The following is a 52888-nucleotide window of genomic DNA, read 5'->3' as shown; positions in this document are numbered from 1 at the left end:
TCTGAGCAACAACTTTCATCTGGCAGCATCCACCATTGCTGCAATTTATAAAGATCGCTGGAAGATTGAGTTATTCTTTAAAGCCATCAAGCAGAATTTAAAACTGAAGTCATTTCTAGGTCGAAGCCGCAATGCGATACAAACGCAAATATGGATTGCATTAATTGCCTATTTGCTGGTGAACTTCGCTAAACACATGGCACAAGAAGGATGGAGTGTTCAGCGTTTACTGAGAATTATTCAGGTCAATTTATTTGAAAGGAAACTTTTAAGGTCACTCTTTGTGCCTGATAAAAAATGGCGAAAACAAGAAGAACTTCAATTGAGGTTCTTCTTGTGATATTTGTGGGACAGCAGTGGCAAATGCTCCCTTTTTATTAACTTTGAAAACTTATAATTGAACCGATAATGCCTTGACCACTTCACCCAAACGCTTACCTTGAGCTTCACACAAGAGCTTTTCATCTTGGCTTAAACTCTGATCATGACGCGGCCCACTAACATGACTCGCCCCATAAGGTGTTCCACCTGTTTTGGTATTTGATAATGCAGGGATTGAATTAGGTAGACCTAAAATGATCATGCCGTGATGAAACAAAGGAGGCAGCATTGTTAGTAATGTACTTTCCTGTCCACCATGCATCGAACCAGAAGAGGTGAATACACAGGCAGGTTTATTATGTAATGCGCCATTCAACCACAAGCTGGTCGTTTGATCCCAAAAATATTTCATTTCACTCGCCATATTTCCAAAACGAGTTGGTGAACCCAGTGCCAAACCAGAACAGTGGGTTAAATCATCTAAAGTACAATATATATCGCCTTCACTAGGGATACTTGCTTCAGCTTGAGTCACAACAGTCGCAAGATTGGGGACTGTTCTGATACGAGCTCTAACCCCAGTTGCTTCTACACCATCAGCAATCAAATGTGCCATTTGTTTGGTTGAACCATATTTACTGTAATAAAGAACAAGAACGTAAGGTTGCATCGCTTTCAAGTATTTTGTTAAAAAGAACACTATACGACATTTTTTATACTTTTCGCGGTAGTAATTCCTATGTATGCATAGGATTTTATTAAAAATAACTAGGATAGAACCCATGATCTTAAATCGTTATCTAAAAAATCTGCCTTTTTTAGAAAAAACATGGTTTCAATTTATTGTATTTGTGTTACGGCGTTTCGAAGCTGATCGCTGTAGAGAACAAGCTGGAGGACTCACCTACACCACCTTGTTTGCAGTTGTTCCGATGCTGACCGTTTTCTTAGTCATTATCTCCTCAATTAAAGCCTTAGAGCCTGCTCGACAACAACTACAGCAATTGATTTACAGTAATTTTTTACCAAAAAGTACCATTGCCTTTGACAAGGCACTGAACGCATTTACCGAAAAATCCAGTAACCTCACCGTGATTGGGGTACTGTTTCTTTTTGTCACCACTGTACTGATGCTGTCTTCGATTGAAACCGTTTTCAATCGTATCTGGCGTGTCAAAGAAACTCGAACAGGTCTTGTTGGTTTTATGCGTTATTGGACAATTATCTCTTTAGGTCCAATCATTCTAGGCAGTGCTTTTGTACTTTCATCTACTGTCGCATCAATGAATGTTTTAAGTAATAACTTTGCGGGTTATCAGCTTGATGGTGCATTAATTTTATGGCTCATTTCCTTTATTTTGACCATTGTCGGATTCTTCATTTTATATTGGACGATCCCCAATCGGACGGTACCAATTTTTTCAGCTGTGATTGCGGCATGTTTCAGCGCGACCGTTTTTGAAATTTTAAAACGTTTATTTGGCTGGATCATGAGTAATTTCACCAGCTATGAAATCGTTTATGGTGCTTTTGCAGCAGTTCCTATTTTTCTACTTTGGATCTATCTGTCTTGGAATATCATTTTATTGGGTGTGGAAGTGAGTTATGCACTCACCGCCTTTCATTCTGGTAAAGAAAAAAAGCGCCATCCAATTTTGATGTTATTGGATATTTTAGAATTGTTTTACCGTAAGCAACAAATCGGTGAAAGTGTTAGCGAACAAGAGCTACTCAATATTATTGGTCGTGGTGAGCTTGGTCGTTTACCCTCTTACATTCTTCAGCTTGAAAAGCAAAATCTGATTAAACGCACCGATACGGACGAATATGTTCTGGTACGAAATCTAGCACAAGTCGATTTTTGGAGCTTTTTTACAGCTCTACCGTATCCATTGCCATTACGCCATGATGTTGCCAATATTCATGAAGATGATGAATGGATTGAACGCCTTGGGCCATCGCTAGTGGAAAGTAATGACTACTTAGCAGCAAAACTCTCCATCCCACTTTCAACTATTTTTGAACAAAAATAATTGAATAGACCTCTTCGGAGGTCTTTTTATTTCCTCAACCATCCCTGCAAACTCACAACTAAAATTCCAAGTAATACCAATGCCGTCCCAAAAATGAAATTTGCTTCTATATTCTCATCTAACAGCCATACGCCAAATATGATTCCAAACAAAGGGGTGAGGAATGAAAACACTCCCAGTCGAGAGGCTAAATAATTTCGTAATAACCAAAACCATGCTAAAAAACTAGCAAAAGACACGATCAAAGTATGAAAAGCTAAACTCCCCATTACTAATGGTGTCCACTGTACAACTGCTTGTCCCATGAAAAATGCCAAACCTAGCAACAGAATAAAGCTACCAGCCAACTGATAAAATAAAGTTTGAGTGACTGCAGCTTGAGCCAAAGAGGATAAACGTACCGTAACTGTAGTGGCCGCCCAAGCAATTGCAGCAGCTAAGGCGTATAAATCTCCCCATAACATCTGTTGCTGAAATGTATTTACCCCTATCTGTTGTGGACGAATAAAAGTCACCACAATGCCGATAAAAGCGATACCAATGCCAGTCCATTGCAATAACGTTAGGCGCTCAGATGGTAACTTCCAATGTAAACCTAGCGCCACAAAGATAGGGGCTGTGTAAAGCAAAACAACTGCATGCGAAGCAGAAGTCAACTGGAGTGCTTGTGCGAGTAAAAAGAATTCTAGAGAAAATAGAACAGCGACTAATGCTCCAGCTTTCACGTTCTTGGGATTCATTAATTGACTTTTTTTATCAAGCAACACCAACGGCAATAAAAGTAATGCTGCTAACCCAGATCGCAAAGCAATTTGCATCAAAGGACTAATGTCTAAAGCTGCCATTTTTAAAATAACTTGCTGTAGCCCCCAAACCATACACAATACGATCATTAGACTTGAGGCTGTCTGATCTAAGGCTATACGCTCGTCCATAGCAAGCTCCATATACACGATATTGAACCACTATAAGACTGTCGTATTTTAATGATATAGTGAAAAACAGACAAAATATGTGTGTTTTCAGGCAATTCTTTCTATGAAAAAATCAGCACAGCGAGTTCAAGATTTTCAGGAACTCCCTGCTTATAACGAAATACCTGAACTTCTGTGGCTCAGCATACGCGATGCACCTGCTGCAACGGTTTATCCACAACATGCGCATGCTTGGGGAGAGTTTATCTATGCTTTTGATGGTGTTTTAGAAGTAAATATTGATCAGGTACATTATCTCACTCCACCACCGTATGGGATTTGGTTACCGCCACATACTCAACATAGTGGTGTGAATCGAAATGATGTAACGCATTGCACCCTTTATGTTCATGAATCACTTTGTGAAAAAATGCCCCAACGGGCAGGAATTTTACTGACCGCACCACTGGTGCCAGCACTACTTGAACATATACAAAAATATGCTTTTAAAGATCACGATCCGGAATATTTGCGCATATTGCATGTTCTACTTGATACCTTAAGTCATGCCGAAATCATCGGGAGTTATTTACCCAGTACAGAGCACCCTGCATTAGCTCAAATATTAAATCACCTACATTTACATCCTGCTGACAACAGCACTCTAGCTGAGCTGGCAGCGATGATAAATATGACTGAAAGAACATTGGCGAGACATTGTCAAAAAGAACTCGGGATGTCCTTACACGAATGGCGACAACGTTTAAAAGTGATGAAAGCAATGTCTTTATTAAATCAAGGTTACACGATTGAAAGTATTGCTCTAGACTTAGGTTATGCAAGTTCATCAGCCTTTATTTATATGTTTAAACGTTGGATGAATTACACCCCTGATCAGTTTAGAAAATACTATCAGGGACGCTAAATTTATTCCAAACCAAACCGTTTTAGTCGCTCAAGTACATATGGCGCATCTTCAGCAGGATAACGCAGCTGAGTCTTGGCTTGTTGTTTAGCTAAAGACCAAACAATACTTTCCCCTGCTGGCAAAACATTTGTTTTTAATCGATATATCGGATCTTGGTAAGCAGTTTCACTATCTATAAATTGCCACTGATGCAGCTTAAATGCCTCGACTACATCATTGAGAAATGCTGCATTGATTGCATTTACGTGAAGTAGCAATACATGCTTTGGAGAATACCCAACAGTCTGTATAGCCTATTGATCATAATAATTTGCTCGATCCAATAAATGATCAATATAAGCATTCTTTAATTTTTCAAACTCAGCTGTTTGTCCATTTTTAGTATAAGAAAGATATTTTAAATTATAAAACCAGTCACTAGCATCAATACTCACAGCACCTGATTCATAACCCTGCTGTTGTAAATAATGCGCAACTCCATCTCTTTTTTCTATGGTATTACCTTCTTTCAAAAACGGATAACGATATCTGAGAACCCAACCAGTCAATGGTTTAAATACTTGTTCGGCTCTGAAAATTTGATCAATATATTGCTGCGTTGTGACCTGTTCCTTATTTAAATTGGAATGCAATTCACTGTGGTTACCGATTTTATGCTCTTGCTTTCCCCATGCGGCAACCAAACTCAAGCCTTTATAATCACCGATTTTAATTACACTTGGATAAACAATACTTCGTATATGATTTTGTTTAAGTTGTTCTAGAATTCTTTGATTAATTTGCTGTGCATTCGGATTTAGATCAGGATTGACCCCATCATCAAAACTTAAAGCAAGCTGCTTGCTATGACTGATAGTTGTGATCAATAAGATCACAAGGAAAAAACACAGTTTCATTTTATTTTTCATTCTTTATATAAAAAATGGCATTAATTCATTCAAATCAATGCCATAAGATCATGCATTATGCATTAACAAAAGTATCCCAATCATACTCACCAGTCTGAGTAATCAATTTCATTGTCAATTTATCATGGGGTTTCAATGCCCCTACACCTGCTGGAGTACCTGTCATAATCACATCACCAGTTTGTAAACTAAATGATTGATTGATCTCAACTAACAAAGCGCCGATATCAAATAGCATATCGCGACTAAATCCATGTTGACGTTCAACTCCATTGATCATCAGAATAAGTTCTAGCTCTTGCAAATCGCCAATTTCATCAATCTCAATCCATTCCGCAAGCAAGCAAGCGCCATCAAATGCTTTTGCTCGCTCCCAAGGCTGCCCTTTTTCTTTTAAATCACTTTGCAGATCACGAAGAGTCAAATCCAAACCTAAAGTAATTGCACCTACGGCTTCTAATGCCTTTGAGATGTCAGTTTCTTTTGAAAGTGGATGAGCAATTTGTACGCAAATTTCACATTCGTAGTGACATTCACCCAATGCTTTATTCCAATCAATTCCTTTTTCTAAGGAAGCTAAACTACTTGGAGGTTTCATGAATAAAATCGGGCGATCTGGAATAGCATTTCCTAATTCTTTTGCATGTTCTGCATAATTTCGACCCACACAAACAATTTTTGAAGGATGTGTACTCATGAAAGCTCCTTGCTTTTATAACCGATGAAAAATTTATTTTTTAAAGCTATTTTCAAACTTATTTTGATCAATAGAATCTGTAAATGCGCGTTTAGGCACAATAACAACAGTATGGTTTTTTAACTCCAACATATACGTCAGCTTTCCAATCGCAAAAGATTGAACCTCTGTGTATTGTACTGTTTGCTTTTTCCCTGCTGCGTAAAGCTCAAATTGGTCTTGATATAAATCAATTCCCTGTTCACTTTTGCCAAACTGGTAACGAACAAATTGTCGTTTAAACAGCAATGGTAATAACCAATAACGCATTAACCCTTGCATAAGCAAGAAAAAAACACCCAATGCAACATAATAACGACCAACACCCGTTAAACCTAAATATAATCCCCATAGAATCACTGCAATACTAATCACTGGTGTCAGAAAACGAGTGATCGTTTTCTTGCCAAAAGTCACTAAAGCAAAACCATCTTGAGACTCTTCTAAATTGAGATAATAACGCAGTGATAGTGTTGGACGTTGTTCAGACATTTCTTATTTCTTACATTTGAAAGACGTGCCCTATTAGAACATAAATTAATTTTGGCACACTATCACTGTTGTTTTTTTTGCTATGAACTTTGCAACAGATTCAGTTTTTGGATTTATAAACTTATTATGCAAATAACATAAATTTTAGACACAAAAAAACCGCTGTTAAGCGGTTAATTCTTCAAATTGGTGCGCTCAGAGAGATTCGAACTCCCGACCCCTTAGTTCGTAGCCAAGTGCTCTATCCAGCTGAGCTATGAGCGCATATTTGATAGGGGGCATTATACGCACTTTTTTCATATTGATAAGCGTTTTTTCATCTTATCGTCGTCAAATGGTGATAGATTCGCCTATCAATCTTAAATTCAAATAAAAACACATTGCTAAAAACCTTAACGCCTAAATATTTAGGGGCTTAGGAAGTTAAAGAGGATTGTTACGGAGTAATTTAAGCAAATCGAGATATAAATTACCGTTCCGATGATTGAAGCAATACTCCGTTTCTTTAAGATGCAAATAAAACATCTTTTTGTCAATTCCATTAAACTTGACGAGTCGCTTTTTAGCATATCTCCAGAATGATTCTATGCCGTTAATATGACGCTCCCCGCATGCAAATTCGTTGTTCCCATGATTCACTCTTAAATGTTTGTCAAAACCAATATCAACTAAACCATCATAGCCTCTCCATCCATCTGTATTGATCACAGAAACTGTAAGTGAATTTACAAACACTGATGAATAATTGAGCACGATTACAGATTTACTTGGTAGCATCACAGGTGATTTGAATGGTGGAGCATTAGGTGAGATCACAAATCTTACAGAAACAATCAGTGGAAGCCTGAACGGTGATTCGCTAGATCCAATCACAGGTGCGATTGACGGATTCTGTAGTGATATTGGTTTTGATCTTAATAGTGAAAGTATTATTCTCGGAGTATCAGAACCAACACAAACGATTATCAGTAGTGGTAACTCTGTAATTGATAGTGTTCAAGAAAGTTCTACTGCGATATTTAGCGATAGTACGTTTGAAAGTATTAGTAGCTTGATTAGCTTAAGCGTTGAAAGTGGTGATGATTGTGGTTGTGATGGCGGTGTTGATAGTATCTTGACTGCAATCACAGGTTCGACATCTACACTTACTTCAGTTACGGATACAAGTACTTCAACTGCACCATTAACTGAAACTGTGACTCCACAAACATCGTTAACTAATCTATCAGACAATCTCTTCCATTCATTAAGCTTATTCTAAAAGCTTAAATTGAAAACAAAGGCCGCTATCATTAGCGGCCTTTGCTATTTAAATATACTGTAAAATAAATATCTTCAAAATTTGGGCACAAAAAAACCGCGATTAAGCGGTTAATTGTTTAAGTTGGTGCGCTCAGAGAGATTCGAACTCCCGACCCCTTAGTTCGTAGCCAAGTGCTCTATCCAGCTGAGCTATGAGCGCATTACTTATGTGCCTATTTCGGCATGTGTTACTTTAATCTTTACTTGGTGCGCTCAGAGAGATTCGAACTCCCGACCCCTTAGTTCGTAGCCAAGTGCTCTATCCAGCTGAGCTATGAGCGCCTTAAGTAAAGTGGCGGTGAGAGAGGGATTCGAACCCTCGATACAGTTACCCGTATGCATCCTTAGCAGGGATGTGGTTTCAGCCACTCACCCATCTCACCGTAACACGAGCGCAATAATACAAACTAAAACCACATTACACAAGGGATGATCCTGTTTTTTTCATCTTTTTTAAATCAATCAAATATTTTTTAAACAATTTCTGTATTTTTTCAGCATTTTTTCGTCCAACGCTTGTTAAGATAGTCTTCTCTTTATTTATTTAGATCATTTACATAAACAGAATCTTGCAATCTTTGACGTGCAGTCCAAGTTTGGATGACTTATGCTAAAGTGATCTGCCAGATGTGAAATGGAACGATATGACTAATAATTGGGTTGATCCCGAAGCAAAAGCAGAAGCTGAACGTTACGATAATCCTATTCCTAGCCGAACTCTTATTTTAACTACATTAGAACAATTACAAACTGCAAAATCTCATGCGGAACTTGTTGATCATTTCAACCTACCAGATCAAAAAAGTATTGATGCGTTAAATCATCGCTTAAGCGCAATGGTACGTGATGGTCAGCTCATGAAGGATGGTTTTAAATATCAACCTGCAACAGATTTACCAACACACGAAGCAACGGTTTATATTAATAGTAAAGGTTTAGGTACAGCGAATATTGCTGGACACGATGATGTGCTATTACCTGAACGTGAATTAAGACTCGTTTTTAACGGCGATCGCGTTAAAGTGCGTCAGACTTCAGTTGATCGCAAAGGTAAACCTTGGGGTTTTATTACTGAAGTTGTACAACGTCGTGTCAAACAGATTATTGGTAAAGTCGCTGAGCATGAAGGTGAATACTTTATTCAACCGAGTAATCCGAATCAGCACCAACCGATTACTTTAGAAAAAGAATTAATTGAGCATGCCAATGCCAAAGTTGGCGATATGCTACGTGTTGCGATTGATGACTACCCTACCCGTGAAGAATTGGCAACAGGTCATGTCGTTCAATCCATGGCAGATAAAGCAGATACAGAGATTATCATTCCGCAGACTATTTTAGAATTTGGCTTGCCTTATGAGTTTCCTGAAGCAGTAATCAAAGAAGCTGAAAGCTTTAAAGAACCTTCTGAACAAGATATTAAAGGTCGTGTTGATTTACGTGACTTACCGTTAGTTACTATTGATGGTGAAGATGCACGAGACTTTGATGATGCAGTCTATGCTGAAAAACGTTCAGGTGGTGGTTATCGTGTGGTTGTTGCGATTGCTGACGTAAGCCATTACGTTCGTTTAGATTCACCTTTAAATGAAGAAGCAGAAGAACGCGGTACCTCAGTTTATTTCCCACACTTTGTCTTACCGATGCTTCCTGAAGCATTATCAAATGGTTTATGTTCTTTAAATCCACATGTAGATCGTCTATGTATGGTCTGTGACTTAAAGTTATCTCGTGCTGGAAAAGTGACAGGTTATGAATTCTATCCTGCGGTAATGCATTCTAAAGCGCGTCTGACTTACACACAGGTTGGTCGATATTTTGAGGGAGTAACCGATGCTATCCCTGAAGATAAAACTATTCATAAATCACTAAATACTCTTTTCCAGCTTTATCAGACCCTCAAAGAGTTACGTGCTAAGCGTCATGCGATGGAATTTGAAACCATCGAAACCTACATGACTTTTGATGAGTTAGGTGGAATCAAAGAAATCCTGCCTCGCTCACGTAATGATGCGCATAAGCTCATTGAAGAATGTATGTTATTAGCCAATGTCGCTGCTGCGGAATATGCTTTAGAACATGACATCCCAATGCTCTACCGTGTACATGAGGCTCCTGAGTTTTCACGTATCCAGAAAGTTCGTGATTTCGTAAAATTACTTGGTTTACCATTCCCCGAACAACCTACTCAGGCTGATTATCAACGTGTTATTGAAGCGACCAAAGATCGTCTAGATGCGCCAAGTATTCATGCCGTGTTACTACGCTCAATGATGCAAGCGTATTACGGTGCCAAGAATTCTGGGCATTACGGTTTAGCATACGAAGCCTATACGCACTTTACTTCACCAATTCGTCGTTACCCAGACTTATTGTTGCATCGTGCGATTAAAGCCTATCTAGATAAAAAGGTTTATCCTCTTTCAGGTGCAGCACTAGATGATGCAGGTGAGCATTTCTCACAAACTGAACGTCGTGCTGATGAAGCATCACGCAGTGTCACAACCTGGTTAAAATGCCACTATATGCAACAGCATTTAGGTGATGAATTTGTCGGTATCATCAGTGCAGTAACAGAATTTGGCTTATTTGTTACCTTAAAAGACCTCTATGTAGATGGCATGATTCATGTCAGCCAGCTGGGTGAAGATTTCTTCCTCTATGATCAAGCTAGCCAAAGTCTAATTGGTCAGAATCGTGGACAGTCATTTAGCCTCGGTGATGAAGTAAAAATTAAAGTAGCAGGTGTGAATTTGGAAGAACGTAAAATCGACTTCCAATTGGTACAACAACTCACTCATTTAGGTCGTGTGATTCGTCAAAAAGCACCTCGCACTGCAAATCCTTCTAGCTCGAATCGTGGTGCGTCAACAACTGAAGAGGTCTTTGGCAAAGCACCTTCATCGACGAAAGCTAAAGTCAGTGAAGATGGCGAAAAGCCTGTACGCAAGAAAAAAGATAAGAACAAACCAAGTTCTTATAGTAAAAAGCCAGCTAAGAAGGCTTCAGCTAAACCTGATACGAAAGAGAAGGCCAAAAAGAAAGTGAAAAAGAAAAAGTCGAATGCGAAAGCAAAGGCTGAGTAATGGATAAGAGATAAGGGAGCTTCGGCTCTCTTGTTTTTTTCCGATTTAATTTTTTATCGATCAGGTTCGATGTAACAATAAAAGCAGCCCCATAAAACCAGGATAAATAATGTACCAGGTTTGTTGTACCAGCTCCCTTCCCCCAAAAAGGCTGAGTATTACAAAGACCAGTCCAGAGGCAAACAATGCAAGTAGTGCAAATATTGCCAGCATGGTTGCCCAGTCCGTAAAACCATATAACCGTTCCGGTTCTTCACCACTTTTCTTACGTTTAAACCAGCTTAGGAATAACTTATAGTAGACATAGAGTGCCCCAGCACCACACACAAGAAAGAACAACGTCGAAGCTGGACTATTGGCAGATGGACTTCCAATCCCCCTAGAGCCCACATATACCGCATTGTTTATCGTAGCGCTGGAGTGAGCAGAAACACACAAAGTTAAGAAAAAAACACTGATATTTTTTAATCTCATGATTAGGTTTAACCTATCTAGTTACGCATCGCGCTACAAAAAATTCTTCGTTAGATTTTCTTTGATCATGAGTTTAGCAAGAAATCGGCTTTCATCAAGACATTTACACCGCAGATAAAATTTCTTTTAAATTATAATTGCTTATCAATATTTTAAACCACAATCCTAAACCACATACAGGCATTTATAAATAAAAAATGAATCTAGATATAAGAGATGAAGCATAGTTACACTTGATTTCTCCCCCGCTAAGCCCTACATCTATAACTATGTTTAAAGATGAATATGGCAAAAATACAATGACACTACAGCAAGCGACACTCCCCACTCCCCAGTTTGATCAAATTCAACTTGCAGAATTAAAACAACAGATTGAACAGACTATTCAAAATGGTCAAAACTTCTTAAATCAACTCAAAGAAGTTCCACAAGCTCCTGAAGACCAACTGGCAACCTTGGCGGAAGTCGATCAGCTTGAAAATAATATGAGTGAATCATGGGGAATCTTGTCACACCTCAATGCGGTCATGAACAATGCCGAAACCCGTGAGGTGTATCAGGCACTTTTACCAAGTTTAAGCGAATACTACACTCAGCTTGGACAGCACACGGCGTTGTATCAAACTTATCAACATATTCATGATAGTGCAGTATTTCAAACGCTGAGCGAAGCACAACAAAGTGCAATTAAACTCGCTTTACGTGATTTCAAACTATCAGGCGTTGCTCTTGAAGGCGAAGCCAAAAAACGTTATGCCGAAATCTCAGCACGTTTATCACAATTATCTTCAGATTTTTCTAACCATGTACTCGATGCAACACAAGCCTACTTCAAACCATTAACCGAGGAACAGCTCAAAGGCCTACCACAAAGTAGTGTTGAATTATTAAAGCAATACGGTCAACAACGTGAGCTTGAGCAAGCCGTTGCCACACTCGACTTCCCTGCTTATTTTGCGATTATGACCTATGCCGATGATCGAGAACTTAGAGAGGAACTCTACAAAGCCTACGTGACTCGTGCCTCAGAACAATCAGAAAAAACTGAATTCGATAATACTCCTGTGATGGAAGAAATTCTGAGCTTGCGTCAAGAAATGGCTCAACTGCTTGGCTTCAATAATTTTGCTGAATATTCATTGGCTAGCAAAATGGCACCTGATGTTGATACCGTCGATAAGTTTTTGGTCGACTTGGCAGAACATGCCCGCACACCAGCCCTTGCTGAAATCGCTGAACTGAAAGCAATTGCACAACAAGATGGTGTTGAAGAATTAAAACCATGGGATGCAACCTACTATTCTGAAAAATTGAAACAACAACAGTTCAATTTGTCTCAAGAAGCGCTTAAACCGTATTTCCCAGCACCCAAAGTTGTGGATGGTTTATTCCAAATCGTTCAACGTCTTTATGGTATTCAAATCATCGAACGCCAAGCCCCTGTTTGGCAAAATGATGTACGTTATTTTGAAATTGCAGATCAAGGTCAAGTGGTCGGTGGTTTCTATTTTGATTTATATGCCCGTAACGGCAAACGCGGTGGCGCATGGATGAGTGGTTTCCGTTCTCGTGTGCAAACGGCCAATGGTCTACAAAAACCAATTTGCTATATGGTGTGTAACTTTACCCCACCGATTGGCGATCAGCCTGCTCTATTGACTCATGATGAAGTGATTACGCTATTTCATGAATTTGGTCATGGCTTACATCACATGCTGACCGAAGTGGATAATATCTCAGTTGCAGGTACGCATGGTGTAGCATGGGATGCCGTTGAATTACCAAGCCAGTTCATGGAATTTTGGGCTTGGGATAATGAAAGTTTAGATGTACTCAGCGAACATACTGAAACCAAGCAAACTTTACCGCAAGAATTGCTGTCTGCGTTACTCAATGCGCGTTTCTTCCAATCAGGCATGCAAACATTACGTCAGATTGAATTTGCATTGTTTGACCTAAGCATTCACCGTCAGGCACCTGCCTTAAACAGTCAGCAAATCCAAGCGACACTGGACGATATTCGCGATAAATTTGCCGTGGTTCCTGCGGTACCTTATAACCGTTTCCAGCACAGTTTCAGCCATATTTTTGCAGGCGGTTATGCGGCAGGTTATTATTCTTATAAATGGGCGGAAGTTTTGGCGAGCGACGCCTTTGATCGTTTCGAAAATGAAGGTATTTTTAACACCGAGACTGGAAAAGAATTTAGAAAGTTTATTCTAGCAGTTGGCGGAAAAGATACAGCACTTGATGCGTTTCGCAATTTCCGAAAAAGAGAACCAAGAATAGATGCATTATTACGTCATCAAGGTTGGACGAATACGCATAAAACCGCTTAAACTACGTCATTATTGTTCACAGGATGTAATTAACTGACATGAAAAGACAGTTCATCGCGGGTGCTAAATGCCCAAAATGTGGAGCCTTAGATCGTGTGGTTAAGATCATCACTGTGGATGACGAGTGGATTGAATGTATCGAATGTGCTTATAGTGAACAGCGTCCTACTCACGTAGAACTAGCTGAACCCGCTGAGCCAGATGAAATTGGGGTGATACAATTCAAGCCTCGTCATTTTGACTAGAAAGGTTAAAAAATGATGTCCTCGTATCAAAATGAAAACTCTAAATTATTATGGATGATCATCGGTGGAATCAGTATCGTCGTGGTACTGATTTTTGCAGTACAGTGGTTTCTATCTCAAAAAAATCATGAAGCAACTGTTACACCAACTGTACCAACGATTAGCAAAGCTGCACCGTCAGCACGTCCGGTCGAAGCAACTGAAACTGTACAAGCTGCAAGCGAAGTTACTGCTCCTATCCAACTAGTTGAAGAGTCAATTATCAAAGATCCAATTCCTGCAAATGACACTTTAGCCAAAGAAGAAATTGCCAAACTGGATGATATTCATCAACAACTTAAAGATCAGCAAAATGAGCTAAAGCAACAACACACTGATGTTGATACTTTAGTAAAACTGAAAGAAGATCAAATTAAGCTTCTTGAAGCTCAACTTGCAGCACAAAATAAATCATAAATAAGTAAGGCTTTAAAATGGGTTATAGCCTTAACGTCTTCGATGATTTGTTGGCCATGCTTGATTTAGTTCATCCCTTAATGTGAGGTCTTAACCTCTCTACTTTATATAATTCAATCGAAAATAATAATCGTACATTTCTTTAAAGGCAGCAGAGGCTTAGAATACAAGCTGCATCCTTGCTCTCACAATGATTATGACGCTGAATCAACCTAATCGTAAGCTCTTCTTAGCGATTAGCTGCCTGACCATCTCGGCTTTTCTTTTCTCCATCATGGGCATCTGCATCAGATACGCATCTCAAACTGTAGATAATTACACGATTGTTTTTTTCCGTAATTTCGTTGGGTTGATGCTTTTCCTACCATTTATTATGAAACAAGGTACAAGCTTTGTTAAAACAGAAAAATTGTGGATGCATACTTGGCGAAGTCTGGTTGGGCTTGCAGCAATGTATGGTTTTTTCTATGCGATTGCACATTTGAAATTGTCCAATGCCATGGTATTTACGTATTCCTCACCTATTTTTATTCCATTGATTGCTTGGCTATTTTTAAAAGAACGTATTACTAAAGCAATGTTAATGGCAGCTGCATTAGGATTCTTGGGCGTATTTTGTGTTGCAAAACCTGATCAAGGATTGTGGAATTGGGTATCTGCGATAGGCATAGCATCTAGCCTACTTGCATCAATGGCATTTGTAACCGTAAGAGCACTAACCAAAACTGAACCTCCAGAACGTATCGTGTTTTATTTTTGCTTGATCGGCTCCTTACTTTCAGCCATACCGATGTTTTGGGTTTGGCGACCATATGCTTTGAAAGAACTTTTTTTTCTTATTGCAGCAGGAATACTTGCGAATGTAAGCCAAATTTTTATGTCTCATGCTTATCGCCTTGCTCCAGCTGGACAGATAGCACCAGTCAACTATATGGCGATCATTTTTGCGGGTGTTTGGGGCTTCTTTCTATGGCAAGAAACACCTGATTTTTATAGTTTATTCGGTTTTGGATTAATATTACTGGCAATTATTTTATGTAGTCCTTTGAGTCAAAGGCAAAGAAAAAGTCTCTAATAAAGCACAAATTAAAAAGCACCCGAAGGTGCTTTTTTAGGAGATAAGAGTTAGTGTTTATACCAACCAAACATTTGGAAAATGTATGGTGCGTAAGTTACCAACACTAAAGATGAGAACAATACGATAATAGGTAATAACCAACGCTCATATCGGAAGTAGAAACTTGTATATTTCTCTTTCGCTTCCTTATCAGCTGCCGTAACCTCTTCATCACCGACGGAGAGTCGCGTCAACAAATGGTTCAGCGCAACAGGCGGTGTCACATAACCAAACTCAAATGCAACCAATACGATCATCCAGAAGTGAATTGGATGGATACCATTCTCGTAAGCCACTGGAGCAATCGTTGCAGCAACAAGAATTACCGCACCGAATGGATCGGTTGTCATACCAATAATTGCTAGTAAAAGCGCAATAAATGCCAGTGAAATATAGATATTGCCCAAGTGTGTAGGCAATAACTCAACCACTTCTGCACGTTCGATTAGACCACCAACACTTGCAGACAGAGCCATCAACAAGATCAATGCACCAATATGTCCTACAGTTTCTGATGTTGCAAAACGTAAAGCCCCACCAAAACCAAAGCCTTTGCTGCCATGTGGATCATGAGACTTTAAGAACTCAGACTTTTTCTCATGCTCACGAACTAAAGCTTCATGTTTAGGATCTGTTACTGGTACTGGATGTTTAGCCGCAAATAATTTGTCGAACAAAATCATCGCGATTAATACCAATGGAAGAATCATTGGTGCTGTAAATTCATTGATTGATGTATCTAAAGCAAGCTTATAGAACATCACCACGGCCAAACCAATGATCACATAAGGAATCACAGGAATACACGCGCGTAACATACCAGGTACAGCAACTTTCGGTGAATTCACACGGAATTTTTCTTCAGCAAGAATCAATGAAACGCCTAAGAAAATAAATGCGGTTAGCCAGAAGACATAAATACCGTGATCAAATAACTCTGTTGAAGTCACATGACGACTATCAAGCATCGAAATCAAAATCACAAGTAAACAAGGACGGATCACTACACCTAGTGAACCTGACATTGCCGATACCGCTAAGGCATATTGACGACGTGCACCAGAGTTCCAAACCTCTTTATAGATGATCGCACCAGCTGCAATAACGAAAATACCAGAAGCACCTGTATATGCTGTTGGAATCGCTGCTGCAATCAAGATTAACCAAGTTAAAGTTTCTGGAGCCAAGTTCCATGGACGTAAAATATTCAGGAACAAATCCATGACACGCGTTTGGGTCAGTAACATACCTGCCCAAATGAACAATGCTAGGTTTAAGAAAATCCCTGAGAATTCAACCAAAATACCGAGGTAAATACCTTGCCCCATTGGATAATCCATGAAGAAGGTAAAAACAATACCTGTCACAAGTGACATATAGGCATATAAAGGTACGCTTAAGAATGCTAAACCAACATTTCCTTTTTCTTGAGCATTTTTAGGGACCAAGAATAATTGGAATACACTGATAATGGTCATGACTACGAATAAAATAATCCATAACCATGAAATCGCCATCGTTTTAGCTGTAACTTCAACACCAGAATTGAGTAAGGACTGATATTGGCTCCAAACAGAAGCACTTAATAATCCATTACCCAGGATCATCAAAGTTGAGTAAACACGATAGTCAATTTTGCTTTTTGGCGCACGTAAACCAATATGGTGGTAGCGCAAAGATGCTGTAATCGACGTAAATAAGACCATAACTAATAAAAGAACAGTCTGGTTTTCCGATCCAACCTTAAAGATACCGAAGAAAGATGTTTCAACTTGACGATATGTACGAATGCTTGGATGTGCTTCCAAATGCTTCATAGCTTTATCGTAAAATTGATATTTCTCTTCACACTGTTGCTGTGCACCCATTAAAGATGCACGAACATCTGCTTCAGAAGCAGCACCAAACATGCTTGCAAACTCATCCGCAGCATTTGCTTTCATTTGCGCTTGAACTTGTGCTTCGATGTCAGGATGTCGATCACAAGAAGGTTTTTCAGGTTCAGCTCGTAAATACGAGTACTGCATTCCTGTAGTTTGATCACCGTAAAGACGCTCACCAATACGGAGCATCTGACCGTGAATCATTTCGCCAGTACCAATAAGCAAAGTCATTAGCAACAAAGCAAGAATGATAAATGTAGATATCCAATCATTCCAGATATAACCCAAACGAGCTAATCCAGACTTTTTGTCTTGATCATTTTGCATGTGTATTCCAGTTTATTTTTTCTCAACATCCATCCAAAGATGTTGAATCATGCGTTGTCCTTGGTTGATAGATAAATGAATTACCCTCTTCGGAACCAATCCCTTTTTAAACCGCCTAAATTTGCAGCAAACTTTTCTAAAAAATAATGACTGCAATCACTTTTTTGTAAGTTTTTTTTATCAATTTAAACAAAGAATAATTTTAACCGTAAAAATATTAAAAGCATTTAACCTACTGTCTAAGCATACTGCTTTACTTGGATTTGCAAAATTTTTGGCAAAAATATTTAAAACGATTAACTATCTCAAATTTATTCAAATTTCTTATTTAGAGAAAATTGATGAGTTATATCTAGAAATAAAAAAAGCACCCGAAGGTGCTTTTTTTATTGTTAGTTTAGTTATACCAACCAAACAATTTAAAGAAATACGGAACGTAAGCAATAATTAAGATTGCAGGTACCATCACCAATAAAGGCAATATCCAACGTTCATATCGATAGTAGAAAGACAAATGACGAACTTCTGCATCTGCTTCAGCCACTTCCGCATCACCAATCGATTGTCGAGCCAAGAGATGGTTTAACGCAACTGGAGGTGTGACGTAACCCAACTCAAAACCAATAAGCGCAATCATCCAGAAATGAACAGGATCAATACCATATTGATATGCAACAGGTGCGACTGTAGCCGTGATCAGAATCACAGCACCAAATGGATCCATGATCATACCAACGAAGATCATTAATAATACAATCAACGTAATCACGACAACAATATTATTAATATCTTGCGGGAATGCTTCCATGATATGAATTTGCTCAAGGAAACCACCGACACTCACTGAAAGCGCCATCAGAATCACAAGTGCACCGATATGCCCTACTGTTTCACTTGAAGAAGCATGCAATGCTTTAGCAAATGAGATGTTACGCTCTGGTTTGCGTGGGTCATCTTCTGGATTAATTTTTGGTGCAGGTTGACTACCATCCGCAGGCAATGTGTAGCTATTCAAAGTACTGTCCCAATGACCAACAGGCGCCAACGGTGCAGGTTCTTTACGTAACTTATCAAACAATACCATCATCAATAGAATCACAGGCATCATTACAGGTGCAGTAAATTCATTGAGATCAGTTGCTAATGCATGTTTGTAGAATAACCAAATCAAAACAAAGATCACGATGTATGGTGATACAGGTACGAATGCACGTAATGATTTAGGCAATGCAACTTTAAATGGTGCAATACGGAATTTTTGTTCTGCAAAGAATAATGCAATCACCAAGAATAACGTTGAGGTTAATAGGAATGTGTACATCCCGTATTTATAAAGCAAATCAGTCGTTACTTCTTTGTTCAGTGAAGCGACTACTACGATCAATAAGCATGGACGTAAAACTACACCAAGTGAGCCAGACAATGCTGTTGCAGCTAATGCAAACTGACGGCGTCCACCCGCATTCCACACTTCTTTATAAATAATCGCACCCGCAGCGATAACGAAAATACCTGATGCACCTGTATAAGCTGTTGGTAATGCCGCTGCAAGAAGGATCAACCAAGTTAAAGTCTCTGGAGCCAGATTCCAAGGACGTAAGATATTGAGGAATAAATCAACAATACGTGTTTGCTTGAGCAACATACCCGCCCAAATAAACAAGGCTAGATTCAAGAAAATATTCGACAATTCAACCAACTGTCCCAGATAAATACCTTGCCCCATTGGATAATCCATGAAGAAAGTAAATGCAACCCCGGTGATAATCGCCATATAGGCATATAAAGGAATACTGAGGATGGCTAAACCGACATTACCACCTTCACGACTTGGAGCAGGCGGTTTAATCAATTGGAATACACTGATGAGTGTCAGCACTCCAAATAGAATCATCCATAACCAATAAATGACTGTCATTTCTGGTGTAATTGGAACACCCGAATTTAGTACCGATTTATATTGGCTAATCACAGATGATGTCAGCAATGCATTACCTAATAACATCGCAATGTTATAAACACGGAAATCTGTCTTGGTAGTAGGACTACGTAAACCAATGTGATGCGCTTTCAATGTTGCACTGATTGCAGCAAATACAACCATAATAACGAGGAATAACGCGCGGTTCTCTGCACCTAATTTAAAGATACCAAAGAAACTAGTTTCAATTTTACGATAAGTACGAACACTAGGATTGGCTTCGATATGCTTCATTGCCTTATCATAGAATTGGTATTTCTCATCACATTGTTGCTGAGCCGCTAGTAATGAAGCTCGAACATCTGCCTCAGAAGCTACACCAAACATACTTGCAAATTCATCAGCAGCATTAATCTTCATCTGCTCTTGAACTTGTGCATCTATATTTGGATTTCTGTCACAGGTTGGTTTCTCTGGTTCTGCACGTAGAAATGAATATTGCATTCCTGTATCAGGGTCACCATAAAGGCGCTCCCCCATACGTAATAACTGACCATGAATCATCTCACCTGTTCCAATAACCAATGTCATTAGAAGCAAGAAAAGTATGACAAAGGTCGAAATCCACTCTGTCCATATATGGCTGAGCAGACCTAATCCAGATTTTTTCTCTTGATCATGTTGCATGTCTATTCCACTTTATTGTTCTCAACATCCATCCAAAGATGTTGAATCATGCGATGTATATGGTTGATAGAGAAATAACACCCTCTTGATAACCAATCCCTATTTAAACCGTCTAAGTTGTTGATAAGTTTGTATAAAAGCGACTTAATGTTTTTATTTCTTAATCCTTTTTAATAGCAAATAACCAAGTCCACAAAATACACCTCCAATTGCTCCAATCAAATGTGCTTCTGTTAGTACAGGACTTCCTATTAATTGTGCTGTACCTGTTTGACCAAAGGTATTTTCCCAAACAAGTTTGGCAAATATGAGCACTAAAACTAAAATTGCGAATGTTCTTTCCTTTGGATATTTTAGATAAACCAAACTTACCGCTGTATAAAGACCATGCAATACGCCTGACAAACCTGCATAAGCTTCAATATAAGGAAAGTAAAAATAAAAAATGAGGCTGATAAATGGTGGTAACAGTAATAACAACCAAACTAGATGTCTATTACGTGCATGTGGAAAAATAAAAGGTAAACAAGCAAATGCAAGCATATTCAAAAAGAAATGCATCCATCCAACATGTACCCAATGGGCTGTCCATAAACGCCAAACTTCGACCAGTACACTAGGCTTCCAATAGATGAAATGATCAGCAAAAACTTGCAGACTTGCAGAGATCGAAATACATACTGCGATCAATATGACTTTCCGTATCCATATTTGATCTTTCATTTACGTACCCCTCTTTTAAAACGAACCTTTTACATTCAACATTAACCAGTAATCTACTTAAATAATGTAAAAGGTCGTTTAATCTAGGTTACTGAGGTGGGGTCTCTTCTGCAGGAGCAGACGCACCATCCCCACCACCATCAAATAGCTCATCTAATTCTGAAGAACTTTCTTGTTTATCATCCCAGAATGTTGATAGACCTTCATCGGTAGCACGTATGCCAGTATTTTCTGTCCAGTAACGATCCGCAATTCCACGAACCATTAGACCTGCCATTTTGTCAATTAATCTAAATTGAGGGTTTGCAGGTTTATCTTCCCCTGTTGCAGCAGCATATGAACGGAATGCATCTCTAAGTTTTGCATCATCACCACTTGCTTGTGCAGCAACAGCATAAAGTGCATGTGCTAAGCGAACACCTTTTTTCTCACCAATTTGCATCGATTCTTTCATCGTTGCATAAGGTTCAGGTTTACCATCACCAGCACCTGGTAATAATGTCCAAATCACAGCACGAGTCGCCATTGGAGCGCCCCAGAACTTTTCATTATCTAGACATGCCATACCACGTTCTACAATACCCGCAATATCTTTCGGTACATTGATTGCACCACCAGAGTTAATATCATTGGTCATCGCTTGCAGACCACTTACCATCCCTAAAAGGTAAACTGTCTGATCTAAATCATTGCGCATTGTTGGGCATGAATCACCCAATTTATATTTATATTTTGATTCCCAACGATTTGCAAAAAGTTGATAACCTGCATATTGACGTTCAGCAGCAATCCCCGCCCAACGTTTTTGTTCAATACGAGCATCTTGAGCTTCAGAAACTTGACCTGCTTTCGAAGCACGCAAATAGCGGAGTTCCGCTTCTAAGGCTTTATTTTCAGCACAAATACCTGCTGAGGTATACAATAACACCGCCATACGTGTTGGATCAGCACCCATATCCTTGGTTGACATCACCGCTGGAGTTAAGGCATTACCTGAATTACACACCATTTCGGCGTCATCCATCGCCAAAATTGGTGGAACAATATGATTTTCACTAAAACTTAATGCGACATTAGCCCCTGTTTTAATGATTTGTGAACACCCTGATAATATTGATGTTGTGAGTAACGCAACCGCCACACCCTGTCCCATTTTTTGGAATTTAGACATTCTTCCTGTCCTCTAATTAATTTGTTTTTCCTTTTAGACGTACCTTATCAGATGCAATACTTGAATTAAAGAGTAATTGCTCTAATTTAACATGCGCATTCTGACACAATTCACAGATAAGAGAATTGACAGAGAGTTGAAAATACAAAAATTTTAGGCAAAAAAAAGTAGCATTGCGACGGTTCAGCACATGCTACTTATTAACTGGTAAAAACTTGAAACTTTTTATCTTTTAGTTTTGTTGAAAGTAATCCTTGAGTGATGTTTCAGCTCTTCCTATAACAATCGCCATAACGACTGCAATTACTAGAAACATCCACATTGAAATCTCCATAGAGACCTCCTACACTTTTTGTATCTACTTTTGATAGATACTAGATCGACGTTCGACATCAGCATTAACGGGATTGTGATATATTGATGACACCTTCAATCTCTTTCTCTTGGTCACTGCAACATTACGTTGATGTGATTCAAGAAGTTCCCTGAGTAAAGTTCCTGCTCTTCCTATTACAATTGCAAAAACGATTGCAATCACCAGAAACGACCATGTTGGAATTTCCATCATTTTAGGACCTCCACCACACTTTACGTTGGTGTTTGTACTTTAGCGAAAAGGTAACGATCTTGATGCTCAGATTGTCTGACAATCATAATTTTCATTATTTTTAGAGTATTTAATCTAACAATTGTTTTTAAATTTGAGTAAAAAAACACTATCTAAATGATTTATATTAAATTAATTTAATTATACAAATGTAGACTTGTCTAACAATTATGCAATTTTTGAGAGTAATTTGAGCATTTTCCATTGATTTAAAGACAATTGATCCCACCAAATTACACATGTTTTTGATTCAATATTAGAAAAATGCAGCACAATATATAAATGATGATCAACAATTTTGAGTAATTTTCCTTGCTCGATATTAGGCTCTACTCCATCAAAACGAATCGACCAATCATCGTCACAGAGATACTCAATTTGATTTATTTTCGGTTTGTTTAATGCCGACCAGCCCGCCCATCCCATAATCAACAAGCACACTAACCATAAAAAAGCTGACAATAATTGATAAAGTAGGATATTGATACCCAAAAAACAAAACAGCTGCAATCCTAGCGAAAATCGACTAGATTGCAGCTCAAAAATACGTTTAGCCGTGTACATATTTTTTTAATTTTAAAATAAATGCTTTTAACTCTTCACGTGGTGGCTCACCCACCTCCATGAACCAATCCAACAAATCAGGATCTTCTTGATCCACCAACTCTGCAAATAATGCTTTTTCTGTTGGGTCTGCAGTCAAATAATATTGTTTAACATAAGGGTCAAAGTACACATCAATTTCTTTTAACCCACGACGTGCACGATAAATCACCTTGCGCTCTTCCAGTGTCATTTCATCAGACATTACTTATTCCACTTGCAACAAAGATAGCATAGTGTACCTGATCCAGTTTTATCTGCGCATAGATTTTTATAAGGTGACCAAATACATCAATCAAAATGAGCATTGATCACATTGTTGAATAATTCAGCTTTCTTGTATCTTCATGATGATCATTTAATCCAATGAACTAGGGAAAAAATAACAAATGCAATCAGGTGCCATTCGTCCAATTCCAAACATGCTTCCACGTAAACTTTTTACTCCAGACCATGAAGCATTCCGTGAAACTGTTCGTAAGTTCTACGAAAAAGAAGTTGTTCCCAATATCGAAAATTATGAGAAACAGCAGCACGTAGATCGCGATTTATGGAACAAAGCTGGTGCGCTAGGTTTGTTATGCACAACGATGCCTGAAGAATATGGTGGCTCAGGTGTTGATCGACTCTACAGTATGATTCTGATAGAAGAACAAGCATATGCGATGGATTCAAGCACAGGTTTTTCTTTACATTCAGATATCGTTGCTAATTACATTAATAATTTTGGTAATGAAGATCAGAAGCAAAAATGGTTGCCAAAAATGGCATCAGGCGAAACGGTTACAGCTATTGCTATGACAGAACCAGGCACAGGTTCAGATTTGCAAGCTGTTCGTACAACGGCTGTACTTGATGGTGATGAATACGTTATCAATGGTTCTAAAATTTTCATTACCAATGGCTATCTTTGCGACATGGCAATTGTAGTTTGTAAAACAGGTAACAGCGACAAAGGTTCAGCCAATCTTTCATTAATTATTGTCGAAGCTGATCGTGCAGGTTTTAGTAAAGGTAAACCTTTAAACAAAATTGGTATGAAAGGACAAGATACATGCGAACTCTTCTTTGACAACGTCCGCGTACCAAAAGAAAATTTACTAGGTATGGAAGGCATGGGCTTTATCATGCTCATGAAAGAATTAGCATGGGAACGTATGTTAGTTGCGATTATTTGCCAAGCAGGTGCTGAAGCAGCTTTTGCACATACAGTTCAATATACTAAGGACCGTAAAGCATTTGGAAAACCAATTGGGACTTTCCAAAATACTCGCTTTAAACTAGCTGAACTAAGAACTGAAATTGATTTCTGTCGTACCTATTTAGATCGTTGCATGGAATTACAGTTAGAAGAAAGTCTAGGTGTCGATGCTGCTGCGGCTGCCAAATACAAAATTTCAGACATGTTCTCTAAAGTTGTAGATGAATGCTTACAATTGCATGGCGGATACGGTTATATGCTTGAATACCCAATCGCACGTGCCTACATCGACAACCGTGCAAACCGTATTTATGCTGGAACCAATGAAATCATGAAAGAGCTGATTTCTCGCACCCTATAATAAGATCTAAAGGGATAGCACTATCGATAATGCTATCCCTTTTTAAATCACTTCTGTTGTGTTTTTTCTGAGTGTTGTGCATCTTGAGGATTCATACGCATCATGATTTTCTTTATAGTGGCATGATCAGCATGTTGTTGCATCGTAGTATTCAGTGCTGCTCGAGCATCTTGTGTTGTGAAATGAGCAATCTCGCCACCAATACCACTTGCTTTCTTCGCCCAAGCCTTTCCCTCAGCAGATTCATAGAATTTCAACGCTGCTTCTAATTCTTTTTGATTAAAAGTTTCCACATAACGTTGAACGATAAACTGCTTTCGTTTTTCGCTATTCAAATTCTTGCTCAAATCAACATAAAACTGCTCAGGAATATCTTTAGGCAGTCGCATACGAATTTGCTCGATAATCATTTTATCAGTGTTCTGTAAACCTTGCTCAGTTCCGTCCATGGATACTAGCTTCTGTGCAACGGTCTCTTTCTTTTTAATATCTTCTGCAAAAGTCGCTGTGCTTAACATTAAAGTTATTAAAAGCAAGCCTATCCTCATGATTTCTTCCTTAATCGTTATTTAAATTTTGAATCAATATACTCGAATTCTTAACAGAAATTAAAATTTAGAAATAAAAAACCTATGTATTAACATAGGTTTTTTTATCAAACAAAAAATTTATGAAACTAATTTAGGCTTACGATCCGCTTGCTCACCACGTTTATGGAATTGCAATACGCCATCGTTAAACTTAGCATCTTTTAGATCTTTACGATCTGCAAGATAGTTATTGGTAATTTTCCAAGGCGCTTGCTTACCTTGTTTTGGCATAACATCAGCTGCACGTGCGATATAACCAGAAGACAATTTACCCATAATGGTATCCTGTTCAAACTGACTTGGGTCAGCATGAGCAATCACTTCATCATAGCCATTCTTATCCATATGATTAATCAAGCGGCAAATATAATCAGCTGCGATATCAACTTTTAATGTCCAAGAAGCATTGATATAACCAATAATCATTGCCATATTCGGCACATCACTCACCATCACACCTTGATACAACATGTGTTTAGAGGTATTAAGTGGCTTACCATCGATTGAACCTTGCACACCACCCAAGATTTGGATCTCTAAACCAGTTGCTGAGATCACAATATCTGCTTCTAAGTGTTTACCAGATTTTAACTGAATACCATTTGCGGTGAATTTTTCAATTTGATCTGTTTCAATACTTGCTTGACCTTCACGTAAAGCTTTGAATAAATCACCATCAGGAACAACACACAAACGCTGATCCCATGGGTTATAGCTTGGAGTAAAGTGTTTCATATCCACTTTACCTTTTAACTGCAACTCGATTCCTTTCAACAGCAAACGACGAACAGTTTTAGGATGCTTTTGTGCTAATGCATAAATTGCACGCTGCATGCCAATGTTACGAGCACGAGTAAATTTATATGCTGTTTCTTCAGACATGAATCGACGTGTCTTTTCATAAATAAAGTCAATTGAAGGCACTGTTGCGATATAAGTTGGAGAACGTTGCAACATGGTTACATGACCTGCCCCACCTTTTACCATTGAAGGAACAAGTGTAATTGCAGTTGCACCACTACCGATAATTACAACTTTTTTGCCTTTATAATCTAAATTCTCAGGCCAGTGTTGTGGATGGATAAATTGCCCTTTAAATTTATCTTGATCTTGGAATTGTGGTGCATAACCTTGGTCATAATTATAGTAACCAGTACATCCCATCACAAAATTAGCTGACCAAGTCTGCTTCTTCTTGTTGTTGTCTTCAATTTCAACCAACCACTTTTTCTTAGCAGAATCATAGTTTGCAGAAAGTACACGATGACCAAAGTGAATTTTCTCTTTTAATTTATTTTCAGAGATGACTTCACCTAAATAACCTTTAATTTCAGGACCGCTTGCTAAAACTTTTTCTTTTGCCCATGGTTTAAAGTTAAAACCAAAAGTAGACATGTCTGAATCAGAACGAATACCAGGATAACGGAATAAATCCCAAGTCCCACCAAAGCTATCACGACGCTCTAAAATTTCAAATTGGCGTTGCGGACAGTTCTTAGAAAGATGCACAGCTAACCCAATCCCAGAGATACCTGCACCAATAATTAAAACATCAACTTGCTTTTCCATTTTTTTTATACCCTGTATAAACCATGTCTTTATTAAAGCACAAATTTGACAATACACAATGTCAAGTTTAGTCATTCATAGGTTTTTTTATATCAGTTCGGGACATTTTGAAAAAAAAGAGGGTAAAAAAATCCTGAGATTTTTGCTTGGATTTGCTAATTTCTGAAACTGGAAATTAAGAATACATCCTTACTTTATTACAAAAAAATTAATTTAACTAATTAATATTTATAGAACATAAAATAGATTAAGCACATCAAATGTAGAGGCAATTTATAATGAAATTTTAATGTAAATAGGAACCTTAAATAATTCATATACCTTGTTTTGAAAACGAATAATCCTATAAACAAACCGTGAAGAGTGTGTACCATTGATTCCGAATTTATTTGCTGAAATTATACCAGCTCAATCTGCTGCAGGAATTGCATTAGGGTTAAATTTCAACACCTTTAAAGCAGTTTCAGATTTTCAAATCATTCATGATTATGAAGAATCAGACAACTTATCTTATGAGCAAAATAAATGGCTAGTTTTACACCGAAATTTAGTACAGCCAAGTGGACATCCTATTAGTGAAATATGTTGTTATTGGAATAAAAGCATTACGCTAACATTCAATGCAGATACAAATAGACTAGAATTCATCTATGTAGGCGAAGGATATCAAGGAAAATTATTAGGTTTGTTAGGAATAGGAGATCGGTTAGATTCAGTCAAAATACAATATAACTTTCATTTTGAAGGTGATAGACATTATCTTGAATATACACAAGATAGTAGCTTGGCTGGAGAAATTATTCCTGTTGAGATAGAAACAAACTACAGAATAGCGTACTCAGAAGAATATTCAGACCAAATTATTCAAGGTTTCTTGATCTACTTGCCACCAATTGAAAGAAATGATTTAAACATAATTGCTTAACTTAATGCTCCATCAATACATTTGAATACAATATCCTTAACCTTAAACAATAAAAAAAGCCGGTTATTACACCGACCTTTTTTGGAACAACTGACTGTTCTACACGTAGAAGTATTATTTTACTTCACGGTCAACGAGTTCAACGTAAGCCATCGGTGCAGCATCACCTGCACGGAAGCCCGCTTTAAGAACACGTAGATAACCGCCGTTACGCTCTTTGTAACGAGGGCCAAGAACGGTAAATAATTTACCAACAGTTGCTGCAGAACGAGTACGAGCAAACGCTAAACGACGGTTTGCTACTGTATCGTTTTTAGCTAAAGTGATTAAAGGCTCAGCAACGCGGCGAAGTTCTTTCGCTTTAGGCAAAGTTGTTTTAATTAACTCATGCTCAACTAAAGCATTTGTTAAGTTTTGGAACAACGCCTTACGGTGGCTGCTTGTACGGCCTAATTTCACACCACTATTACGATGACGCATGGTGATAGTCCTACTTAATTAACGGCTACGATAGGCAAAACGGTCATCCATACGGAGACTAGCAGGTGGCCAGTTCTCTAAACGCATGCCGAGTTGTAAACCTTTCGATGCCAAAACATCTTTGATCTCAGTTAACGATTTTTTACCTAAGTTAGGAGTTTTTAACAACTCAACTTCGGTACGTTGAACAAGATCACCAATGTAGTAAATATTTTCTGCCTTCAAACAGTTAGCAGAACGAACAGTTAGCTCGAGATCATCTACTGGACGAAGCAAAATTGGATCAACTTCTTCGCGAGGTTCTTGAGCAACTGGAGTTTGATCTTTCTGAAGATCAACAAAAATTGCAATTTGTTGTTGCAAGATTGTTGCCGCTTTGCGGATTGCTTCTTCTGGATCAACAGTACCGTTTGTTTCAAGATCGATCACTAGCTTGTCAAGATCAGTACGTTGTTCTACACGCGCATTTTCAACGGTATAAGAAACACGTTTAATCGGGCTATATGAAGCATCTAATTGTAAACGACCTACAGGGCGAGTTTCGCCTTCTGGGAAGCGTGAATCAGAAGTTTCGTAGCCACGACCTTGAGCAACTTTAAGGCGCATTTTTAATGAACCACTAGAACTCAAAGTACCAATTAAATGATCAGGGTTAACCACTTCAACATTATGAGGTAAACGAAGGTCAGCTGCTGTTACGTCACCTGCACCTTGCTTCTCTAATGTTAAATATGCTTCGTTTTGATCGAACAGCTTAATAGACAATCCTTTTAGGTTCAGCAAGAGCTCGACGATGTCCTGCTGCAAGCCTTCTAAAGTACTGTACTCGTGCTCGACACCTTCTATTTCTACTTCAACCACAGCAGCGCCAGGTAAAGAAGACAATAGAATGCGACGTAAAGCATTACCTAGAGTATGACCAAAGCCACGCTCTAAAGGTTCCAGAATCACTTTTGCCGAGGTCCCGCTCACCGCTTCGACCTTGATCGCTTGCGGAGTTAGAAACTCGTTTGCAGTACGCGTCATTTATTGCTACCTCAAGGATTATTTAGAATACAATTCTACAATCAAGCTTTCGTTGATTTCAGCAGGTAAATCAGAACGATCTGGAGCAGCTTTGAACGTACCTTCTAACTTAGAATGGTCAACTTCCATCCAAGCAGGGATACCACGTTGAGCAGCTAATTCAATCGCGTTTTTAATACGCAATTGTTGTTTAGCGCCTTCATGCACTGCAATTACATCGCCCGCTTTAACTTGAATAGACGCAATGTTTACACGACGACCATTTAAAGTAATAGAACGGTGACTTACTAACTGACGAGCTTCTGCACGTGTAGAACCAAAACCCATGCGATAAACTACGTTATCAAGACGGCTTTCAAGCAATTTCAACAAGTTTTCACCTGTTGCGCCTTTAACACGAGCTGCTTCTTTATAGTAATTACTAAATTGACGCTCTAACACACCGTACATACGACGTACTTTTTGTTTTTCACGTAATTGTAGTGAGTACTCAGATTGCTTTCCACCGCGTGCCTGACCATGTTGACCAGGTGCTTTGTTAGCTTTTTTTGTTTTGACGTCAAATGGTTTAACGCCAGATTTAAGTTGCAGGTCTGTCCCTTCGCGGCGAGAGAGTTTGCATTTTGGACCAATATAACGAGCCATGAATGTTTCTCCTTACACGCGACGTTTTTTAGGTGGACGGCAACCGTTGTGAGGAATTGGAGTCACATCGGTAATGCTGTTAATCTTATAACCCACTGCGCCTAATGCACGAACCGCAGACTCACGACCTGGACCAGGACCTTTTACAAGGACGTCTAGGTTTTTCAAACCGTAATCTAAAGCTGCTTTACCAGCAACTTCAGCAGCTACCTGAGCAGCGAACGGAGTTGATTTACGTGAACCACGGAAGCCTTGTCCACCTGAGGTAGCCCAAGCCAATGCATTACCTTGACGATCGGTAATCGTTACAATGGTGTTATTAAAAGACGCGTGAATGTGTGCAACACCTTCAGAGACGGTACGAGTGACCTTCTTGCGTGTGCGAGTATCTTTAGCCATCTTTTAGCTTCCAGAAATCTTACTTTTTAATCGGTTTGCGCGGACCTTTACGGGTACGTGCGTTAGTTTTGGTGCGTTGTCCGCGAACAGGCAAGCTGCGACGATGACGAAGACCGCGGTAGCAGCCTAAATCCATTAAACGTTTAATGTTCATGGAAATTTCGCGACGTAAATCACCTTCGGTCGGAACCTTAGCAACTTCTGCACGAATCGCATCAAGCTGAGCATCATCTAATTCACGAATTTTTGTAGTCTCAGTGATACCTACAGCAGCTAAGATATTCTTAGCAGTGTGGCGGCCGATACCAAAAATATACGTGAGAGAGATAACAGCATGCTTGTTATCCGGAATGTTTACACCGGCAATACGAGCCATTCAATTTTCTCCAAAAAGGCAGTCAAGATAATCAACCGCCCCACAAAAATCTTGAGGGGCGGATAATAACCTAATTAGCCTACTGAAATCAACAGGTCTTAATTAAATTAACCTTGACGCTGCTTATGACGAGGTTCTGCGCTACAAATCACGCGAATAACCCCATTACGACGGATAACTTTACAGCTACCACAGATTTTCTTTACAGAAGCTTGTACTTTCATGATGAAACCTCTAAGTGCGCTTATCCCTGAGGATGAGCAGTCGTTTTTCTCATTAACGTTTGATTATCATATTGATGCGAAGTTAGATGCGCTTGAAGTTGCGCCATAAAATCCATCACTACAACAACTACAATAAGCAATGATGTTCCACCCAAATGGAATGGAATACCAAATGAACTTTGTAAAACCATCGGCATTAAGCACACAACGGTGATGTAGATTGCACCAATAAACGTCAAACGATTAAGGATATGATCTAAATAACGAGCCGTTTGCTCACCTGGGCGGATACCAGGCACATACGCTCCGCTACGTTTCAAATTCTCTGAAACTTCTTTCGGGCTAAAAACAAGCGCGGTATAGAAATAACAGAAGAAAATAATTAACGCACCAAAGAGCATTAAATATAACGGCTGTCCAGGCGATAACACCAATGCCAAGTCTTGCAGACTACGCTTAATAATCCCTGCATTAGGATCAGCACTACCTAGCCATTGCCCCAAACTCGCTGGAAATAATAACAATGAGCTTGCGAAAATTGCTGGGATTACACCTGCCATATTAATTTTCAATGGCAAATGTGTTTGCTGTGCAGTAAATACACGACGCCCTTGCTGTTTTTGAGCATAGTTCACTGGAATACGACGTTGTGCTTTTTCAATAAACACAATCGCAGCTAAAACTGCTAAAGATAATAATCCAAATACAGCTAAACCAATTAAACTACCTTGACCATTTTGTACTGTTGTAAATGACTGAATTACCAAGTTTGGTAAGCCTGCCACAATACCTGCGAAAATGATCATTGAGATACCATTACCGACACCACGTTCAGTAATTTGCTCCCCTAACCACATCAAGAACATTGTTCCAGCAACCAATGAAGTTACCGCTGGAACATAAAATGCCAATCCCGAAGTCAAAGTAATACCCTGACTAATGAGACCAGCACACATCCCCACCCCTTGCACTAGTGCAAGGAATAAAGTTCCGTAACGTGTATATTGATTAATCTTGCGTTTGCCTTGCTCGCCTTCTTTTTTCAAAGCCTCTAACGAAGGGATCACTGTCGACATTAATTGCACGATAATCGAAGCAGAAATATACGGCATGATACCTAACGCTAGAATCGACATGCGTTCTAATGCACCGCCAGAAAACATGTTAAATAAACCTAAGAAGGTACCTTCATTAGCTTTAAAAAAACGTGCCAGCGCTACATTATCAATACCCGGCAACGGAATATGCGCTCCTAGTCGAAAGACCAATAACGCGCCAATTAAAAACATTAATCGGCGGATAATTTCACGATATTTCACATGAAACGGCTGGCCTTTCATCATGTTAACATGACCAGTAGAACTAGGAGTCATAGACACTCGAGATTACTCCTCGACTTTACCGCCAGCAGCTTCAACAGCAGCTTTAGCGCCTTTAGTCAACGCAACACCTTGTACAGTGAACGCGCGAGTGATTTCACCAGAAAGCACGATGCGAGCACGAATCTGGTCACGACGAACAACATTCGCAGCTTTTAAAGTTTCAAGGCTAACGATGTCGCCTTCCACTTTATTCAACTCAGACAAACGCACTTCAGCAGTTTTCAAAGCGATTTGGCTAGTGAAACCGAATTTAGGTAAACGACGATATAACGCAGTTTGACCGCCTTCAAAGCCTGGACGAGTACCACCACTTTTACGTGAGTTTTGACCCTTGATACCACGACCACCAGTTTTACCAACGCCAGAACCGATACCACGGCCTAAACGACGGTTTTCACGCTTTGCACCTTCAGCAGGTGAAAGTTCATTTAAACGCAGAGTCATGGCTTATTCCTCTACACTAACCATATAGTAAACTTTGTTGATCATACCACGGTTAGAAGGCGTATCTTGCACTTCTACAGTATGACCAATACGACGCAGACCTAGACCTTGTAGGCAAAGTTTATGATTTTTTAAACGATGCGAAGAAGATTTAGTCTGGGTAACTTTAATCGTTTTCATGATTGATTACCCTTGAATTTGTTCTACTGAAAGACCACGTTTCGCAGCGACTTTCTCAGGAGAAGTCATATCACGCAAACCTTTGAAAGTTGCGTTTACTACGTTAGCAGCATTAGTAGAGCCATAACATTTAGCAAGTACGTTATGTACACCTGCAGCTTCTAAAACGGCACGCATAGCACCACCAGCAATTACGCCAGTACCTTCAGAAGCAGGTTGCATGTATACACGGCTTGCACCATGACGAGCATTCACAGGGTGTTGTAAAGTAGTACCAGCAAGGTCTACAGTAATCATGTTGCGACGAGCAGCTTCAAGTGCTTTAGAAATAGCAGCTGGAACTTCACGTGCTTTACCACGACCAAAACCTACACGACCATTACCATCGCCCACAACAGTTAATGCTGTGAAAGAGAAGATACGACCACCTTTAACAACCTTGGCTACACGATCAACGGCAACCAGCTTTTCAACGAGACCTTCGTTTTGTTCAACTTTCGCCATGATTAGAACTCCAAGCCGCCTTCACGAGCAGCATCAGCCAAGGCTTTGATACGACCATGATATTTAAAACCAGAACGGTCAAATGCAACTTTAGTAACACCAGCTGCTTTAGCACGTTCTGCGATCAAAGCACCTACTTTAGTAGCCGCTTCAACGTTACCAGTAGTACCACTACGTAAAGATGCATCTAAAGTTGAAGCTTGCGCTAAAACTTTGCCACCATCTGCTGAAATAACCTGAGCATAGATGTGACGCGGAGTGCGGTTTACACACAAACGAGTCGCACCCAATGCACGGATGTGCAAGCGTGTGCTTTTCGCACGACGCAAACGGGTTTGTTTCTTTTCGTTCATAAGAACCTCGCGCCTTATTTCTTCTTAGCTTCTTTACGAAGAATAACTTCATCCGAATAACGAACACCTTTACCTTTATATGGTTCAGGAGAACGGTATGCACGGATTTCCGCTGCCACTTGACCTAACAACTGCTTGTTTGCTGATTTCAAAATGATTTCAGTTGCAGTTGGAGTTTCCGCTGTTACACCTTCAGGTAAAGCGTAGTCAATCGGGTGTGAATAACCTAATGCTAGGTTAACAACAGTACCTTTAACAGCAGCTTTGTAACCTACCCCAACAAGTTGTAGTTTACGTTCGAAGCCTTCACTAACACCTTTTACAAGGTTGTTCAATACAGCGCGAGCAGTACCAGCTTGCATCCAAGCATCTTTCGATTCTTTTACTGGAGCAAGTTGAAGTTTACCTTCTTCCTGTTTTAGCTCGACCAGCGCATGCAGGTTGAAAGACAATGTACCTTTGCTGCCTTTCACTTCGACCTGCCGGCCGTTCTGAGTAACTGTTACACCATTAGGTACAGTTACTGGGGCTTTAGCCACACGAGACATGAGGAATCACCTATTAAGAAACAAAAGCAATAACTTCACCACCAACACCCGCAGCACGTGCAGCGCGATCAGTCATGATGCCTTTGCTTGTAGAAACAATTGCAATACCCAAACCTTGCTTAACGCTAGGAAGTTTATCTTTACCACGGTATTGACGTAGACCTGGACGGCTTACGCGCTTAACCGTTTCGATAACTGGTTTGCCTTCGAAATATTTTAGCGTAATAGTCAAAGTAGATTTTGCATCTTCTTGAGCAACTTCTACATTTGAAATATAACCTTCTTGTTGAAGTACGTTTGCAATTGCAACTTTCAACTTAGAAGAAGGCATAGAAACAACTTGTTTCTTCGCCATTTGTGCGTTACGAACACGTGTTAACATGTCGGCAACGGTATCTTGCATACTCATTTAGTCGCTCCTTACCAGCTTGCCTTAACAACGCCTGGTACATCACCCTGCATTACTGTATCACGTAATTTGTTACGGCTTAAACCGAACTTACGGAAGTAACCATGAGGACGACCAGTTAAACCACAGCGGTTACGAAGACGTACTGGAGATGCATTACGTGGCAATGCTTGTAACTTTAACATCGCTTCGAAACGTTCTTCGTCACTTGCGTTTACATTTGCAATCGTTGCTTTTAATTCAGCACGTTTTGCAGCGTATTTAGCAACTGTCTTTTCGCGTTTCAATTCGCGATTAATCATACCTTTCTTAGCCATATCGACCTCTTATTTGAACGGGAAGCCGAATGCACGCATAAGCGCACGGCCTTCGTCATCGCTACGAGCAGTTGTCGTAATTGTGATATCTAAACCACGAATACGATCAATCTTGTCAAAATCGATTTCAGGGAAAACGATTTGCTCTTTTAAACCCATAGAGTAGTTACCACGACCATCAAATGATTTTGAAGAAAAACCACGGAAGTCACGGATACGAGGAATCGCGATAGAGATCAAACGGTCCAAGAATTCGTACATTTGGTCGCCACGTAAAGTAACTTTACAACCAATTGGCCAACCATCACGGATTTTGAAACCAGCGATTGATTTACGAGCAAGTGTCACAACTGGTTTCTGACCAGCAATGAGTTGCATATCAGCAACAGCACCATCTAATAATTTCTTATCAGTTGCAGCTGCGCCTACACCCATGTTAAGAGTGATTTTTGTGATGCGTGGAATTTCCATCACATTCTTAATGCCAAGTTCTTCTTTTAACTTTGCTTTAAGTTCGTCATTGTAACGTGCTTTAAGTCTGGCCATTGCCTTTTCAACCTATTACTTCGCTGCCGCCACTGATTCACCATTTGATTTATAAACACGAGTTTTCGTGCCATCAATCACTTGGTAACCAACACGGTCAGCCTTTTGGGTTGTAGCATTAAAAATTGCCACGTTAGAGATATGAAGCGTTGCCTCTTGAGTAACGATACCGCCTTCAGCGCCTGTTACACGGTTTGGCTTTTGATGCTTCTTCACCAAGTTAAGACCTTCGACCTTAACTCGATCTTCAGAAACAGACAAAACAACACCTTGTTTGCCTTTTTCTTTACCTGCGATCACAATTACTTGATCGCCTTTTTTAATCTTAGCCATGATTGCCTCTTATAGAACTTCAGGAGCCAATGAAATGATTTTCATGAACTGTTCAGTACGAAGTTCACGAGTCACTGGTCCGAAGATACGAGTAGCAATCGGAGCTTTGTTGTTATTCAAAATAACAGCTGCGTTATCGTCGAAACGTATAACTGAACCATCTGGACGACGGATGCCGAATTTTGTACGAACAACTACAGCATTCATCACGTCACCTTTTTTAACACGTGCGCGTGGGATTGCTTCTTTTACAGTAACTTTAATAATGTCGCCAACAGAAGCATAACGACGATGTGAACCACCTAGTACTTTAATACATTGTACGCGGCGTGCACCACTGTTGTCTGCTACGTCGAGCATACTTTCGGTTTGAATCATTGCCCTACTCCAAAACCGAGCATCACCGGTCACAATTTCGAAAGGCTCAAAGAGTACTCGAAATTGTCCGATGATGCAACAAGAACGTCTAATTACTCAGCAGCAGCTTCAACTACTTCCACTAAAGTCCAAGCTTTAGTTTTAGAAATTGGGCGGCTTTCTTTGATGGTTACCAAGTCGCCTAATTTAGCAACATTGTTCTCATCATGAGCGTGTAATTTAGTTGAACGGCGGATTGATTTGCCATACAACGGGTGTTGAACGCGGCGTTCAATAAGCACAACAATAGATTTGTCCATTTTGTCGCTTACGACTTTGCCGGTTAACGTGCGGACTGTTTTTTCACTCATTGTCCGTTCCCCTGTTTTTCGGTAAGGAGTGTCTTGATACGAGCAATTGTCTTACGAGCAATTTGCACTTCGTGCGATTTGCCCAACTGACCAGTTGCTTTCGCCATACGAAGACGGAATTGGTTAAGCTGTTGCTCATCAAGCATCGCTTTCAACTCTTCTACCGATTTTTCACGTAGATCTTTAGTTTTCATTACATTACCGTCCGAGTCACGATAGTGGTTTTAAACGGAAGTTTAGCAGCAGCTAAAGCAAAAGCTTCACGCGCTAATTCATCGTTCACACCTTCAATTTCGTACAGGATCTTACCTGGCTGAATCTGGCAAACCCAGTATTCCACGCTACCCTTACCTTTACCCATACGAACTTCTAATGGTTTTTCGGTAATTGGTTTATCCGGGAACACACGGATGAAGATTTTACCACCACGTTTAATACGACGGCTAATGGTACGACGGCAAGCTTCGATTTGACGCGCAGTCATACGACCACGTTCAGTCGCTTTAATCGCAATCGAACCAAATGATACTGTACTACCACGATGCGCTAGACCAGTGTTACGGCCTTTGTGCACTTTACGGAATTTGGTACGTTTAGGTTGCAACATGGATTATTCTCCCTTGTCAGCAGCACGGTCACCGCGACGACCACGACGCTCTTGACCTTCACCACGACCACGACCACGTTTAGCTGGACGCTCTTCAGCAGGAGCAGGATTCATGACTTGTTTCATGCCACCTAAGATCTCGCCACGGAAAATCCAAACTTTAACACCGATCGTACCGTAAGTTGTTTCAGCACGCATAGTTGCATAGTCGATATCAGCACGAAGAGTATGCAAAGGAACACGACCTTCACGATACCATTCAGTACGAGCAATCTCTGCACCACCTAAACGGCCAGAAACTTCAACTTTGATACCTTTCGCGCCAGCACGCATAGTGTTTTGAACCGCACGCTTCATAGCACGACGGAACATTACACGCTTTTCTAATTGAGAAGCGATTGCTTCAGCAACTAAACGAGCATCTAAGTCTGGGCGATCAATTTCGTTGATGCTAACTTGCGCTGGAACACCCATAATGTTGGTGAGTTCGCGCTGTAATTTCTCAATATCTTCGCCTTTTTTACCGATAACGATACCAGGACGAGCAGTGCTAATAGTTACTTTAGCAGCGCCTGTAGGACGTTCGATAAGAATATTGCTTACCATCGCATTCTTAAGTTTTTTAGTTAAAAACTCACGAACTTGAAGATCTTTAAGCAAGTATTCAGCGTATTGTTTCGGACTCGCATACCAGTTAGCGTTATGGCGTTTCACAACACCTAGGCGGATACCGATTGGATGAACCTTCTGACCCATATCAAACCCCTACCTTAACGGTGATGTGACAAGTACGCTTTGTAATACGATCCGCACGGCCTTTAGCACGTGGCAAAATACGTTTAAGGCTCATACCTTCATCAACGTAAATCGTAGTTACTTTAAGATCGTCAACATCTAAGCTGTTGTTGTGTTCAGCATTTGCAATTGCAGATTCAAGCGCTTTTTTAACAAGCACAGCTGCTTTTTTGTTGCTGAAGTTCAAAATATCTAGCGCGCGCGCAACCGATTTACCACGGATCAAATCAGCAACTAAACGTGCTTTTTGTGCCGAGATAGCGGCACCGCGTAATTTTGCAGTTACTTCCATCATAGCACCTATTAACGTTTAGACTTCTTATCAACACCGTGACCACGATAGGTACGAGTTGGTGCGAATTCACCAAGCTTATGACCAACCATATGCTCAGTAACAATTACTGGAACATGGTTACGACCATTGTGAACAGAAATTGTTAAACCAACAAAATCTGGAAGGATCATTGAACGACGTGACCAAGTCTTGATCGGCTTACGGTTGTTAGCTGCAATTGCTGCTTCAACTTTAGCGAACAAGTGTGCGTCGACGAATGGACCTTTTTTTAATGAACGAGGCATTATTCAGATTCCTTTACTTGACGCGACGGTCGCGAATAATCATCTTAGTCGTACGCTTATTGGTACGTGTCTTGTACCCTTTAGCTTTTTGACCCCATGGGCTTACAGGTTGAATACCTTTGCTACGCCCTTCACCACCACCGTGTGGATGGTCAACCGGGTTCATCGCCATACCACGAACAGTAGGACGAACACCGCGCCAGCGTGAAGCACCAGCTTTACCCAATGAACGAAGGTTGCTTTCTTGGTTAGAAACTTCACCAATTACAGCACGACATTCAACGTGGATTTTACGCATTTCACCAGAACGTAAACGAACGATTGCGTAAGAACCATCACGACCTAACAACTGAACTGAAGTACCAGCAGAACGTGCTAATTGAGCACCTTTACCGATTTTAAGTTCAACGTTGTGAAGTGTAGAACCGATAGGCATATTACGAAGCGGTAAGCAGTTACCTGGACGAATTGGAGCATCGTTACCAGATTGTACTTTATCGCCAGCACGCAAACCTTTAGGTGCGATGATGTAACGACGCTCACCGTCAGCATACAAAACTAATGCAATGTGTGCAGTACGGTTAGGATCATATTCAATACGCTCTACAGTCGCTGGAATACCATCTTTGTTACGTTTAAAGTCAACGAGACGATAGTGTTGTTTGTGTCCACCACCAACGTGACGAGTCGTAATGTGACCGTTGTTGTTACGACCACCAGTACGTTTTTTAGCTTCAACCAACGGTGCATAAGGTGCGCCTTTGTGAAGATGGTCATGAACCACTTTCTCTACAAAGCGACGTCCTGGAGACGTTGGCTTACATTTTTGAATCGGCATAATTTTCGTCCTTACTCCGCTGCGTTTTCAGCGGTATCGCCCAAGTCAGCCATTTCTACATCTTGGCCAGCTTTCAGGGTGACGTATGCTTTTTTAACATCAGAACGACGTCCTAATGTACGACCAAAGCGTTTTGTTTTACCTTTAGTGATCGTTGTATTTACTTTCACAACTTCAACACCAAAGAGCTGCTCAACTGCTTTCTTGATTTCAAGCTTGTTTGCATTTAATGCAACTTTAAATACTTGAACACCAGCAGTATCACCTAAAACTTGTGCTTTTTCTGAGAATACTGGTCCTTGTAGGACTTGATATAAACGTTCGTTGTTCATCCGAGTTCTACCTCAATTTTCTTAGCAGCAGCTACAGACATGACAACTTTATCGAATGCGATCAAGCTAACAGGATCAATTGCAGTTGCGTCCACCACATCTACATGTGGGAGGTTGCGAGCTGCAAGATACAAGTTCTCATCTACAGCATCTGTAACGATCAATGCACGAGTTGCATTTAAGTCGTTAAGTTTTGCAAGCAATTCTTTAGTTTTTGGAGCCGCAACAGCAAACTCTTCAACTAATACAAGACGATCTTGGCGAACAAGTTCAGCTAAGATACATTGCATTGCACCGCGGTACATTTTGCGGTTAACTTTTTGAGACCAATCTTGTGGACGAGCAGCAAAAGTTTTACCACCACCTACCCAGATTGGGCTACGAATAGAACCAGCACGAGCGCGACCAGTACCTTTTTGACGGAATGGCTTTTTACCACCGCCAGAAACATCTGCACGTGATTTGTGAGCACGAGTACCTTGACGACCACCAGCTAAGTAAGCTGTAACAACTTGGTGTACAAGAGCTTCGTTAAATTCACGTCCGAAAGCAACTTCAGACAATTCAACAGCAGAGCCGGAAACAGTTTTTAAATTCACAGTATTTCCCCTCAGGCCTTGATGGTAGGACGCACGATAACGTCGCCGCCAGTTGAACCAGGAATAGCACCCTTAACAACTAAAACTGAACGTTCAGCGTCAATAGATACAATTTCAAGACCTTGAACTGTTACGCGTTCATCACCTAAGTGACCAGCCATTTTCTTGCCTTTGAACACGCGACCAGGTGTTTGGTTTTGACCTGTAGAACCTAAAACACGGTGAGATACAGAGTTACCATGTGTAGCATCTTGCGTACGGAAGTTCCAACGCTTAACACCACCTTGGAAGCCTTTACCTTTAGACTGACCAGTTACGTCAACAATTTGACCAACTGTGAACAAGTCAACACCGATAGAACCACCAACTTCACGACCTTCAAGCTCAGCTTCAGTAACACGGAACTCTTTAACTAAACGACCAGCAGCAACACCAGCTTTCGCAAAGTGACCTTTCTGAGCGCTAGTTACGCGCGATTCGCGACGTTCACCAGTAGTTACTTGAATTGCTTGATAACCATCAGTTTCAAGTGTTTTGATTTGCGTAATGCGGTTTGGATCGACTTCGATAACTGTAACAGGTACAGATACACCAGCATCTGTAAAGATGCGAGTCATACCACATTTGCGACCGACTAAACCAATAGCCATGTGCATAAACCTCTAAAAAAGCGGCTTAATTAACTTAGAGTTAATTAACCGAAAGCCTTAACCCAAAGCGATCTGAACATCAACACCAGCAGCAAGATCTAACTTCATCAATGCATCAACAGTTTTATCTGTAGGTTGAACGATGTCGATCAAACGCTTATAAGTGCGGATTTCGTACTGATCACGAGCGTCTTTGTTGACGTGTGGTGAAGTAAGAACGTTGAAGCGTTCGATGCGAGTAGGCATCGGAATTGGACCACACACTTGTGCGCCAGTACGCTTAGCGGTTTCTACGATCTCTTGAGCAGATTGATCAATCAAACGATGATCAAAAGACTTCAAACGGATACGAATTCTCTGGTTAGACATACCAGTAAACTCCAAGCCAAATATATAAAGAATCACCCATGACGCACCTCACCTTTTTGGCAAGTGTCAAGGGCAGTGAAAATCACTATGGTCGTGATCGATGCCACGACTGTAATGCGTTAACTACTTTCTTCGTAGAAAACGCCCTCCATTTGAGGGTCGCCCATTATAGCGATTGTTTAAGTCTTATGCAATTCTTCTTTTATTTTTTACCGTTAAAAAATCAATTTAAGCGCTTACAACATATTCAATTGCTTGATTAAGCAAATCGTTGCCTTGTTGAAATTTATTTTGGTTTGTTTTTTTGAGCTCAGCGATTGATTGAACAAATTCCCCATTAAACACAGCCATGTCTTCTTCATTTTCAATCAACAATTGCAATGCATGTGGCGTCATTTCAGGATGAAATTGAAAACCTAAAACATTACGTCCAATTTGATAAAGTTGATTTCTACATACTTCATTTTCTGCTAAACGGATACCACCTCTAGGTATTTCAAAGGTCTCGCTATGCCATTGCATAATGTTAATTTTCTCTGGAATTTGAAAACAATTTTCAGGTATGTGTGAAGCTCGACCAACATCCATCCACCCCAACTCTTGATATTGATTACGGCTAACCGCAGCACCAAGTGCATTTGCAATTAACTGCCCACCGAGACATAAGCCTATAGCAGGCTTTCCTGATGCCAAATAACGACGCAACCATCTTTTTTCCAATTTTAACCATGGGTAATTTGCTTCATCATTCACACTCATCGTCCCACCCATGATAATTAACAAATCCACCTCATCTACATGTGGCAATGCTTCCAATTCCAATGGCAGGTCGACAGGCAAAGCAAAAAACTCTGTTGCCGTGATTTTTGCTTTATGTGCTTTCAAGAAATTGTAACAACTACCAAAACCTTCACCTGCGATGTGCTGAAAATAATGCACTCTTAAATGCGACTTCATGCGCTAAAACCTATTATCGTTAGAATGATACTAAGTCTTAGCAAAAATAAAGCCAGTTTCATTCAATCTATTTGATCTGTAACGATTGTGTACAAAACACCTGAACAACTAGCAGAATTGTTGTTTTTCTCTTAACCTAAATCCATCTATTGATTTGATTTAGCACCATGACTAAGCACCAAAATGCACAAACCAACCTTATTCACGCACCAAGAAAAGCCCCTCAATATATAGAAACTATTCAACCTCCCCTATATCGTGCATCTACCATTATTTTTAAAAGCACATCGCACCTTTTTGATCGTCATTGGACAGATCCCTATGACTATAGCTATGGCACACATGGCACGCCAACAACATTTACGCTTGGCGATAACATCGCGCAAATTGAAGGCGGTTTGTTTAGCTTACTGGCACCGAGTGGTTTATCTGCAATCAATTTAGTCAACAGTACTCTTTTAAATTCAGGCGATGAGGTATGGGTTGCAGATAATATTTATGGTCCAAATTTAGAGCACCTCAATAACCTTCAAACACGTTATGGCATTCAAGTTAAAGTTTATAACCCAATTGATATTGATAGTTTCACACCTTCAGAAAAAGCGAAGTTAATTTGGCTCGAAGCTGCTGGTTCTGTCAGTTTAGAGTTTCCTGATTTAAAGAAACTAGTCAAAAAAGCCAAGCAATTTAATCTCCTCACCGCCCTAGATAACACTTGGGGGGCTGGTCTCGCTTTTAATGCATTTGATTTTTCTGATGAACATTTATCGGTTGATGTAACAGTACACGCCCTTACCAAATACCCAAGTGGTGGCGGAGACATCCTCATGGGCTCTGTTGTAACGCGCGATCAACATTTACATCATAAACTTTATCGCATGCATGCAACCCAAGGCATATCTGTTTCAGGTGATGATACTGCGCAAATTCAACGTAGTTTGGCGCATATGTCGCTGCGTTATGAACAGCAATCTCAAAGCACACTAAGATTATTAGATTGGCTAAAACAACAGCCCCAATTTATTCAAGTTTTACACCCAAGTCTTTCCGATTCAGCTGGACATCAATTTTGGAAAGAGGTTTGCACCACAGGCAAGAGTGCTGGCTTGGCAAGTGTAATCTTTGATTCAAGATATGATATGCATGCAGTTCGTAGATTTTGCGATAACTTAAAACTATTCAAACTTGGTTTTAGTTGGGGTGGACCTGTAAGTTTGGTGATGCTCTATGATTTAAAACAGATGCGTGCATTGGAAAATACACATTTACAACAAGGTTTATTGGTTCGTTTCTGTATAGGACTAGAAGATCCTGCGGATTTAATTCAAGATATTCAAAACGCATTAAAACAACTGGAATGACGCTTATAATAGGTGAAGAATGAGTACACCCATCGTAATTGCAAAAAAAACCACAGATACAACACAAGATATTGTTCTACATTCTCAATTTGCTAACCGCCATGGTCTGATTGCTGGTGCAACCGGTACAGGAAAAACAGTAACTCTAAAAGTACTTGCTGAGAGTTTTTCTCGTATCGGCGTCCCTGTTTTTCTAGCAGATGCGAAAGGTGATGTTTCAAGCCTAGCCAAAGCAGGTTCAAGCAGCCCCAAATTTGATGAACGCATTAAAAGTCTGCATCTGGATTCTGTTCCATTTGCAGCTTCACCTGTTATTTTCTGGGATCTATTTGGCCAACAAGGACATCCAATTCGAACCACAATTTCTGAAATAGGCCCTTTATTATTAGCGCAGATGCTAAATTTAAACGATACACAAGAAGGTGTATTGTCCGCAGTATTTAGAATCGCAGATGATCAAGGCCTTCTCCTCATCGACTTTAAAGATCTAAAGGCGATGCTAACTTATGTCAGTGAAAATGCTGCTGAACTGAAAAATGAGTATGGCAATCTCTCTCCTGCCAGTATTGGTGCGATACAACGCAATCTGCTTGCGTTAGCAGATCAAGGTGGAGATCAGTTTTTTGGTGAACCAAGTTTGAATATTCTAGATTTTATTCAAACAGATACTCAAGGTCATGGCTATATCAACCTTCTCGCTGCAGATAAGTTGATGAATACCCCAAAACTTTATGCAACATTCTTGCTTTGGATGCTCTCAGAATTATTTGAGCAACTACCCGAAGTTGGCGATATGGATAAGCCTAAACTTGTCTTCTTCTTTGATGAAGCACATTTATTGTTTTCCAATGCTAGTCCAGCTTTGCAAGAGAAAATTGAACAAGTGGTTCGTTTAATTCGCTCGAAGGGTGTAGGAATCTACTTTATCACTCAAAACCCACTTGATTTACCAGAAAGTGTTCTAGGTCAACTCGGGAATCGAGTACAACATGCTTTACGTGCTTTTACACCTAAAGATCAAAAAGCGGTCAAAACCGCAGCCGACACTTTCCGAGCCAATCCTGATTTTAAGGTTGATCAAGCGATTACTGAACTAGCTGTAGGTGAGGCTTTGATTAGTTGTTTGGATGAACAAGGCACCCCTCAGATTGTTGAGCGTGGTTGGGTGATGCCCCCATATTCCTCTTTTAGCCCAATCACCCCTGAAGAACGACAGGTGATGATGGGGCAAAGTATTGTTGCTGGGGTTTATGATCAAGCCTTAGATCGTGACAGCGCTTACGAACTTTTACAGAAAAAAGTATTACAACAGTCTCAGCAAAAGCAAGCTGACGAACTCGCTAAGCAGCAAGTAAAGGAACAAGAAACCCTCGCAAAGCAACAAGCAAAAGAACAAGAGCGATTTGCCAAAGAGCAACAAAAAGCGGCAGAAAAAGCGCAACGTGATCGTGAAAAGCTCACACAAGACATTGTCGGTACATTTGCAAAAAGTGCTGCCCGAAGCTTAGGTGGTAGCACTGGACAAAAAATAGTGCGTGGATTACTCGGCTCATTATTCGGAAAATAAAAAAATCTCAAAAATAAGGGATAATTAATTATCCCTTATCTTTTTTATGGTTTTTATTATAAGATGTATTGCAAATACATTTTATAAGGTGTATTTTAAATATATCTTATAAAATGATAGTCCAGAGAGATCACTCATGACTCCACAGCAAATTGAACTCGTAAAAGCAACTGTTCCTGTCTTACGTGAAAATGGTGTCGCATTAACAGGTTATTTCTATAATCGTATGTTAGGAAATAATCCTGCGCTCAAAGAAACCTTTAACATGGGTCATCAACGCAGTGGTGCTCAAGCTCAAGCACTCGCAGGAGCTGTTTTAGCGTACGCAGAAAATATTGAAGATCCATCTGTGCTTTTGCCTGTGGTGGAACTGATCGCTCATAAACATGTCAGCCTCAATATCCAAGCGCCTGATTACAGTATTGTGGGTGAAAATTTATTACATTCGATCAGTGAAGTACTGAATATCTCAATGGAAGATCCTTTGATTGCGGCATGGGCTGCCGCTTATGGACAACTAGCGGATTTGTTTATCAGCACTGAAAAAGCGATCTACGACCAACATCAACAAACTAAAGGCAGTTGGTTAGGGTGGCGTAATTTTAAAATCGCTAAAAAAGTGGTTGAAAGTGACGAAATTACGTCGTTTTATTTAGCACCTGTCGATGGCGGTGATTTACCAAACTACGAAGCTGGCCAATATATTTCAGTACGTGTTTTTGTCCCAGAACTCAATTTGAGACAACCTCGTCAATACACTTTATCAACAAGTCCACAAGCAGACTATTTACGTATTTCAGTGAAACGTGAAGATGCGAAAGGTGAGCTTGCCGAAGGCTGGGTATCAAATACATTACATAGTTTAGCGGAAGGTTCTGAAATCGAAGTTTCTGCTCCTACAGGTAACTTTTATCTGATAGATAGTAAAAAACGTAATGTATTTATCAGTGGTGGTGTAGGTTTAACCCCAATGATTGCTATGCTGAATCAATTGGTTACTTTAGATATGCCACAACCAGTAACGTTTATACATGCATGTCGTAGCAGTCAAGTTCATGCTATGAAACAACATATTCATGATCTTAAAGCTAAATTCCCTCGTCTAAGCACATTTACGGCGTATGAATTTCCACATGATGGGGATGTATTCGGTGTGGATTATGAAGCAGCTGGTCGTTTAGATTTAGCATCTATGGATGCAGCACTATTGCCAACAACTGCTGATTATTATTTATGTGGTCCGATGCCATTTATGGCTGAACAACACAAAGCACTTGTTGCACGAGGCATTCCTGCTGAAAATATTCATAGCGAAGCATTTGGCACAGGTGGTGTAAAACTTAGCTAATTAATGCTGCGTTTTGTATAAGGCTAGCCTATGATAGACTAGCCTTTTCTATTTATCGCAATAGATTGAGTGAAACAATGCAACTCAATAAATTTACAGATTATGCACTCAGAATCCTGATGTATGTCGCCCGCCCGAGAGAGATACCCTACACTATTGCTGATATTGCAAAAGATTTGCATGTTTCACAAAACCACCTCGTTAAAATTGTACATTTCATGGGTAAACAACAATGGATTGTTACTACACGAGGCAAAGGCGGTGGAATTCGATTAAATCCGTCAGCACGGACACTTCGACTTGGTGAAATTGTCCGTGTTTTACAAGGTCATCAGCAAATTGTGGAATGCAATACCCCCCCTTGCGTCTTGCGCTCTCAATGTGGTCTGAAAGGCATTCTTGATCAAGCACTTGAAAGCTTTTATCAAAGCTTAGATCAATATACTTTGGGTGAAGTGGTTCAACACGGCATACTCCCATCTTCCACTCGATCAGATATTACATTCTTAGAACTGATCCAAAAAGCTTAGATTTAGGATGAAGATTCGCACGAATCCAATACATCCTTTATAATGCTTATTGCTATTCAAATTCAAAAGTAAGCTTCTATGCACCGTAGTGAAAAATCGAAAGACACCAAAGCTAGACTCGCACCTAAAGAAAAAATCAGTTATGAGAAAAAGACTGATCCTGCATTAACCGCTTATGCAGTACAGTCTTTGAATTGGTTACGCCAAGCTGAATTTTTAATGAGTGCACCAAAACTTGCTTTGTGCGTTGAAGATACAGGCTATGAGATTGCATTTGCGGGTCGTTCAAATGCGGGAAAATCGAGTGCGATTAATGCCTTAACTAATAAAAAGCAATTGGCACGTGCTTCAAAAAGACCAGGTCGTACCCAAATGATCAACTTTTTTAGCTTGGGTAATCCTGATCAACGTTTGGTAGACTTACCTGGTTATGGCTATGCCGCCGTACCAGAAGCAATGAAAATTGTTTGGCAAAAAGAACTTGAAAATTATTTGATTCATCGCAAAAGCTTACAAGGCCTAGTTTTATTGATGGATATCCGCCATCCTTTACAACACTTTGATTTAATGATGTTGGAATGGGCGCATTCTCGTCATTTGTTTGTTCATATTCTTCTCACTAAAGCGGATAAACTGAATCGAGGTCCAGCAAATAAAACTTTGCTCGACGTTAGACAACAATTGAAAAAAATGAAGCTCGACTTCTCAATACAACTATTCTCTTCTCTTAACCGTATTGGTCTAGAGGAGTTAGCGAGTGTTATGGGTGGTCGTTTAAATTACACACTTGATCAAACGGTGGAATTTGACCTCGATCAAATCCCAGAAACATCAGAAACTGACGATAAAGAATAAATTATGCATTTCATGCAACTTGATGCATAAAATAATTTTTAATTGTCCTGAATTGCTAAACACAAACACTAGGTAGTTTTCATATACTGCTTAGTGTTGGTTCATTGCACTATCGATTAGGACTAAAGATGAAATTACTATCATTTGTGAAGAACAAAGTTCTTGGTTCTTCGATTGACTATAAAATTCTCCCTCGAAAAGTAAAATTTGATTGGGAAAAAACCCCTGTAGATTGGATTCCAAATCAACCTTTTGCTAGCTATTTTATTAACGAAATTAATAATATTTTGCCTGCTGGTGAGTTCTGGTTTTGTCGTTTGTACAACAAAGTACTTCCTGAAATCACTGATGAAAAATTAAAAGAAGATGTACAAGCTTTTATTCGTCAAGAAGCGATGCATGCTGTTGCTCATACTTCTGCGAATAAAGAATATCTCAGCCAACGCAATATCGATATTCAACGCAACTTAGACATCATGGATTTCTTATTTACCAAAGCTTTAGCTGATAAGCCTTTTGGTAAAGAAGTTCCTAAAATATTAGATCATCAATGGGATTTATTCCGTCTAGGTGTGATTGCAACAGTTGAGCATATGACGTGTGTTCTTGGTAAATACGCACTCTACAACAAACGTTGGGAAGAGCTTGGCGCTGACCCTGAGATGATCGATTTAATTAAATGGCATGGTTCTGAAGAAATCGAGCACCGTACCGTAGCATTTGATCTTTATCGTCATTTAGGTGGTAGCTATATTGCACGTTACTACCTCAGCGTTGCGGTAATCGTTCTGGTACTTGGTTTGTGGGTAGATGGTGCTGCTCACATCATGAGCCAAGACCCTCGTTTTGCAGATAAAAAATCAAGTATATTCAAACCTTGGATATGGTTGGAATGGTATAAGATTGGTCGTAAAGACAATCAAATTCTTCCAAATCCAATCTGGTTAGTATCACAACAAATTGATTATTTGATGCCTTGGTATGATCCTGTGAAAGAAGGAAGTACCCAAGATGCAGTGAATTATTTAAATAATTCACCTGCTGCTAAGCGTGCACTACAACATGCTGCATAATAAGTGAAGAGAAAAAAAAAGCAGGAGTTTTCTCCTGCTTTTTTTATGTTCGTACAACTCGATTAACTTGACTCTATTTCCGTTTGCTTTGCATAACGATCGACAACCACACTGATCATCATATCTCCCTGTACATTAACTACCGTTCGAACGGTATCTAGCAACCGATCTATCGGCAGTAAAATTGCAATCGCTTCCGCAGGTAAACCAACTGATTGCAACACCATTATCATCGTTACCATGCCTGCACTTGGAATCCCTGGCGCACCTAATGATGCAATCATTGCGGTGAGACAGACGATAAACTGTTGGGTTAGGCTTAAATCCAAACCCATCAAATTGGCAATAAAAAGTGCAGCTGCAGCCTCATAAAGTGCGGTACCGTCCATATTTAACTGTGTACCCAAAGGAATTACAAAGCCTGTCGTTTGCGGCCTTACCCCTAAATTCTCTTGTGCGCAACGCATACTCAGTGGCATGGTCGCAGAACTAGAGCTTGTTGCAAATGCCGTTACCAATGCAGCTCGCGCACCTCTGAAGAACGTCAGTGGGTTCATTTTTCCAAAAATCCAAAGCAGTGTAGGCAAAACTACTAAACCATGAAAAATCGTTGTTCCAGTCACCACAAATGCAAACTCAGCAAGACGACTTAATACAGATAAATCCTCAGTCGCAATCAACTTCGCCAATAATGCAAAAATCCCAAGCGGCGCGAGTTTCATTACCCAACTGACAAGCATCATCATCATTTCAAAGAATTGTTGGCTGAGTTGACGAACTGTATTAAAACGCTCACCACCTTTAACGAGAGCAACGCCTAAGAAAAGTGCGAAAACTACAACGGCGAGTACATTCCCTTCACTAAATGCTTTGAAAGGATTGATTAAGGTATTTTGAATAAAATTAGTAAGAAAACTAGAAGGTGTAAGCGTATCAGGCGTTTGATGATTTTGCATTGCTGACTGAAAAAGTGTGATATTAATGCCCTTACCAACATCAAAAAGATGTGCACAGCCAATTCCTAAGATCAGTGCAAGCGTTGTAGTGGTCACACAACTCAAGGCGGTAATCTTCCAAACTCGACCGAACTCACCTCCAGCTTGTAAATTTGAAACCCCTACAACGATAGAACTAAATATCAAAGGGATCAGCAACATCTTTAACAAACCAATAAAAATGCTACTTAAAATACCTAAAACATATAACGTTGTTTGAGCAAAATCAGCCTGAGGATAGCTAGTCAATAAAAGTCCTAACCCTACTCCAGCGATAGCTGCAATTAAAATTTGGGTATTTAAATTCATTGTGAGTATTAAAAATGAATGCAGTACAGCTACTATGGCATGCTCAAATCTAAGAATCGAGCAATTTTTTGTCACAAGCTTATGACAAAAAAGCCATCATTATGATGGCTTTAATACGATTTCATGCAGAATAATTTCACATTATTGCGTTTCTATTTCTCTGAGCCGAATCAAACCTTCTTGTACTGTACTACAGACTAATTGTCCGTTTTGCCACATTTTCCCAAAGTTCAAGCCACGTGAACTTGCACTAATCGTTGCCTCCATGTCATACAACATCCAATCATCTGCACGCAGAGGACGATGGAAATAAATCGTATGATCAATACTGGCACATTGTAGATTTGGAGAAATCCAAGACAGACCATGAGGACGCAATGCTGTTGTCATCAAGGTAAAGTCAGAATAAAACGCAACAATCGCTTGATGAAGTGAAATTTCATCAATGTTCGATGGGATTCGATCATGAGTACGAATATAGTGTGCGTAAAAAGGAGCTTCCGGCTGAGGTTGAAACGGATTCATAGGCTGAATCGGTTTAATTTCAACATGACGTTCACGCATAAAACTGGCGCGAACATTTTCAGGCACGAAATTCAACATACTTTCTTTCAGTTCTTTTTCTGATTTCAGTGCTTCTGGAGCAGGATATTCAGGCTCTTTATGTTGATAGTTCAAACCTTCTTCAGGATTGGCAAAAGATACCATCGCAGAAAAAATTGTACGCCCATGTTGAATTGCTCGCACTTGACGACTTGCAAAACTTTTTCCATCACGCAATGGATCAACTTCATAAATAATGGGTGCATTTACATCCCCACCATATAAAAAGTAAGCATGCAACGAATGTGCAGGACGATCAGTAGTATACGAAGCAGCTCTTAATGCTTGACCAAGGACCTGTCCACCGAATACTCGTTTACCAACCAAATTGCGGCTGTTACCCCGAAAGATATGATCTTCTATTCTTTCTAAGGTCAAAAGTTCAACGAGTTCTTGAGTCAAAGCATTCATGTAATAACCTTCCAACATCAATCAGGAGAGATCAACGAATTGTTATATTAGTTGATGATTTTGATTGTGCCACAAATTCCAATAAAGATGCTCAGGATAAAATGATTTGTCCGTCACATTAATCCTTATTTATAACCGCTAAAAATACGATTTTTAACGATAAAATCTACCAAATACGCTATATTTTGTCAGAAAATAGCATATCGTTTTATGTAAGAATATCGCAGAATGTCGTGTTCATCATGGCTATATGTCAGGATTATTATTTAGGAGTCTGTAATGTCCAAGACTGGATTTGGTCAAATGTATCGTCAACTTTCGAGTAAGTTACTTGACCTTGTGGTTACCCCACATGTTCTTGGTGAAGTTCCTACAGAATCCACCAAAACAGAGCAGAATACAACCGATTCAAATAAAATTGTATGCTATGTTTTACAAAACTATTCACGTAGTAATGCGCTTGTTGTCGATGGTGAAACCCGTCGCCTTCATCTGAAACCTGCACTAGATCCATTGAGTTTTGGATCATATCAGGAAAAGAACTCAGTATTATTCCTTCATCATAACGAAAATAATTACTTTAATACTCAAACTTTTCCTAGCAAACTTTTACATCTTATTGAAGCACTCGAAAAACATCCTGAAACTGAAATAGAACTCGTGCCAGTTACGGTATTATGGGGACGTGCGCCTGATAAAGAAGATTCTTGGTTCAAATTACTATTTTCAGATACTTGGGCAACACCGGGTACTGTTAAACAACTTATGAATATCGGCTTACATGGTCGCCAGTCTTATTTGGAATTCCATGAGCCTCAATCATTGAGAGAGTTGGTAGATTATGCCAAGACCAACCACCCAAATCTCTCTCCTGCAACATATATCGCAAGCTCTTTAGATACTTATTTAGATCAGCAACGCGAAGTTGTTTTGGGTCCTGACTTGTCGGATCGTCGTAACGTCATGCAGTCAGTGGTCAAATCACGTGATGTTCAAGATGCAATCCGTCGTGAAAGTATTCAACACAAAATCAGTATGCTCGAAGCTGAACGACGTGCTATCGGATACGTTAATGAAATCGTATCCGACTACTCAGCTTCAGCCGTTCGTTTTGCAGATATGGCATTAACGCGTTTGTGGACACAACTTTATGACGGTGTTGAAGTTCATAACTTCAGTACAGTTCGTGAACTCGCAAAAGACTATGAAATCATTTACACACCGTGTCACCGCAGTCATATCGACTACTTATTATTGTCATACGTGATTTATAAACGTGGCTTGATGATCCCGTATA

Annotated in this window: 62 protein-coding genes, 4 tRNA genes and 3 pseudogenes (1 of these 69 running past the window's edge); 18 read left to right on the top strand and 51 right to left on the bottom strand. The window is 39.8% G+C overall.

The genetic code is table 11. The annotated features are described in order from the left end of the window. Nucleotides 1-340: transposase (locus MKL32_RS06145; RefSeq protein ID WP_270900305.1), on the top strand; the 340-nt coding region annotated here is incomplete at its 5' end. 51 nt (nt 341-391) lie between these two features. Here MKL32_RS06145 and wrbA read toward each other — a convergent pair. Continuing rightward, nucleotides 392-991 carry an NAD(P)H:quinone oxidoreductase gene (wrbA, locus tag MKL32_RS06140; RefSeq protein WP_125272811.1) on the bottom strand — a complete coding sequence of 200 codons (600 nt, stop codon included), beginning with the start codon at nt 989-991 and terminating at the stop codon, nt 392-394. A gap of 112 nt (nt 992-1103) precedes the next feature. Here wrbA and MKL32_RS06135 point away from each other — a divergent pair, with 112 nt between their 5' ends. After that, on the top strand, nt 1104-2354 hold the full coding sequence (locus MKL32_RS06135; protein WP_270900304.1) for a YihY family inner membrane protein: 1251 nt from the start codon (nt 1104-1106) through the stop codon (nt 2352-2354). Nucleotides 2355-2380: 26 nt separating this feature from the next. Here MKL32_RS06135 and MKL32_RS06130 read toward each other — a convergent pair whose 3' ends face one another. Further along, entirely contained in the window at nt 2381-3289 is a 909-nt protein-coding gene (locus tag MKL32_RS06130; RefSeq protein ID WP_270900303.1) for a DMT family transporter, read from the bottom strand. A gap of 103 nt (nt 3290-3392) precedes the next feature. On the opposite strand from MKL32_RS06130, the gene MKL32_RS06125 reads away from it, so the two are divergent. After that, nucleotides 3393-4193 carry an AraC family transcriptional regulator gene (locus tag MKL32_RS06125; protein ID WP_039908546.1) on the top strand — a complete coding sequence of 267 codons (801 nt, stop codon included), beginning with the start codon at nt 3393-3395 and terminating at the stop codon, nt 4191-4193. A gap of 2 nt (nt 4194-4195) precedes the next feature. Here the strand turns inward: MKL32_RS06125 and MKL32_RS06120 are convergent. The 5 genes and pseudogenes from MKL32_RS06120 to MKL32_RS06100 all read right to left on the bottom strand — a co-directional run. Then, a pseudogene (locus MKL32_RS06120) lies at nt 4196-5092 on the bottom strand (polysaccharide deacetylase family protein). A gap of 67 nt (nt 5093-5159) precedes the next feature. Then, nucleotides 5160-5801 carry a fumarylacetoacetate hydrolase family protein gene (locus MKL32_RS06115; RefSeq protein WP_004909279.1) on the bottom strand — a complete coding sequence of 214 codons (642 nt, stop codon included), beginning with the start codon at nt 5799-5801 and terminating at the stop codon, nt 5160-5162. A gap of 33 nt (nt 5802-5834) precedes the next feature. Continuing rightward, complete coding sequence (locus tag MKL32_RS06110; protein ID WP_168154840.1) at nt 5835-6332, bottom strand: YcxB family protein; 498 nt, start codon at nt 6330-6332, stop codon at nt 5835-5837. Between the two features lie 187 nt (nt 6333-6519). Continuing rightward, nucleotides 6520-6596 (bottom strand) — tRNA-Arg (locus MKL32_RS06105). A gap of 159 nt (nt 6597-6755) precedes the next feature. Continuing rightward, nucleotides 6756-7043, bottom strand: a pseudogene (locus tag MKL32_RS06100) (transposase); the annotation flags it as partial. A gap of 34 nt (nt 7044-7077) precedes the next feature. Here MKL32_RS06100 and MKL32_RS06095 point away from each other — a divergent pair. Next, a complete protein-coding gene (locus MKL32_RS06095; protein ID WP_227557977.1) occupies nt 7078-7593 on the top strand; it encodes a hypothetical protein in 516 nt (171 codons plus the stop codon). Nucleotides 7594-7717: 124 nt separating this feature from the next. On the opposite strand, the gene MKL32_RS06090 is transcribed toward MKL32_RS06095, so the two are convergent. From MKL32_RS06090 to MKL32_RS06080, 3 genes are all read right to left on the bottom strand, one after another. Continuing rightward, nucleotides 7718-7794 (bottom strand) — tRNA-Arg (locus MKL32_RS06090). A 45-nt stretch (nt 7795-7839) separates the two neighbouring features. Continuing rightward, a tRNA-Arg gene (locus MKL32_RS06085) sits at nt 7840-7916 on the bottom strand. 11 nt (nt 7917-7927) lie between these two features. Then, nucleotides 7928-8017, bottom strand: a tRNA-Ser gene (locus tag MKL32_RS06080). 261 nt (nt 8018-8278) lie between these two features. Between MKL32_RS06080 and rnr the strand changes: the two genes are divergently transcribed. Beyond that, nucleotides 8279-10720, top strand: a complete 2442-nt coding sequence (gene rnr / locus MKL32_RS06075; protein WP_005403240.1) for a ribonuclease R — start codon at nt 8279-8281, stop codon at nt 10718-10720. A gap of 60 nt (nt 10721-10780) precedes the next feature. Here rnr and MKL32_RS06070 read toward each other — a convergent pair whose 3' ends face one another. Continuing rightward, the gene (locus MKL32_RS06070) at nt 10781-11194 is read right to left on the bottom strand and encodes a putative four-helix membrane protein (protein WP_005403241.1); all 414 of its coding nucleotides are present in this window, start codon (nt 11192-11194) and stop codon (nt 10781-10783) included. Between the two features lie 299 nt (nt 11195-11493). On the opposite strand from MKL32_RS06070, the gene MKL32_RS06065 reads away from it, so the two are divergent. The 4 genes from MKL32_RS06065 (at nt 11494) to MKL32_RS06050 (ending at nt 15309) form a co-directional block, all read left to right on the top strand. Beyond that, nucleotides 11494-13533, top strand: a complete 2040-nt coding sequence (locus tag MKL32_RS06065; RefSeq protein ID WP_204379300.1) for a M3 family metallopeptidase — start codon at nt 11494-11496, stop codon at nt 13531-13533. Nucleotides 13534-13571: 38 nt separating this feature from the next. Beyond that, a complete protein-coding gene (locus MKL32_RS06060) occupies nt 13572-13778 on the top strand; it encodes a YheV family putative zinc ribbon protein (protein WP_125272813.1) in 207 nt (68 codons plus the stop codon). A gap of 15 nt (nt 13779-13793) precedes the next feature. Further along, nucleotides 13794-14234, top strand: coding sequence for a hypothetical protein (locus MKL32_RS06055; protein ID WP_125272814.1), 441 nt, complete (start codon nt 13794-13796; stop codon nt 14232-14234). A gap of 196 nt (nt 14235-14430) precedes the next feature. Beyond that, complete coding sequence (locus MKL32_RS06050) at nt 14431-15309, top strand: DMT family transporter (protein ID WP_026057378.1); 879 nt, start codon at nt 14431-14433, stop codon at nt 15307-15309. Nucleotides 15310-15359: 50 nt separating this feature from the next. Here MKL32_RS06050 and MKL32_RS06045 read toward each other — a convergent pair whose 3' ends face one another. The 7 genes from MKL32_RS06045 to MKL32_RS06015 form a co-directional block, all read right to left on the bottom strand. Beyond that, on the bottom strand, nt 15360-17561 hold the full coding sequence (locus tag MKL32_RS06045) for a TRAP transporter large permease subunit (protein ID WP_270900302.1): 2202 nt from the start codon (nt 17559-17561) through the stop codon (nt 15360-15362). Nucleotides 17562-17958: 397 nt separating this feature from the next. Next, nucleotides 17959-20169: a TRAP transporter large permease subunit gene (locus MKL32_RS06040; protein WP_270900301.1), complete on the bottom strand. Its 2211-nt coding sequence runs from the start codon at nt 20167-20169 to the stop codon at nt 17959-17961. A 153-nt stretch (nt 20170-20322) separates the two neighbouring features. Then, nucleotides 20323-20892: a rhombosortase gene (gene rrtA, locus MKL32_RS06035; protein WP_004951830.1), complete on the bottom strand. Its 570-nt coding sequence runs from the start codon at nt 20890-20892 to the stop codon at nt 20323-20325. Nucleotides 20893-20980: 88 nt separating this feature from the next. After that, a complete protein-coding gene (locus MKL32_RS06030; RefSeq protein WP_004964298.1) occupies nt 20981-22063 on the bottom strand; it encodes a hypothetical protein in 1083 nt (360 codons plus the stop codon). Nucleotides 22064-22421: 358 nt separating this feature from the next. Further along, on the bottom strand, nt 22422-22628 hold the full coding sequence (locus MKL32_RS06025) for a hypothetical protein (protein ID WP_171053826.1): 207 nt from the start codon (nt 22626-22628) through the stop codon (nt 22422-22424). A gap of 210 nt (nt 22629-22838) precedes the next feature. Beyond that, a complete protein-coding gene (locus MKL32_RS06020; protein WP_004909321.1) occupies nt 22839-23234 on the bottom strand; it encodes a hypothetical protein in 396 nt (131 codons plus the stop codon). Then, complete coding sequence (locus tag MKL32_RS06015; protein WP_004909323.1) at nt 23221-23478, bottom strand: FAD assembly factor SdhE; 258 nt, start codon at nt 23476-23478, stop codon at nt 23221-23223. The genes MKL32_RS06020 and MKL32_RS06015 overlap by 14 nt, the downstream gene beginning before the upstream one ends. 184 nt (nt 23479-23662) lie before the next feature. On the opposite strand from MKL32_RS06015, the gene MKL32_RS06010 reads away from it, so the two are divergent. Further along, complete coding sequence (locus tag MKL32_RS06010) at nt 23663-24835, top strand: acyl-CoA dehydrogenase family protein (RefSeq protein WP_262578888.1); 1173 nt, start codon at nt 23663-23665, stop codon at nt 24833-24835. Nucleotides 24836-24882: 47 nt separating this feature from the next. On the opposite strand, the gene MKL32_RS06005 is transcribed toward MKL32_RS06010, so the two are convergent. Both MKL32_RS06005 and MKL32_RS06000 read right to left on the bottom strand, forming a co-directional pair. After that, a complete protein-coding gene (locus MKL32_RS06005; RefSeq protein WP_005403244.1) occupies nt 24883-25383 on the bottom strand; it encodes a DUF2059 domain-containing protein in 501 nt (166 codons plus the stop codon). A gap of 120 nt (nt 25384-25503) precedes the next feature. Further along, nucleotides 25504-26994, bottom strand: coding sequence for a flavin-containing monooxygenase (locus MKL32_RS06000; protein WP_004909331.1), 1491 nt, complete (start codon nt 26992-26994; stop codon nt 25504-25506). 373 nt (nt 26995-27367) lie between these two features. On the opposite strand from MKL32_RS06000, the gene MKL32_RS05995 reads away from it, so the two are divergent. Then, complete coding sequence (locus tag MKL32_RS05995; RefSeq protein ID WP_270900300.1) at nt 27368-27919, top strand: hypothetical protein; 552 nt, start codon at nt 27368-27370, stop codon at nt 27917-27919. Between the two features lie 114 nt (nt 27920-28033). Here MKL32_RS05995 and rplQ read toward each other — a convergent pair whose 3' ends face one another. The 29 genes and pseudogenes from rplQ to MKL32_RS05850 all read right to left on the bottom strand — a co-directional run bounded on the left by rplQ (nt 28034) and on the right by MKL32_RS05850 (nt 42539). Further along, a complete protein-coding gene (rplQ, locus tag MKL32_RS05990; RefSeq protein WP_004641032.1) occupies nt 28034-28399 on the bottom strand; it encodes a 50S ribosomal protein L17 in 366 nt (121 codons plus the stop codon). Nucleotides 28400-28417: 18 nt separating this feature from the next. Further along, on the bottom strand, nt 28418-29425 hold the full coding sequence (locus tag MKL32_RS05985; protein ID WP_004660372.1) for a DNA-directed RNA polymerase subunit alpha: 1008 nt from the start codon (nt 29423-29425) through the stop codon (nt 28418-28420). Between the two features lie 18 nt (nt 29426-29443). Then, nucleotides 29444-30070, bottom strand: a complete 627-nt coding sequence (rpsD, locus tag MKL32_RS05980) for a 30S ribosomal protein S4 (RefSeq protein WP_004909337.1) — start codon at nt 30068-30070, stop codon at nt 29444-29446. 12 nt (nt 30071-30082) lie between these two features. Beyond that, nucleotides 30083-30469, bottom strand: coding sequence for a 30S ribosomal protein S11 (gene rpsK, locus MKL32_RS05975; RefSeq protein WP_001040166.1), 387 nt, complete (start codon nt 30467-30469; stop codon nt 30083-30085). A gap of 19 nt (nt 30470-30488) precedes the next feature. Further along, complete coding sequence (gene rpsM / locus MKL32_RS05970; RefSeq protein WP_000090815.1) at nt 30489-30845, bottom strand: 30S ribosomal protein S13; 357 nt, start codon at nt 30843-30845, stop codon at nt 30489-30491. 107 nt (nt 30846-30952) lie between these two features. Beyond that, on the bottom strand, nt 30953-31069 hold the full coding sequence (rpmJ, locus tag MKL32_RS05965; RefSeq protein WP_000867907.1) for a 50S ribosomal protein L36: 117 nt from the start codon (nt 31067-31069) through the stop codon (nt 30953-30955). 20 nt (nt 31070-31089) lie between these two features. Then, the gene (secY, locus tag MKL32_RS05960; RefSeq protein WP_171053828.1) at nt 31090-32409 is read right to left on the bottom strand and encodes a preprotein translocase subunit SecY; all 1320 of its coding nucleotides are present in this window, start codon (nt 32407-32409) and stop codon (nt 31090-31092) included. A 45-nt stretch (nt 32410-32454) separates the two neighbouring features. Then, nucleotides 32455-32895 carry a 50S ribosomal protein L15 gene (gene rplO, locus MKL32_RS05955; RefSeq protein ID WP_004964322.1) on the bottom strand — a complete coding sequence of 147 codons (441 nt, stop codon included), beginning with the start codon at nt 32893-32895 and terminating at the stop codon, nt 32455-32457. A gap of 3 nt (nt 32896-32898) precedes the next feature. Then, nucleotides 32899-33075 (bottom strand): 50S ribosomal protein L30, encoded by a 177-nt coding sequence (gene rpmD / locus MKL32_RS05950; RefSeq protein WP_000849088.1) that lies wholly within the window; start codon nt 33073-33075, stop codon nt 32899-32901. 6 nt (nt 33076-33081) lie between these two features. Further along, complete coding sequence (gene rpsE, locus MKL32_RS05945; protein ID WP_004657688.1) at nt 33082-33579, bottom strand: 30S ribosomal protein S5; 498 nt, start codon at nt 33577-33579, stop codon at nt 33082-33084. Between the two features lie 2 nt (nt 33580-33581). Beyond that, on the bottom strand, nt 33582-33932 hold the full coding sequence (gene rplR, locus MKL32_RS05940) for a 50S ribosomal protein L18 (RefSeq protein ID WP_004641044.1): 351 nt from the start codon (nt 33930-33932) through the stop codon (nt 33582-33584). Nucleotides 33933-33946: 14 nt separating this feature from the next. Further along, a complete protein-coding gene (gene rplF / locus MKL32_RS05935) occupies nt 33947-34480 on the bottom strand; it encodes a 50S ribosomal protein L6 (RefSeq protein ID WP_004909344.1) in 534 nt (177 codons plus the stop codon). Nucleotides 34481-34493: 13 nt separating this feature from the next. Further along, entirely contained in the window at nt 34494-34889 is a 396-nt protein-coding gene (gene rpsH / locus MKL32_RS05930) for a 30S ribosomal protein S8 (protein ID WP_004909347.1), read from the bottom strand. Between the two features lie 11 nt (nt 34890-34900). Then, nucleotides 34901-35206: a 30S ribosomal protein S14 gene (gene rpsN, locus MKL32_RS05925; RefSeq protein ID WP_001074624.1), complete on the bottom strand. Its 306-nt coding sequence runs from the start codon at nt 35204-35206 to the stop codon at nt 34901-34903. 9 nt (nt 35207-35215) lie between these two features. Continuing rightward, nucleotides 35216-35752, bottom strand: a complete 537-nt coding sequence (gene rplE / locus MKL32_RS05920; RefSeq protein WP_004909351.1) for a 50S ribosomal protein L5 — start codon at nt 35750-35752, stop codon at nt 35216-35218. 15 nt (nt 35753-35767) lie between these two features. After that, nucleotides 35768-36085, bottom strand: coding sequence for a 50S ribosomal protein L24 (gene rplX, locus MKL32_RS05915; protein WP_004909354.1), 318 nt, complete (start codon nt 36083-36085; stop codon nt 35768-35770). A 9-nt stretch (nt 36086-36094) separates the two neighbouring features. Continuing rightward, nucleotides 36095-36463 (bottom strand): 50S ribosomal protein L14, encoded by a 369-nt coding sequence (rplN, locus tag MKL32_RS05910; protein ID WP_004657680.1) that lies wholly within the window; start codon nt 36461-36463, stop codon nt 36095-36097. A gap of 92 nt (nt 36464-36555) precedes the next feature. Next, nucleotides 36556-36813: a 30S ribosomal protein S17 gene (rpsQ, locus tag MKL32_RS05905; RefSeq protein ID WP_004657679.1), complete on the bottom strand. Its 258-nt coding sequence runs from the start codon at nt 36811-36813 to the stop codon at nt 36556-36558. After that, nucleotides 36810-37007 (bottom strand): 50S ribosomal protein L29, encoded by a 198-nt coding sequence (gene rpmC / locus MKL32_RS05900; RefSeq protein ID WP_004909358.1) that lies wholly within the window; start codon nt 37005-37007, stop codon nt 36810-36812. Before rpmC ends, rpsQ begins: the two co-directional genes overlap by 4 nt. Further along, complete coding sequence (gene rplP, locus MKL32_RS05895) at nt 37007-37420, bottom strand: 50S ribosomal protein L16 (protein ID WP_004641059.1); 414 nt, start codon at nt 37418-37420, stop codon at nt 37007-37009. The genes rpmC and rplP overlap by 1 nt, the downstream gene beginning before the upstream one ends. Next, a pseudogene (rpsC, locus tag MKL32_RS05890) lies at nt 37360-38176 on the bottom strand (30S ribosomal protein S3). Before rpsC ends, rplP begins: the two are co-directional and overlap by 61 nt. A gap of 1 nt (nt 38177) precedes the next feature. Further along, nucleotides 38178-38507 carry a 50S ribosomal protein L22 gene (rplV, locus tag MKL32_RS05885; RefSeq protein ID WP_004683272.1) on the bottom strand — a complete coding sequence of 110 codons (330 nt, stop codon included), beginning with the start codon at nt 38505-38507 and terminating at the stop codon, nt 38178-38180. Between the two features lie 11 nt (nt 38508-38518). Beyond that, nucleotides 38519-38794 (bottom strand): 30S ribosomal protein S19, encoded by a 276-nt coding sequence (gene rpsS / locus MKL32_RS05880; RefSeq protein WP_004641066.1) that lies wholly within the window; start codon nt 38792-38794, stop codon nt 38519-38521. A gap of 13 nt (nt 38795-38807) precedes the next feature. Continuing rightward, nucleotides 38808-39632, bottom strand: coding sequence for a 50S ribosomal protein L2 (gene rplB, locus MKL32_RS05875; protein ID WP_004909365.1), 825 nt, complete (start codon nt 39630-39632; stop codon nt 38808-38810). Nucleotides 39633-39643: 11 nt separating this feature from the next. Further along, on the bottom strand, nt 39644-39964 hold the full coding sequence (gene rplW, locus MKL32_RS05870; RefSeq protein ID WP_004877633.1) for a 50S ribosomal protein L23: 321 nt from the start codon (nt 39962-39964) through the stop codon (nt 39644-39646). Beyond that, nucleotides 39961-40563 carry a 50S ribosomal protein L4 gene (gene rplD, locus MKL32_RS05865; protein WP_004909368.1) on the bottom strand — a complete coding sequence of 201 codons (603 nt, stop codon included), beginning with the start codon at nt 40561-40563 and terminating at the stop codon, nt 39961-39963. Before rplD ends, rplW begins: the two co-directional genes overlap by 4 nt. An 11-nt stretch (nt 40564-40574) precedes the next feature. Then, nucleotides 40575-41213 (bottom strand): 50S ribosomal protein L3, encoded by a 639-nt coding sequence (rplC, locus tag MKL32_RS05860; RefSeq protein WP_004909372.1) that lies wholly within the window; start codon nt 41211-41213, stop codon nt 40575-40577. A 57-nt stretch (nt 41214-41270) separates the two neighbouring features. Continuing rightward, nucleotides 41271-41582 carry a 30S ribosomal protein S10 gene (gene rpsJ / locus MKL32_RS05855; RefSeq protein ID WP_000070912.1) on the bottom strand — a complete coding sequence of 104 codons (312 nt, stop codon included), beginning with the start codon at nt 41580-41582 and terminating at the stop codon, nt 41271-41273. Nucleotides 41583-41810: 228 nt separating this feature from the next. Further along, nucleotides 41811-42539, bottom strand: a complete 729-nt coding sequence (locus MKL32_RS05850; RefSeq protein WP_004909373.1) for a type 1 glutamine amidotransferase — start codon at nt 42537-42539, stop codon at nt 41811-41813. A gap of 167 nt (nt 42540-42706) precedes the next feature. Between MKL32_RS05850 and MKL32_RS05845 the strand changes: the two genes are divergently transcribed. The 6 genes from MKL32_RS05845 (at nt 42707) to MKL32_RS05820 (ending at nt 49273) form a co-directional block, all read left to right on the top strand. Beyond that, a complete protein-coding gene (locus MKL32_RS05845) occupies nt 42707-43900 on the top strand; it encodes a PLP-dependent transferase (RefSeq protein ID WP_125272276.1) in 1194 nt (397 codons plus the stop codon). Between the two features lie 19 nt (nt 43901-43919). After that, nucleotides 43920-45467 (top strand): helicase HerA-like domain-containing protein, encoded by a 1548-nt coding sequence (locus MKL32_RS05840; RefSeq protein WP_112987449.1) that lies wholly within the window; start codon nt 43920-43922, stop codon nt 45465-45467. 136 nt (nt 45468-45603) lie between these two features. Beyond that, nucleotides 45604-46815 carry an NO-inducible flavohemoprotein gene (hmpA, locus tag MKL32_RS05835; protein ID WP_112987450.1) on the top strand — a complete coding sequence of 404 codons (1212 nt, stop codon included), beginning with the start codon at nt 45604-45606 and terminating at the stop codon, nt 46813-46815. Nucleotides 46816-46892: 77 nt separating this feature from the next. Continuing rightward, complete coding sequence (locus tag MKL32_RS05830) at nt 46893-47345, top strand: RrF2 family transcriptional regulator (RefSeq protein ID WP_004909386.1); 453 nt, start codon at nt 46893-46895, stop codon at nt 47343-47345. 78 nt (nt 47346-47423) lie between these two features. Then, complete coding sequence (gene yihA / locus MKL32_RS05825; protein ID WP_004909388.1) at nt 47424-48200, top strand: ribosome biogenesis GTP-binding protein YihA/YsxC; 777 nt, start codon at nt 47424-47426, stop codon at nt 48198-48200. A 128-nt stretch (nt 48201-48328) separates the two neighbouring features. Beyond that, on the top strand, nt 48329-49273 hold the full coding sequence (locus MKL32_RS05820; protein WP_004909391.1) for a metal-dependent hydrolase: 945 nt from the start codon (nt 48329-48331) through the stop codon (nt 49271-49273). A gap of 62 nt (nt 49274-49335) precedes the next feature. On the opposite strand, the gene MKL32_RS05815 is transcribed toward MKL32_RS05820, so the two are convergent. Both MKL32_RS05815 and MKL32_RS05810 read right to left on the bottom strand, forming a co-directional pair. Beyond that, on the bottom strand, nt 49336-50577 hold the full coding sequence (locus MKL32_RS05815) for a dicarboxylate/amino acid:cation symporter (protein ID WP_004909393.1): 1242 nt from the start codon (nt 50575-50577) through the stop codon (nt 49336-49338). A gap of 141 nt (nt 50578-50718) precedes the next feature. Then, entirely contained in the window at nt 50719-51591 is an 873-nt protein-coding gene (locus MKL32_RS05810) for an acyl-CoA thioesterase (RefSeq protein ID WP_004909395.1), read from the bottom strand. Nucleotides 51592-51870: 279 nt separating this feature from the next. On the opposite strand from MKL32_RS05810, the gene plsB reads away from it, so the two are divergent. Beyond that, a protein-coding gene (gene plsB / locus MKL32_RS05805; RefSeq protein ID WP_270900299.1) for a glycerol-3-phosphate 1-O-acyltransferase PlsB crosses the window boundary here: on the top strand, nt 51871-52888 show its start. 1538 nt of this gene lie beyond the right edge of the window; the window shows 1018 of its 2556 coding nt (coding positions 1-1018); it begins with the start codon at nt 51871-51873; its stop codon lies off the right edge, out of view.

The organism is Acinetobacter sp. AOR34_HL (genome assembly GCF_027854795.1).
GTDB classification, from domain to species: Bacteria; Pseudomonadota; Gammaproteobacteria; order Pseudomonadales; family Moraxellaceae; genus Acinetobacter; species Acinetobacter junii.
The sequence above is the reverse complement of the archived record's forward strand: the minus strand, read 5'-3'. Positions and strand labels throughout refer to the sequence as shown.

Bases quoted from the DNA above. Each gene is read 5' to 3' on its own strand.
- wrbA (WP_125272811.1), bottom strand. From the start codon at position 991: ATGCAACCTTACGTTCTTGTTCTTTATTACAGTAAATATGGTTCAACC.
- MKL32_RS06135 (WP_270900304.1), top strand. From the start codon at position 1,104: ATGATCTTAAATCGTTATCTAAAAAATCTGCCTTTTTTAGAAAAAACA.
- MKL32_RS06130 (WP_270900303.1), bottom strand. From the start codon at position 3,289: ATGGACGAGCGTATAGCCTTAGATCAGACAGCCTCAAGTCTAATGATC.
- MKL32_RS06125 (WP_039908546.1), top strand. From the start codon at position 3,393: ATGAAAAAATCAGCACAGCGAGTTCAAGATTTTCAGGAACTCCCTGCT.
- MKL32_RS06115 (WP_004909279.1), bottom strand. From the start codon at position 5,801: ATGAGTACACATCCTTCAAAAATTGTTTGTGTGGGTCGAAATTATGCA.
- MKL32_RS06110 (WP_168154840.1), bottom strand. From the start codon at position 6,332: ATGTCTGAACAACGTCCAACACTATCACTGCGTTATTATCTCAATTTA.
- rnr (WP_005403240.1), top strand. From the start codon at position 8,279: ATGACTAATAATTGGGTTGATCCCGAAGCAAAAGCAGAAGCTGAACGT.
- MKL32_RS06070 (WP_005403241.1), bottom strand. From the start codon at position 11,194: ATGAGATTAAAAAATATCAGTGTTTTTTTCTTAACTTTGTGTGTTTCT.
- MKL32_RS06065 (WP_204379300.1), top strand. From the start codon at position 11,494: ATGACACTACAGCAAGCGACACTCCCCACTCCCCAGTTTGATCAAATT.
- MKL32_RS06060 (WP_125272813.1), top strand. From the start codon at position 13,572: ATGAAAAGACAGTTCATCGCGGGTGCTAAATGCCCAAAATGTGGAGCC.
- MKL32_RS06055 (WP_125272814.1), top strand. From the start codon at position 13,794: ATGTCCTCGTATCAAAATGAAAACTCTAAATTATTATGGATGATCATC.
- MKL32_RS06050 (WP_026057378.1), top strand. From the start codon at position 14,431: ATGACGCTGAATCAACCTAATCGTAAGCTCTTCTTAGCGATTAGCTGC.
- MKL32_RS06045 (WP_270900302.1), bottom strand. From the start codon at position 17,561: ATGCAAAATGATCAAGACAAAAAGTCTGGATTAGCTCGTTTGGGTTAT.
- MKL32_RS06040 (WP_270900301.1), bottom strand. From the start codon at position 20,169: ATGCAACATGATCAAGAGAAAAAATCTGGATTAGGTCTGCTCAGCCAT.
- rrtA (WP_004951830.1), bottom strand. From the start codon at position 20,892: ATGAAAGATCAAATATGGATACGGAAAGTCATATTGATCGCAGTATGT.
- MKL32_RS06030 (WP_004964298.1), bottom strand. From the start codon at position 22,063: ATGTCTAAATTCCAAAAAATGGGACAGGGTGTGGCGGTTGCGTTACTC.
- MKL32_RS06025 (WP_171053826.1), bottom strand. From the start codon at position 22,628: ATGGAAATTCCAACATGGTCGTTTCTGGTGATTGCAATCGTTTTTGCA.
- MKL32_RS06020 (WP_004909321.1), bottom strand. From the start codon at position 23,234: ATGTACACGGCTAAACGTATTTTTGAGCTGCAATCTAGTCGATTTTCG.
- MKL32_RS06015 (WP_004909323.1), bottom strand. From the start codon at position 23,478: ATGTCTGATGAAATGACACTGGAAGAGCGCAAGGTGATTTATCGTGCA.
- MKL32_RS06010 (WP_262578888.1), top strand. From the start codon at position 23,663: ATGCAATCAGGTGCCATTCGTCCAATTCCAAACATGCTTCCACGTAAA.
- MKL32_RS06005 (WP_005403244.1), bottom strand. From the start codon at position 25,383: ATGAGGATAGGCTTGCTTTTAATAACTTTAATGTTAAGCACAGCGACT.
- MKL32_RS06000 (WP_004909331.1), bottom strand. From the start codon at position 26,994: ATGGAAAAGCAAGTTGATGTTTTAATTATTGGTGCAGGTATCTCTGGG.
- rplQ (WP_004641032.1), bottom strand. From the start codon at position 28,399: ATGCGTCATCGTAATAGTGGTGTGAAATTAGGCCGTACAAGCAGCCAC.
- MKL32_RS05985 (WP_004660372.1), bottom strand. From the start codon at position 29,425: ATGACGCGTACTGCAAACGAGTTTCTAACTCCGCAAGCGATCAAGGTC.
- rpsD (WP_004909337.1), bottom strand. From the start codon at position 30,070: ATGGCTCGTTATATTGGTCCAAAATGCAAACTCTCTCGCCGCGAAGGG.
- rpsK (WP_001040166.1), bottom strand. From the start codon at position 30,469: ATGGCTAAAGATACTCGCACACGCAAGAAGGTCACTCGTACCGTCTCT.
- rpsM (WP_000090815.1), bottom strand. From the start codon at position 30,845: ATGGCTCGTATTGCCGGTGTAAACATTCCGGATAACAAGCATGCTGTT.
- rpmJ (WP_000867907.1), bottom strand. From the start codon at position 31,069: ATGAAAGTACAAGCTTCTGTAAAGAAAATCTGTGGTAGCTGTAAAGTT.
- secY (WP_171053828.1), bottom strand. From the start codon at position 32,409: ATGAAAGGCCAGCCGTTTCATGTGAAATATCGTGAAATTATCCGCCGA.
- rplO (WP_004964322.1), bottom strand. From the start codon at position 32,895: ATGACTCTGCGTTTAAATGAACTTTCACCTGCTGAAGGTGCAAAGCGT.
- rpmD (WP_000849088.1), bottom strand. From the start codon at position 33,075: ATGAAAACGATTAAAGTTACCCAGACTAAATCTTCTTCGCATCGTTTA.
- rpsE (WP_004657688.1), bottom strand. From the start codon at position 33,579: ATGGCGAAAGTTGAACAAAACGAAGGTCTCGTTGAAAAGCTGGTTGCC.
- rplR (WP_004641044.1), bottom strand. From the start codon at position 33,932: ATGAACGAAAAGAAACAAACCCGTTTGCGTCGTGCGAAAAGCACACGC.
- rplF (WP_004909344.1), bottom strand. From the start codon at position 34,480: ATGTCTCGTGTGGCTAAAGCCCCAGTAACTGTACCTAATGGTGTAACA.
- rpsH (WP_004909347.1), bottom strand. From the start codon at position 34,889: ATGAGTATGCAAGATACCGTTGCCGACATGTTAACACGTGTTCGTAAC.
- rpsN (WP_001074624.1), bottom strand. From the start codon at position 35,206: ATGGCTAAGAAAGGTATGATTAATCGCGAATTGAAACGCGAAAAGACA.
- rplE (WP_004909351.1), bottom strand. From the start codon at position 35,752: ATGGCCAGACTTAAAGCACGTTACAATGACGAACTTAAAGCAAAGTTA.
- rplX (WP_004909354.1), bottom strand. From the start codon at position 36,085: ATGGCTAAGATTAAAAAAGGCGATCAAGTAATTGTGATCGCAGGTAAA.
- rplN (WP_004657680.1), bottom strand. From the start codon at position 36,463: ATGATTCAAACCGAAAGTATGCTCGACGTAGCAGACAACAGTGGTGCA.
- rpsQ (WP_004657679.1), bottom strand. From the start codon at position 36,813: ATGAGTGAAAAAACAGTCCGCACGTTAACCGGCAAAGTCGTAAGCGAC.
- rpmC (WP_004909358.1), bottom strand. From the start codon at position 37,007: ATGAAAACTAAAGATCTACGTGAAAAATCGGTAGAAGAGTTGAAAGCG.
- rplP (WP_004641059.1), bottom strand. From the start codon at position 37,420: ATGTTGCAACCTAAACGTACCAAATTCCGTAAAGTGCACAAAGGCCGT.
- rplV (WP_004683272.1), bottom strand. From the start codon at position 38,507: ATGGAAGTAACTGCAAAATTACGCGGTGCCGCTATCTCGGCACAAAAA.
- rpsS (WP_004641066.1), bottom strand. From the start codon at position 38,794: ATGCCTCGTTCATTAAAAAAAGGTCCATTCGTCGACGCACACTTGTTC.
- rplB (WP_004909365.1), bottom strand. From the start codon at position 39,632: ATGCCGATTCAAAAATGTAAGCCAACGTCTCCAGGACGTCGCTTTGTA.
- rplW (WP_004877633.1), bottom strand. From the start codon at position 39,964: ATGAACAACGAACGTTTATATCAAGTCCTACAAGGACCAGTATTCTCA.
- rplC (WP_004909372.1), bottom strand. From the start codon at position 41,213: ATGGCTATTGGTTTAGTCGGTCGCAAATGTGGTATGACTCGCATCTTT.
- rpsJ (WP_000070912.1), bottom strand. From the start codon at position 41,582: ATGTCTAACCAGAGAATTCGTATCCGTTTGAAGTCTTTTGATCATCGT.
- MKL32_RS05850 (WP_004909373.1), bottom strand. From the start codon at position 42,539: ATGAAGTCGCATTTAAGAGTGCATTATTTTCAGCACATCGCAGGTGAA.
- MKL32_RS05845 (WP_125272276.1), top strand. From the start codon at position 42,707: ATGACTAAGCACCAAAATGCACAAACCAACCTTATTCACGCACCAAGA.
- MKL32_RS05840 (WP_112987449.1), top strand. From the start codon at position 43,920: ATGAGTACACCCATCGTAATTGCAAAAAAAACCACAGATACAACACAA.
- hmpA (WP_112987450.1), top strand. From the start codon at position 45,604: ATGACTCCACAGCAAATTGAACTCGTAAAAGCAACTGTTCCTGTCTTA.
- MKL32_RS05830 (WP_004909386.1), top strand. From the start codon at position 46,893: ATGCAACTCAATAAATTTACAGATTATGCACTCAGAATCCTGATGTAT.
- yihA (WP_004909388.1), top strand. From the start codon at position 47,424: ATGCACCGTAGTGAAAAATCGAAAGACACCAAAGCTAGACTCGCACCT.
- MKL32_RS05820 (WP_004909391.1), top strand. From the start codon at position 48,329: ATGAAATTACTATCATTTGTGAAGAACAAAGTTCTTGGTTCTTCGATT.
- MKL32_RS05815 (WP_004909393.1), bottom strand. From the start codon at position 50,577: ATGAATTTAAATACCCAAATTTTAATTGCAGCTATCGCTGGAGTAGGG.
- MKL32_RS05810 (WP_004909395.1), bottom strand. From the start codon at position 51,591: ATGAATGCTTTGACTCAAGAACTCGTTGAACTTTTGACCTTAGAAAGA.